The sequence below is a fragment of the Stenotrophomonas sp. YJH_SMC_91 genome (assembly GCF_059368495.1).
The window spans coordinates 56,058-110,783 of sequence record NZ_JCAFRT010000004.1 but is presented as its reverse complement, the minus strand read 5'-3'; the positions used below and the strand labels follow the sequence as shown (position 1 = coordinate 110,783).

The 54,726-nt window shown below is 67.2% G+C and carries 56 protein-coding genes (2 of these 56 running past the window's edge); 24 read left to right on the top strand and 32 right to left on the bottom strand.

Annotated elements, in window-relative coordinates; all coding sequences use genetic code 11:
* From AC5P5X_RS07630 to AC5P5X_RS07620, 3 genes are all read right to left on the bottom strand, one after another.
* A protein-coding gene (locus tag AC5P5X_RS07630; protein WP_111189208.1) for an ABC transporter permease/M1 family aminopeptidase crosses the window boundary here: on the bottom strand, positions 1-866 show its start. The gene continues 2,719 nt to the left of window position 1, outside the view; only the first 866 of its 3,585 coding nucleotides appear in the window; the start codon lies at positions 864-866; the stop codon falls past the left edge of the window.
* Positions 867-878: 12 nt separating this feature from the next.
* Positions 879-1,781, bottom strand: a complete 903-nt coding sequence (locus AC5P5X_RS07625; RefSeq protein ID WP_111189209.1) for an ABC transporter ATP-binding protein — start codon at positions 1,779-1,781, stop codon at positions 879-881.
* 129 nt (positions 1,782-1,910) lie between these two features.
* Complete coding sequence (locus tag AC5P5X_RS07620; protein WP_111189210.1) at positions 1,911-2,942, bottom strand: LacI family DNA-binding transcriptional regulator; 1,032 nt, start codon at positions 2,940-2,942, stop codon at positions 1,911-1,913.
* 292 nt (positions 2,943-3,234) lie between these two features.
* Here AC5P5X_RS07620 and AC5P5X_RS07615 point away from each other — a divergent pair, with 292 nt between their 5' ends.
* From AC5P5X_RS07615 to AC5P5X_RS07595, 5 genes are all read left to right on the top strand, one after another.
* Positions 3,235-3,807, top strand: a complete 573-nt coding sequence (locus tag AC5P5X_RS07615) for a single-stranded DNA-binding protein (RefSeq protein WP_005408464.1) — start codon at positions 3,235-3,237, stop codon at positions 3,805-3,807.
* Positions 3,808-4,009: 202 nt separating this feature from the next.
* A complete protein-coding gene (locus AC5P5X_RS07610) occupies positions 4,010-4,915 on the top strand; it encodes a hydroxypyruvate isomerase family protein (RefSeq protein ID WP_111189211.1) in 906 nt (301 codons plus the stop codon).
* A 27-nt stretch (positions 4,916-4,942) separates the two neighbouring features.
* Positions 4,943-6,628, top strand: a complete 1,686-nt coding sequence (locus AC5P5X_RS07605; RefSeq protein WP_111189212.1) for a GMC oxidoreductase — start codon at positions 4,943-4,945, stop codon at positions 6,626-6,628.
* Entirely contained in the window at positions 6,628-7,203 is a 576-nt protein-coding gene (locus AC5P5X_RS07600; protein ID WP_005412559.1) for a gluconate 2-dehydrogenase subunit 3 family protein, read from the top strand. The genes AC5P5X_RS07605 and AC5P5X_RS07600 overlap by 1 nt, the downstream gene beginning before the upstream one ends.
* Entirely contained in the window at positions 7,203-7,961 is a 759-nt protein-coding gene (locus AC5P5X_RS07595) for a 3-keto-disaccharide hydrolase (protein WP_032967124.1), read from the top strand. Before AC5P5X_RS07600 ends, AC5P5X_RS07595 begins: the two co-directional genes overlap by 1 nt.
* A gap of 30 nt (positions 7,962-7,991) precedes the next feature.
* Here AC5P5X_RS07595 and AC5P5X_RS07590 read toward each other — a convergent pair whose 3' ends face one another.
* From AC5P5X_RS07590 to AC5P5X_RS07570, 5 genes are read right to left on the bottom strand one after another with little or no spacing between them, the layout of a single operon-like run.
* Positions 7,992-8,288 (bottom strand): c-type cytochrome, encoded by a 297-nt coding sequence (locus AC5P5X_RS07590; RefSeq protein WP_012479397.1) that lies wholly within the window; start codon positions 8,286-8,288, stop codon positions 7,992-7,994.
* A gap of 18 nt (positions 8,289-8,306) precedes the next feature.
* On the bottom strand, positions 8,307-9,170 hold the full coding sequence (locus AC5P5X_RS07585) for a sugar phosphate isomerase/epimerase family protein (RefSeq protein WP_024956973.1): 864 nt from the start codon (positions 9,168-9,170) through the stop codon (positions 8,307-8,309).
* A 19-nt stretch (positions 9,171-9,189) separates the two neighbouring features.
* Positions 9,190-10,314, bottom strand: coding sequence for a Gfo/Idh/MocA family protein (locus AC5P5X_RS07580; RefSeq protein ID WP_329761299.1), 1,125 nt, complete (start codon positions 10,312-10,314; stop codon positions 9,190-9,192).
* Positions 10,315-10,325: 11 nt separating this feature from the next.
* Entirely contained in the window at positions 10,326-11,543 is a 1,218-nt protein-coding gene (locus AC5P5X_RS07575) for a nucleoside permease (protein WP_111189214.1), read from the bottom strand.
* Positions 11,544-11,570: 27 nt separating this feature from the next.
* The gene (locus AC5P5X_RS07570) at positions 11,571-12,623 is read right to left on the bottom strand and encodes a sugar phosphate isomerase/epimerase family protein (protein WP_111189215.1); all 1,053 of its coding nucleotides are present in this window, start codon (positions 12,621-12,623) and stop codon (positions 11,571-11,573) included.
* 95 nt (positions 12,624-12,718) lie between these two features.
* On the opposite strand from AC5P5X_RS07570, the gene AC5P5X_RS07565 reads away from it, so the two are divergent.
* The 4 genes from AC5P5X_RS07565 to AC5P5X_RS07550 all read left to right on the top strand — a co-directional run bounded on the left by AC5P5X_RS07565 (position 12,719) and on the right by AC5P5X_RS07550 (position 17,963).
* Positions 12,719-13,726 (top strand): LacI family DNA-binding transcriptional regulator, encoded by a 1,008-nt coding sequence (locus AC5P5X_RS07565; RefSeq protein ID WP_043034159.1) that lies wholly within the window; start codon positions 12,719-12,721, stop codon positions 13,724-13,726.
* A 146-nt stretch (positions 13,727-13,872) separates the two neighbouring features.
* Entirely contained in the window at positions 13,873-14,925 is a 1,053-nt protein-coding gene (locus tag AC5P5X_RS07560) for a sensor domain-containing diguanylate cyclase (protein WP_111189216.1), read from the top strand.
* A gap of 107 nt (positions 14,926-15,032) precedes the next feature.
* On the top strand, positions 15,033-16,058 hold the full coding sequence (locus tag AC5P5X_RS07555; protein WP_049418568.1) for an AI-2E family transporter: 1,026 nt from the start codon (positions 15,033-15,035) through the stop codon (positions 16,056-16,058).
* Between the two features lie 162 nt (positions 16,059-16,220).
* Positions 16,221-17,963 carry a GGDEF domain-containing protein gene (locus AC5P5X_RS07550; protein ID WP_111189217.1) on the top strand — a complete coding sequence of 581 codons (1,743 nt, stop codon included), beginning with the start codon at positions 16,221-16,223 and terminating at the stop codon, positions 17,961-17,963.
* A gap of 9 nt (positions 17,964-17,972) precedes the next feature.
* Here AC5P5X_RS07550 and AC5P5X_RS07545 read toward each other — a convergent pair whose 3' ends face one another.
* Entirely contained in the window at positions 17,973-18,479 is a 507-nt protein-coding gene (locus tag AC5P5X_RS07545) for a PaaI family thioesterase (RefSeq protein WP_111189218.1), read from the bottom strand.
* A gap of 35 nt (positions 18,480-18,514) precedes the next feature.
* On the bottom strand, positions 18,515-18,949 hold the full coding sequence (locus AC5P5X_RS07540) for a hypothetical protein (RefSeq protein ID WP_024956982.1): 435 nt from the start codon (positions 18,947-18,949) through the stop codon (positions 18,515-18,517).
* A 284-nt stretch (positions 18,950-19,233) separates the two neighbouring features.
* On the opposite strand from AC5P5X_RS07540, the gene AC5P5X_RS07535 reads away from it, so the two are divergent.
* Positions 19,234-19,665, top strand: coding sequence for a pyridoxamine 5'-phosphate oxidase family protein (locus AC5P5X_RS07535; RefSeq protein ID WP_005412573.1), 432 nt, complete (start codon positions 19,234-19,236; stop codon positions 19,663-19,665).
* A gap of 38 nt (positions 19,666-19,703) precedes the next feature.
* On the opposite strand, the gene AC5P5X_RS07530 is transcribed toward AC5P5X_RS07535, so the two are convergent.
* Entirely contained in the window at positions 19,704-21,098 is a 1,395-nt protein-coding gene (locus AC5P5X_RS07530; RefSeq protein ID WP_111189219.1) for a DUF2867 domain-containing protein, read from the bottom strand.
* Between the two features lie 24 nt (positions 21,099-21,122).
* A complete protein-coding gene (locus AC5P5X_RS07525) occupies positions 21,123-21,434 on the bottom strand; it encodes an ArsR/SmtB family transcription factor (RefSeq protein WP_005408491.1) in 312 nt (103 codons plus the stop codon).
* A 129-nt stretch (positions 21,435-21,563) separates the two neighbouring features.
* Here AC5P5X_RS07525 and AC5P5X_RS07520 point away from each other — a divergent pair, with 129 nt between their 5' ends.
* The 5 genes from AC5P5X_RS07520 (at position 21,564) to AC5P5X_RS07500 (ending at position 25,874) form a co-directional block, all read left to right on the top strand.
* Positions 21,564-22,145 (top strand): NMCC_0638 family (lipo)protein, encoded by a 582-nt coding sequence (locus AC5P5X_RS07520; protein WP_005412577.1) that lies wholly within the window; start codon positions 21,564-21,566, stop codon positions 22,143-22,145.
* 184 nt (positions 22,146-22,329) lie between these two features.
* Positions 22,330-22,797: a DUF2975 domain-containing protein gene (locus AC5P5X_RS07515; protein WP_005412578.1), complete on the top strand. Its 468-nt coding sequence runs from the start codon at positions 22,330-22,332 to the stop codon at positions 22,795-22,797.
* A complete protein-coding gene (locus AC5P5X_RS07510) occupies positions 22,797-23,021 on the top strand; it encodes a helix-turn-helix domain-containing protein (RefSeq protein WP_005408494.1) in 225 nt (74 codons plus the stop codon). The genes AC5P5X_RS07515 and AC5P5X_RS07510 overlap by 1 nt, the downstream gene beginning before the upstream one ends.
* Positions 23,022-23,064: 43 nt before the next feature.
* Positions 23,065-24,603 (top strand): TerC family protein, encoded by a 1,539-nt coding sequence (locus AC5P5X_RS07505; RefSeq protein ID WP_111189220.1) that lies wholly within the window; start codon positions 23,065-23,067, stop codon positions 24,601-24,603.
* Between the two features lie 134 nt (positions 24,604-24,737).
* The gene (locus tag AC5P5X_RS07500; protein ID WP_099529769.1) at positions 24,738-25,874 is read left to right on the top strand and encodes a metallophosphoesterase; all 1,137 of its coding nucleotides are present in this window, start codon (positions 24,738-24,740) and stop codon (positions 25,872-25,874) included.
* A gap of 56 nt (positions 25,875-25,930) precedes the next feature.
* Here the strand turns inward: AC5P5X_RS07500 and AC5P5X_RS07495 are convergent, their stop codons facing one another.
* The 5 genes from AC5P5X_RS07495 to AC5P5X_RS07475 all read right to left on the bottom strand — a co-directional run bounded on the left by AC5P5X_RS07495 (position 25,931) and on the right by AC5P5X_RS07475 (position 29,528).
* Positions 25,931-26,569, bottom strand: coding sequence for a ferric reductase-like transmembrane domain-containing protein (locus tag AC5P5X_RS07495; protein ID WP_043034153.1), 639 nt, complete (start codon positions 26,567-26,569; stop codon positions 25,931-25,933).
* A gap of 115 nt (positions 26,570-26,684) precedes the next feature.
* Positions 26,685-27,419, bottom strand: a complete 735-nt coding sequence (locus AC5P5X_RS07490; RefSeq protein ID WP_111189221.1) for an HvfC family RiPP maturation protein — start codon at positions 27,417-27,419, stop codon at positions 26,685-26,687.
* The gene (locus tag AC5P5X_RS07485) at positions 27,412-28,257 is read right to left on the bottom strand and encodes an HvfB family MNIO-type RiPP peptide maturase (protein ID WP_495215947.1); all 846 of its coding nucleotides are present in this window, start codon (positions 28,255-28,257) and stop codon (positions 27,412-27,414) included. Before AC5P5X_RS07485 ends, AC5P5X_RS07490 begins: the two co-directional genes overlap by 8 nt.
* 54 nt (positions 28,258-28,311) lie before the next feature.
* On the bottom strand, positions 28,312-28,788 hold the full coding sequence (locus tag AC5P5X_RS07480; RefSeq protein ID WP_005412584.1) for an HvfA family oxazolone/thioamide-modified RiPP metallophore: 477 nt from the start codon (positions 28,786-28,788) through the stop codon (positions 28,312-28,314).
* Between the two features lie 95 nt (positions 28,789-28,883).
* Positions 28,884-29,528 (bottom strand): HvfX family Cu-binding RiPP maturation protein, encoded by a 645-nt coding sequence (locus AC5P5X_RS07475; RefSeq protein WP_012479418.1) that lies wholly within the window; start codon positions 29,526-29,528, stop codon positions 28,884-28,886.
* A 342-nt stretch (positions 29,529-29,870) separates the two neighbouring features.
* Between AC5P5X_RS07475 and AC5P5X_RS07470 the strand changes: the two genes are divergently transcribed.
* From AC5P5X_RS07470 to AC5P5X_RS07445, 6 genes are all read left to right on the top strand, one after another.
* Positions 29,871-30,662 (top strand): alpha/beta fold hydrolase, encoded by a 792-nt coding sequence (locus tag AC5P5X_RS07470; RefSeq protein WP_111189223.1) that lies wholly within the window; start codon positions 29,871-29,873, stop codon positions 30,660-30,662.
* 3 nt (positions 30,663-30,665) lie between these two features.
* Positions 30,666-31,211, top strand: a complete 546-nt coding sequence (locus AC5P5X_RS07465) for a redoxin domain-containing protein (RefSeq protein WP_100437995.1) — start codon at positions 30,666-30,668, stop codon at positions 31,209-31,211.
* Between the two features lie 57 nt (positions 31,212-31,268).
* Positions 31,269-32,009 (top strand): response regulator, encoded by a 741-nt coding sequence (locus tag AC5P5X_RS07460; RefSeq protein WP_005408504.1) that lies wholly within the window; start codon positions 31,269-31,271, stop codon positions 32,007-32,009.
* Positions 32,006-33,319, top strand: a complete 1,314-nt coding sequence (locus tag AC5P5X_RS07455; RefSeq protein ID WP_099474319.1) for a sensor histidine kinase — start codon at positions 32,006-32,008, stop codon at positions 33,317-33,319. The genes AC5P5X_RS07460 and AC5P5X_RS07455 overlap by 4 nt, the downstream gene beginning before the upstream one ends.
* A 125-nt stretch (positions 33,320-33,444) precedes the next feature.
* Positions 33,445-34,458 carry a hypothetical protein gene (locus AC5P5X_RS07450; protein WP_062606702.1) on the top strand — a complete coding sequence of 338 codons (1,014 nt, stop codon included), beginning with the start codon at positions 33,445-33,447 and terminating at the stop codon, positions 34,456-34,458.
* A 78-nt stretch (positions 34,459-34,536) separates the two neighbouring features.
* A complete protein-coding gene (locus AC5P5X_RS07445; protein ID WP_111189224.1) occupies positions 34,537-35,796 on the top strand; it encodes an MFS transporter in 1,260 nt (419 codons plus the stop codon).
* A 4-nt stretch (positions 35,797-35,800) separates the two neighbouring features.
* Here the strand turns inward: AC5P5X_RS07445 and AC5P5X_RS07440 are convergent, their stop codons facing one another.
* On the bottom strand, positions 35,801-36,748 hold the full coding sequence (locus AC5P5X_RS07440) for a nucleoside hydrolase (protein WP_049453229.1): 948 nt from the start codon (positions 36,746-36,748) through the stop codon (positions 35,801-35,803).
* A 151-nt stretch (positions 36,749-36,899) separates the two neighbouring features.
* Between AC5P5X_RS07440 and AC5P5X_RS07435 the strand changes: the two genes are divergently transcribed.
* The gene (locus tag AC5P5X_RS07435; protein WP_111189225.1) at positions 36,900-37,232 is read left to right on the top strand and encodes a hypothetical protein; all 333 of its coding nucleotides are present in this window, start codon (positions 36,900-36,902) and stop codon (positions 37,230-37,232) included.
* A 71-nt stretch (positions 37,233-37,303) separates the two neighbouring features.
* Here AC5P5X_RS07435 and AC5P5X_RS07430 read toward each other — a convergent pair whose 3' ends face one another.
* The 13 genes from AC5P5X_RS07430 to AC5P5X_RS07370 all read right to left on the bottom strand — a co-directional run bounded on the left by AC5P5X_RS07430 (position 37,304) and on the right by AC5P5X_RS07370 (position 51,717).
* On the bottom strand, positions 37,304-38,023 hold the full coding sequence (locus AC5P5X_RS07430) for a GntR family transcriptional regulator (protein ID WP_024957000.1): 720 nt from the start codon (positions 38,021-38,023) through the stop codon (positions 37,304-37,306).
* A gap of 56 nt (positions 38,024-38,079) precedes the next feature.
* Positions 38,080-39,447: an SLC13 family permease gene (locus tag AC5P5X_RS07425; protein ID WP_005408510.1), complete on the bottom strand. Its 1,368-nt coding sequence runs from the start codon at positions 39,445-39,447 to the stop codon at positions 38,080-38,082.
* A gap of 104 nt (positions 39,448-39,551) precedes the next feature.
* Positions 39,552-40,472 carry a malonate decarboxylase subunit epsilon gene (gene mdcH, locus AC5P5X_RS07420; protein ID WP_329754487.1) on the bottom strand — a complete coding sequence of 307 codons (921 nt, stop codon included), beginning with the start codon at positions 40,470-40,472 and terminating at the stop codon, positions 39,552-39,554.
* Complete coding sequence (mdcB, locus tag AC5P5X_RS07415) at positions 40,469-41,284, bottom strand: triphosphoribosyl-dephospho-CoA synthase MdcB (RefSeq protein ID WP_111189228.1); 816 nt, start codon at positions 41,282-41,284, stop codon at positions 40,469-40,471. Before mdcB ends, mdcH begins: the two co-directional genes overlap by 4 nt.
* A gap of 35 nt (positions 41,285-41,319) precedes the next feature.
* The gene (gene mdcG, locus AC5P5X_RS07410; RefSeq protein WP_111189229.1) at positions 41,320-41,961 is read right to left on the bottom strand and encodes a malonate decarboxylase holo-[acyl-carrier-protein] synthase; all 642 of its coding nucleotides are present in this window, start codon (positions 41,959-41,961) and stop codon (positions 41,320-41,322) included.
* Positions 41,954-42,658, bottom strand: coding sequence for a biotin-independent malonate decarboxylase subunit gamma (mdcE, locus tag AC5P5X_RS07405; RefSeq protein WP_111189252.1), 705 nt, complete (start codon positions 42,656-42,658; stop codon positions 41,954-41,956). The genes mdcG and mdcE overlap by 8 nt, the downstream gene beginning before the upstream one ends.
* A 2-nt stretch (positions 42,659-42,660) precedes the next feature.
* Complete coding sequence (locus tag AC5P5X_RS07400) at positions 42,661-43,569, bottom strand: biotin-independent malonate decarboxylase subunit beta (protein WP_111189230.1); 909 nt, start codon at positions 43,567-43,569, stop codon at positions 42,661-42,663.
* Complete coding sequence (gene mdcC / locus AC5P5X_RS07395; protein WP_005408516.1) at positions 43,566-43,886, bottom strand: malonate decarboxylase acyl carrier protein; 321 nt, start codon at positions 43,884-43,886, stop codon at positions 43,566-43,568. Before mdcC ends, AC5P5X_RS07400 begins: the two co-directional genes overlap by 4 nt.
* A 10-nt stretch (positions 43,887-43,896) precedes the next feature.
* A complete protein-coding gene (gene mdcA / locus AC5P5X_RS07390; protein WP_111189231.1) occupies positions 43,897-45,540 on the bottom strand; it encodes a malonate decarboxylase subunit alpha in 1,644 nt (547 codons plus the stop codon).
* Positions 45,541-45,730: 190 nt separating this feature from the next.
* Positions 45,731-47,923: a TonB-dependent siderophore receptor gene (locus tag AC5P5X_RS07385; protein WP_111189232.1), complete on the bottom strand. Its 2,193-nt coding sequence runs from the start codon at positions 47,921-47,923 to the stop codon at positions 45,731-45,733.
* Positions 47,924-48,277: 354 nt separating this feature from the next.
* The gene (gene mqo / locus AC5P5X_RS07380) at positions 48,278-49,966 is read right to left on the bottom strand and encodes a malate dehydrogenase (quinone) (RefSeq protein ID WP_012479432.1); all 1,689 of its coding nucleotides are present in this window, start codon (positions 49,964-49,966) and stop codon (positions 48,278-48,280) included.
* Positions 49,967-50,195: 229 nt separating this feature from the next.
* Positions 50,196-50,642, bottom strand: coding sequence for a GNAT family N-acetyltransferase (locus tag AC5P5X_RS07375; protein ID WP_005408520.1), 447 nt, complete (start codon positions 50,640-50,642; stop codon positions 50,196-50,198).
* Between the two features lie 169 nt (positions 50,643-50,811).
* Positions 50,812-51,717 (bottom strand): LysR family transcriptional regulator ArgP, encoded by a 906-nt coding sequence (locus AC5P5X_RS07370; protein WP_005412604.1) that lies wholly within the window; start codon positions 51,715-51,717, stop codon positions 50,812-50,814.
* 138 nt (positions 51,718-51,855) lie between these two features.
* On the opposite strand from AC5P5X_RS07370, the gene AC5P5X_RS07365 reads away from it, so the two are divergent.
* Both AC5P5X_RS07365 and AC5P5X_RS07360 read left to right on the top strand, forming a co-directional pair.
* Positions 51,856-52,491 carry a LysE/ArgO family amino acid transporter gene (locus AC5P5X_RS07365; protein WP_005408523.1) on the top strand — a complete coding sequence of 212 codons (636 nt, stop codon included), beginning with the start codon at positions 51,856-51,858 and terminating at the stop codon, positions 52,489-52,491.
* Positions 52,492-52,658: 167 nt separating this feature from the next.
* Complete coding sequence (locus AC5P5X_RS07360; RefSeq protein ID WP_495215943.1) at positions 52,659-54,626, top strand: alpha/beta hydrolase family protein; 1,968 nt, start codon at positions 52,659-52,661, stop codon at positions 54,624-54,626.
* A gap of 55 nt (positions 54,627-54,681) precedes the next feature.
* Here the strand turns inward: AC5P5X_RS07360 and AC5P5X_RS07355 are convergent, their stop codons facing one another.
* Positions 54,682-54,726: the final stretch of a peptide MFS transporter gene (locus AC5P5X_RS07355; protein ID WP_033833344.1), read on the bottom strand. Its footprint extends 1,710 nt past the window's final position; the window shows 45 of its 1,755 coding nt (coding positions 1,711-1,755); its start codon lies beyond the right edge, outside the window — the gene reads right to left on this strand; the stop codon is at positions 54,682-54,684.

Sequence of the window (54,726 nt, the reverse complement as noted above, 5' to 3'; positions counted from 1 at the left end):
GGGCGGACCACGCTGGCATCGGCAGCCGGTTGCGCCTGCCTGCGGCCCCAGCGCCGACGGCCACTGCCGCTGCGTTCGGTGCGGAACAGCGCGAAGGTGGCGGCGAACAGCGCGGCAGCCACGCCCAACCACAGGGCGCGGTTGGCCAGCAGGTAACCGGCCAGCTCGGGAATCCCGTCGTTGCGTTCGGCAGTGGACCAGTAGCGGATGGTACGGCCGAGTGCGCGCATGCCCAGCGGTTCGCTCAGCACCGCGATCCACGTATTGTCGATGTCGCGCAGCAGGGCCGCGCTGGCGCCGTACAGGACCAGGTAGGCCACCAGGCCGATGTAGACCCACAGGATCGAGCGGGTCAGCGCTGCCAGCAGCGACAGCAGTGCGGTGGTGAACAACAGGTTCGGAATGACGATGACCGCGAACGTCCAGGCATAGCCCTGCCAGCTGATCGGGCCCATGCGCTCGGGATCGACCCAGGGCATGAACGGCGCCAGCCACAGGCCGAATGCGATCAGGATGTAGACCAGCAGCCCGGCCGCCAGCGCGGCGGCGATGCGCCCGGCCAGGTAATCGCGGCGCTTCACCGGGCTGGCGAAGATCAGTTCGGCAGTGCCGAGTTCGAAGTCACGCAACAGCGCGTTGCTGACGAACAGCGCGGTGACCAGCATGCCGAGCAGGGTGAAGATGCCCAGCATCTGCGCGATCACGGTGGGCGCGTTGCTGTGCACGTTGCCGGTGCCGCCACCGATCTGCACGGCGTCGCTGGACGCGGCGGCAAAGGCAAGCAGGGCGAACAGCCCGGCCAGCAGCCACAGCAGCGGGGAGCGCAGCTGCTCGCGCTGCTCGAAGCGGAAGAAGTTGAAGATCATGGCGTGCTCCGCTCAGGCTGCCGCGCGGGCACGGGCCTGCAGGCGCAGGCGCTGGAAGTACACATCCTCGAGGTCGGGAGCCACGGCCGCGAAGCCGTCGCCAGGGTCGTTGGCGCTGTGCACGTGGATCACCGGGCGACCACCGACCAGGCGGGTGGACAGCACCACGTAGCGTGCCTCGTGGTCGGCCAGTTCCGAAGGATCAACCTGCTTGCGCCAGACCTGGTGCTGCAGGGCGTCGATGGCATCGGCCGGGCGCCCGGTCAGCAGCACCTGGCCTTTGTTCATGATCGCCATCGTCGGGCACAGATCGGTCACGTCCTCGACGATGTGGGTGGAGAGGATCACCGCCACGTTCTCGCCGATCGCCGCCAGCAGGTTGAGGAAGCGGTTGCGTTCTTCCGGGTCGAGGCCGGCGGTGGGTTCATCGACGATCACCAGCCGCGGGTCACCCAGCAGCGCCTGGGCAATGCCGAAGCGTTGGCGCATGCCGCCGGAGTAGGTGCCCAGCTTGCGCTTGCGCGCGTCCCACAGGTTCACCTGCTGCAGCAGCCCATCGACCACCTCGCGGCGCTGCGCGCGCTGGGTCAGGCCCTTGAGCACCGCGAAATGCTCCAGCAGGTCCAGCGCGCTGACTTTCGGATACACGCCGAAATCCTGCGGCAGGTAGCCCAGCCGGCGGCGCACCGCGTCCTTGTCGCGCAGCACGTCGATCGGCGCCTCGCCTGGAATGCTGAGCGTCGCCGTTCCGCTGTCGGCCTCCTGCAGGGAGGACAGCGTGCGCATCAGCGACGACTTGCCGGCGCCGTTGGGGCCGAGCAGGCCGAACATGCCGCGCGGGATATCCAGGTTGACGTTGTTGAGGGCGTGCACGCCATTAGCGTACGTCTTCGACAGCGAATCGATCTTCAGCATGTGACGTACACCTTTCCATGGGCGATGTCTGCGCGTTATCCGCGCATCAGCCTCCGTGCGCATCCGCCGTTGGTCATGGGGGGAGAATCCGGCCGTCGTGCGTTGGTAGGGGCGCCGGCCCTGCGGTGCCTACCCGCGCAGCGACGATTCCCGCACCACCAGCTTCACCGGGATGCTCTGGCTCTCCACCGGTTGCCGGCCGATCAGCGCCAGCAGGCGCTCGACCAGCAGTTGGCCAGCCTGCTTGGTGTCCTGCTGCACCGTGGTCAGCGCCGGGGATACCGAGGCCGCCAGCGGGATGTCGTCGAAGCCGGTCACCGCCACGTCCTGTGGCACCCGCAGGCCGGCCTCGCGCAGGGCCCGCATCGCGCCGATGGCGATCAGGTCGCTGGCGGCGCAGATCGCATCGATCGGTTCACCGCGTGCCAGCAGCGCCTGGCAGGCTTCCTGGCCCGACGCCTCGGTGGTGATCGCATCGTGCTGCAGTGCCGGTTCGGCGGCCAGGCCGTGGTCCTGCAGGGCCGCGACGTGGCCGCGGTAGCGCTCCTGGAATTCGGGGTAATGGCTGGAGGCATGGCCGAGGAAGGCGATGCGGCGGCAGCCCTGCTGCAGCAGGTGGGTGGTGATGTCATGCCCGCCCTGGAAGTTGTCGCTGCCGATCGACACGCCGGGCTGGCCGGGCAGGGCGGCGCCCCAGCGCACGAAGTGCGTGCCCTGTTCGACCAGCCGCTGCAGGCGGTCGCGCGATTGGTGGTAGTCGCCGTAGCCGAGAAGGATGATGCCGTCGGCTTTGTTGCTGTCCTCGTAATCGGCCTGCCAGTCGGTGGACAGCTGCTGGAACGAGACCAGCAGGTCCTGCCCGTGCAGGGCGCAGGCGCGGGTGATCGAGCCGAGCATCGAATGGAAGAACGGGTTGATCAGCGAGTCGTCGTTGGTCGGGTCCTCGAAGAACAGCAGGGCCAGGGTGCCGGCATTGCGCAGGCGCAGGCTGGAGGCGTTCTTGTCGACCTTGTAGTTCAGCTCGCGGGCGATGCGCAGGATGCGCTCGCGGGTCTCGGCGTTGACCATCGGGCTGCCACGCAGGGCCCGCGACACGGTCGGCTGGGAGACCCCGGCCAGGTGGGCGATGTCCAGGGAGGTGGCTTTGCCTTTGATCGTCATGGGAACACGGGAGGGGGCAGGGGGAGGAGCTTGGGCATGATGCCATGGGCAGACGCCAATGCCCCTCCGGATGTCCACCGAAGCGAGGGTAAGTCATTGCCGGACAAGGAAATCAGTTCAATCCTCCTGCGCGGCCGGGGTCTTCTGACCGGGCGGATGGCGGCGGCAATGCTAAGATGCATCGTTCTCGCATTCCCCCAAATTTCAACAGGGGCGGCCTCGCCTACTGCACCCCCGCCCGGGGCTGTGCTATCACTGGCGGTCTGCCCCTGGACAACGGACGAAGGTACCTATGGCGCGCGGCATCAACAAAGTCATCCTGGTCGGCAATCTCGGCAACGACCCGGACGTGAAGTACACCCAGGGCGGCATGGCGATCACCCGCATCAGCCTGGCCACCACCAGCGTCCGCAAGGACAAGGATGGCAACCAGCAGGAGCGTACCGAATGGCACCGCGTGGTGTTCTTCGGCAAGCTCGGCGAGATCGCCGGCGAGTACCTGCGCAAGGGCAGCTCGGTCTACGTCGAAGGCAGCCTGCGCTACGACAAGTACACCGGCCAGGACGGCGTGGAGAAGTACTCCACCGACATCATTGCCGATGAAATGCAGATGCTGGGCGGCCGCGGTGAAGGCGGTGGCGGCGGCGGTGGTGGCAACTACGGCGGCGATCGTCCGCAGCGCCAGCAGGCCCCGCGCCAGGAGTACGGCGGTGGCGGCGGCCAGCGTGGCGGCCAGGGTGGTGGTTATGGCAATCAGGGCGGCAACCAGGGTGGTGGCTACGGCAACCAGGGTGGCAACCAGCGCCCGCAGCCGCAGCAGGCGCCGCCGATGGACGACTTCGCTGACGACGATATTCCGTTCTGATCGAACGCTCGTTCGCAGCAGAAAAGAAAGCCCCGCTTATGCGGGGCTTTTCTTTGTGCGCGATGCCATCTGCGTTGTGCCTCGCACCATCAGTTTTTCGTGCACCGCGACTTGCAAACAGACAATTTCCTCCCCTATGGTGCAATCGATTGCATTGCTGTGAATCGTTGCGTTTGATACCGGTTGGGAGGCCGGAAGGTGGATGACCATCCATTCGATCAGACCGGCTCCTTCGAGGGGGCTCACGCGGCGCGATGCGCTGCGCATCGCAGTTGCCGGCAGCATTGGCCTGGGGGCCGCGACAACCGCGGGCGCATTGCCCGCATTCGCCGCCACGGCGCCACTCAAGGGCAACCTGAAGCATTCCGTCGCACGCTGGACCTTCCCGCAGCTGTCCGTTGCCCAGCTCTGCACGACAGTGAAGGACATCGGCTTTGCCGCCATCGACCTGGTCGGCCCGGAAGACTGGCCCACGCTGAAGGCGAATGGCGTGTACAGCTCGATGTGCAACGGCGCAGAACTGGGCCTGACCAAGGGCTTTGCCGGCCGCGAGTTCCACGACCAGCTGGTGGAACGCTACACGCGGCACATCGATCTGGTCGCCGATGCCGGCTATCGAAACCTCATCTGCTTTTCCGGCAACCGCAACGGTATGGACCCGCAGGACGGCATGGCCAATGCCGAGGCCGGGCTCAAGCGCATCCTCGGGCATGCCGAGAAGCGCGGGGTGGTGCTGGTGATGGAGCTGCTCAACTCCAAGGTCGATCATCGCGACTACCTGTGCGACCACTCCGCGTGGGGTGTGGAGCTGTGCCAGCGGCTTGGCTCGGACAATTTCGGCCTGCTCTACGACATCTACCACATGCAGATCATGGAGGGCGACATCATCGCCACCATCGGCAAGCATCACGCCTGCTTCAAGCACTACCACACCGCAGGCGTGCCCGGCCGGAACGAGATCGGAGACCAGCAGGAGCTCCACTATCCAGCCATCTGTCGCGCGATCCGCGACACCGGTTTCAAGGGGTATCTGGCGCAGGAATTCACGCCTGCAGCGCCCGATCCCGTTGCCTCATTGCGCGAGGCGATCCGCCTCTGCGACGTCTGAAACGATATCCACCCAGGTGAGAAACCCATGGCAGATAATCACTACGACGCCATTGTTGTTGGCTCGGGAATCAGTGGCGGTTGGGCGGCGAAGGAGCTGACCGAGAAGGGCCTGAAGGTCCTGATGCTGGAACGCGGGCGCAACATCGAGCACGTCAAGGACTACGTCAACGCGATGAAGGAGGCGTGGGATTTCCCGCACCGCAACCGGCCAACGCAGGCAATGAAGGCCGAGTTCCCGGTGCTGATGCGCGACTACGGCCTGGCCGAGAACCTGGAAGGGATGTGGGCCAACGAACAGGAATCGCCCTACATCGAGACCAAGCGCTTCGACTGGTTCCGTGGCTACCACGTCGGTGGTCGTTCCTTGATGTGGGGGCGGCAGAGCTATCGCTTCTCCGATCTGGATTTCGAGGCCAACCTCAAGGACGGCATCGCCACCGACTGGCCGATCCGCTACGCCGACATCGCGCCGTGGTACGACCACGTGGAGAAGTTCGCCGGCATCGCCGGCACGCGCGAAGGACTGGACGTGCTGCCGGACGGCGAGTTCCTGCCGCCGATTCCCCTGAACATCGTCGAGAAGGATGTGGCCGCGCGCATCAAGAAGGCCTTCGGCGGAACGCGCCATATGATCCACTCGCGCACTGCCAACATCACCCAGCCGATGCCCGAGCAGGGGCGCGTCAACTGCCAGTACCGCAACAAGTGCATCCTGGGTTGTCCCTTCGGTGCCTACTTCTCGACCCAGGCGGCGACGCTGCCGGCGGCGATGAAAACCGGGAACCTGACCTTGCGGCCGTTCTCGATCGTCAAGGAAGTGCTCTACGACAAGGATCGCAAGCGTGCGCGTGGCGTGGAGGTGATCGACGCCGAAACCGGCCAGACCTACCAGTACACGGCCAAGGTCATTTTCCTCAATGCATCGTCGTTCAACTCGACGTGGCTGCTGATGAATTCGGCCACCGACGTCTGGGACGGCGGGCTGGGCTCTTCGTCCGGCGAGTTGGGGCACAACGTGATGGACCATCATTTCGGGGCCGGCGCCTCGGGCCGGGTCGAGGGTTACGAAGACAAGTACTACTTCGGCCGTCGTCCCTGCGGCTTCTACATTCCTCGGTTCCGCAACGTCGCGGCCGACAAGCGCGGCTACCTGCGCGGGTTCGGCTACCAGGGCGGTGCCAGCCGCACCGGATGGTCGCGCGAGATCGCCGAGCTCAACATCGGTGCCGATCTGAAGGAGGCACTGACCGTGCCGGGTGACTGGCGCATCGGCATGACCGGGTTCGGTGAAATGCTGCCGCACCACGACAACACGATCCGCCTGGACCACGACCGCAAGGACAAATGGGGACTGCCGGTGCTGGCGATGGACGTGTCCATGCGCGCCAATGAACTGGCGATGCGCAAGGACATGGCCGCCGATGCCGCCGAGATGCTGGAGGCGGCCGGGGTCAAGGAGGTGAAGATGCACGACAACGACTATGCCCCGGGCAAGGGCATCCACGAGATGGGGACCGCACGCATGGGACGTGATCGGAAAAGCTCGGTATTGAATGCGCACAACCAGGTCTGGGATGCCCCCAATGTCTATGTGACCGATGGTGCCTGCATGACCTCCAGCGCCTGCGTGAATCCCTCGCTGACCTATATGGCGCTGACCGCGCGCGCGGCCGACCATGCGGTACGCGAACTGAAAGCGGGGAACCTCTGATGGATCGCCGCGAACTGTTGAAGATGATCGTTGCCGCTACCGGTGCGGCCATGGTTGGCCTGCCTGCGCTGGTGCATGGCAAGGTGCCGGCTGCCGGGGCGATGCCCGCGTTCTCCGATGCCGACATCGGCATGCTGGACGAGATCGCCGAAACTATCCTGCCGCGGACAAGGACGCCCGGGGCCAAGGACGCGGGTGCCGGTGCGTTCATGGCGACGTTCGTCAGCGACTGTTACACCGCCCGGCAGCAGGCGACGTTCCGCGCCGGCCTGGCCGACATCGACACGCGCGCCGGTGGCCGTTTCGTATCGCTCACGCCGGAAGCCCGCACCGGGTTGCTGCGAACGCTGGACGCCGAAGCCAAGGCACGCAATGCCGACGTGACCGAGACCGGCACTCCCGAGGAAGGCGAGGCCATGCCGCATTACTTCACGATGATCAAGCAGCTGGCCATCTTCGGCTTCTTCACTTCAAAGGTCGGGGCGACCGGTGTGCTGCAGTACGTCGCCGTGCCGGGCCGCTACGACGGTGACCTGGCCTATGTCCCCGGTACGCCCGCGTGGGGGACCAGCTGATGGACACCATCCTGATGATCCGCCCTGCGTTGATCACGGCCGGCCTGCTGGCCGCTGCATCTGCATTCGCTCAGGACGGTACCGACGCTGCGCGTGACCCGAAGAAGACCGAAGTGTGGACGCCCGTGCCCGCAGTCGTGGCCACGCCGCCAGGCAAGGCCCCCTCCGATGCCATCGTGCTGTTCGATGGCAAGGATGTCTCGGCGTGGGAGGCAGAGCAGGGCGGGCGCGTGCCCTGGACGGTTGCCGATGGCGCCATGACCGTCGTTCCGGGCAGCAAGGGCATCCGCACCCGGCAACGCTTCTGCGATGTCCAGCTGCATGTCGAATGGCGTACCCCCACCGAGACGAAGGGCTTCGACGGCCAGAACCGGGGCAACAGCGGCATCTTCCTGCAGGAACTGTACGAGCTGCAGGTGCTCGACAGTTACAACAACCCGACGTATGCCAACGGCCAGGCGGGTTCGATCTACAAGCAGGCCATGCCACGGGTGAACGCCTCGCGCGCACCGGGCCAGTGGCAGGTCTACGACATCATCTGGAAGGCACCGCGCTTCTCGCAGGGCGGCGGCCTGACGTCGCCCGCGCGCATCACCGTGCTGCACAACGGCGTACTCGTGCAGGACGACACCGTGCTGGCAGGCAGGACCGAGTACATCGGTGCGCCTTCGTACGCACCCCATGCGTGCGCGCCGCTCTATCTGCAGGAGCATGACTCCAGGGTCAGCTACCGCAACATCTGGGTGCGCGAACTGTAGCGGCACGCGGCCGGCGTGGTCGCCGGCCGCCTACTTCGCCAGATAGCTGGCGAGGTCGTCGATCTCCTGCTGCGACAGCTGGGCAAAGGGCGGCATCAATCCTCCGCCCTTCCTGATCTTGTCCTTGACCTGGGCGGGCTGAAGCCGCTTGCCGACGTCGGTGAGCGCCGGGAAGGTAGGCGGTACGCCGGCGCGTTCAGCACCGTGGCAGGCAGTGCAGTGCTGGGCATAGAGTTTCGCGCCGGCGGCAGGATCGTCCTTGGCCCGGGCTGCCGTTGAAGTGCTCATGCCGCCCAGGGCCAGGGCCAGGGCCAGGATCATCTTCATGTGGGGCTCCTTGATGCGTCAGCGCCGTGCACGGGTGGGCACGTTGGCGGGCAGGTGTTCACGCAGGTAGTCCGCGCCGGTCTGGATGACCTTGGCCGGGTCGCGTGGCTGGTCGTGCTCGACGATGTACCACTGCACCTTGGCCGCCGCAGCGGCGGGCAGGATCGCGTTCCAGTCCAGCACGCCCTGGCCCACGGCGGCGAATCCGTCTTCGTCCTGGGCCTGGCCCTTGGGCGCATTGTCCTTGGCGTGCACCGCGAACACGCGACCGCGGAATTTTCCCAGCATCACCGCCGGGTCCAGGCCCGCACGTGCGACCCAGGCCAGGTCCAGCTCGGTCTGCAGGTCGGGGCCGGCCGCTGCGAACAGCAGCTCCAGCCCGGTCTGGCCGTCGAAGTCGGCCAGCTCGAAGTCGTGGTTGTGATAGGCCAGGCGCATGCCCTTGCCGCGCACCTGCTTGGCGATGCGGCCCAGCTCCTTGCCCAATGCGGTCCAACCCGCGGCATCGGTTGGGCGGTCCTTCTGGTCCAGGTAAGGCACCACCAGCGTGCTGTTGCCGATCGACCGGTTGAACGTCACCACACCATCCAGGTTGCCCCGCAGCTCGGCCAGTGGCACGTGCGACGAAACCGCCTTGATCGAATACCGGTCCAGCAGCTGCTTGAGTTCGGTGGCGCTGGTGTTCTGCGTACCGACCGTTTCCACCGCACGGACGCCCGCGTCGTGGACGATCTTCAACTGCTGATCGAGCGAGCCTGCATTGCGCAGGGTGTACATCTGCACCGCGATCGGCTTCTGCGTGGTGGCGGCTTCGCTCGCGAAGGCGGGCAGGGCAGCGAGCAGCAGGATGAGACTTGCACTTCTACGGAAAAGAGCTTTCATCAACAGATCCTCCCGGAATTCAACCGATGGTGGTCCAGGCACGTGACCTGGCTGATGCAATGACGCGATCGACGATCCGTGCCGAGCGCAGGCCGTCTTCGAAGGTGGGCAGGCCCTGCGGCCGCTCGCCCTCAATGGCGCGATAGGTGTCGGCGACAAACGCCTCGAAACACTGGGCGTAGCCCTGTGCATGCCCGGCCGGCAGCACGGAAAGGCGGCGTTGTTCGGCGCTGCCGGCACCGGGGCCGCGCATGAAGGTTTCCTCGCGCTGATCGGGCAGGCCGATCCAGAGTCGTTCGGCATCCTCCTGGTTGAAGACCACGCTGGCCTTGGCGCCATCGATCTCGAACCAGAGGCGGTTGTGGCGTCCGGCCGAGACCTGGCTGACCGTCAATGACGCCAGCGTGCCGGCGCCGGTCCTGAACATCGCTGCGGCCACGTCTTCGCTGGTGACAGCCTGCATCGCGCTGGCGGCCGTTGGCGTGCTGAAGCTCTGCCCGCTGACGGCGCCACGCTCGGCGATTACCGTGGAGAACGCCGCGTTCACTTCGGCGAAGCCCTCGCCACTGACCCATTCGACCAGGTCGCACCAGTGCGAACCGATGTCGGCGAACACGCGCGACGTGCCTCCCTGCGCGGGGTCCACGCGCCAGTTGTTGCTGGCCGGATCCAGCAGCCAGTCCTGCAGGTAGCTGCCGTGGATCAGGTGCAACGGCCCCAGATCGCCCTGGGCGATGCGTGCGCGCGCCTCGCGGACCACCGGGTGGTAGCGGTAGACGAAGGGCACCGTGGCAACCAATCCGGTCGATGCGGCCAGTGTCGCCAGCGCCCGCGCATCGTCCAGCGTCGTCGCCAGCGGCTTCTCGCAGATCACGTGCTTGCCGGCTTCCAGCGCGGCCTGTGCCATGGCGCGGTGCAGATGGTTGGGCGTGCACACGTGCACGACCTGCACCTGAGGATCGGCGATCACCTCCTCGATATCCCGATAGGCGCGTGGGACATTCCAGGACTGCGCGGCCTCATGCGCGCGCTGCGGTGACGAGGCGGCGACGCCGCGTACCTCGGCGCCCGCCAGCAGTGCAGCGCGACGATGCACGGCACCGATCATGCCAGCGCCGACGATGGCGATTCCAAGCTTGGGCATCGGGCGGGTCCTCAGGGCGTGGAAGGCGTGGCCACGACCGCCGGCCGGTCGCGGAACAGCAGCAGGAAGGCGATCAGCACCACCAGTGCAACGCCGGCCGGGAACAGCCAGATCTGCTGCCAGTCGGGGCCGGCCTCGGTGGTGAAGTGCTCCACCACCGCACCGGACAGGAAGGTGCCGATCAGCATTCCCACGCCGTAGGTAGCCAGGGTGATGAAGCCCTGCGCGCTGCTGCGCGCGGCGGGGCCGGCATGCGCATCGGTGTAGATCTGGCCGGTGACGAAGAAGAAGTCGTAGCAGATGCCGTGCAGCACGATGCCGATCACCAGCAGCGAGAAGCCGCTGCCCGCATCGCCGAAGGCGAACATGGCGTAGCGCACCACCCAGGCGGCCATGCCGACCGCCAGCATGGTCTTCACTCCCAGCCGCACGAACAGGAACGGCATGGCCAGCATCAGCAGCACTTCGGAGACCTGGCCCAGCGACTGCAGGCCTGCTGCACCCCGCACGCCCAGGTCGTTGAGATACGGATTGGTGAAGTTGTAGTAGAACGACAGCGGGATGCAGATGGCGATGGACGCCAGGAAAAACACCAGATAGGCACGCGATTTCAGCAGACGCAACGAATCCAGCCCCAGGATCTGCCCCAGCCCGGCATCGCGCTGCTGTGCCAGTGGCGGCGTGTGCGGCAGGGTGAATGCATACAGGCCCAGCACCAGCGATGCCAGCGCGGCCATGCGGAAGGTGAGTTCAAGCCGATGGGCCTGTTCCCAGCCCAGCCAGCCGATCAGCACACCGGCGACGATCCAGCCGATGCTACCGGCCACGCGTACCAGCGGGAACTGTTTCTCGGGCGACTGCATGTGCCGCATCGCCACGCTGTTGGCCAGTGCCAATGTCGGCATGAACAGCAGCATGTAGCCCATCACGCAGGCGGAGAACATGCTGAAGCTGGATGCCGTGGACGCCAGCCACATCAGCACCGCGCCCGCCAGGTGCAGCACCGCAAGGATGCGCTGCGCCGCGAAGTAGCGGTCGGCGATCAGCCCGACCAGGAACGGCGCCACGATGGCGCCGATGGACTGGCTGAGGAAGGCGGTGGCCACCTGGCTGGCGCTGGCCTGCAGCGGGCCCTGCACCAGGTAGGTTCCGAGGGTGACGAACCACGCCCCCCAGATGAAGAACTGCAGAAACATCATCGCGCCCAGGCGCGACATGGCGTGCGTCATGGCTTGCCCTCCCGGGGCGGTCTTGGCTCAGATTCCCAGCATGCGGTGCAGTGATGCGGCGTCCGTGCCACTGTCGGCAAAGTCGTCGAAGGCGCGTTCGGTCACGCGGATGATGTGGTCGCGGATGAAGGCGGCGCCCTCGCGTGCGCCGTCCTCGGGGTGCTTCAGGCAGCATTCCCATTCCAGTACCGCCCAGCCGGGGAAGTCGTACTGGGCGAACTTCGAGAAGATCGCCTTGAAGTCGATCTGGCCATCACCGAGCGAACGGAAGCGGCCCGGACGCTCGATCCAGTCCTGGTAGCCGCCATACACGCCGCTGCTTGCGCTGGGGCGATACTCCGCGTCCTTGACGTGGAAGATGCCGATGCGCGCGTGGTAGCGGTCGATGAAACCCAGGTAGTCCATCTGCTGCAGCAGCAGGTGGCTGGGGTCGTACAGGATCTTGGCGCGGGGGTGATGATCCACCACATCGAGGAAGCGTTCGAAGGTCGCGCCATCGTGCAGGTCCTCGCCCGGGTGGATCTCGAAGCAGAGATCCACGCCGCAGGCATCGAAGGCATCGAGGATCGGGCGCCAGCGGCGGCCGAGTTCGGCGAAGGCTTCTTCCACCAGTCCCGGTGGGCGCTGCGGCCAGGGATAGAAATAGGGCCAGGCCAATGCGCCGGAGAACGTGGCATGCGCGGTCAGCCCCAGCCGCTGGCTGGCTTTGGCGGCCAACAGAAGCTGCTCCACTGCCCAGGCCTGGCGGGCCGCGGGATCGCCACGTTTGTCCGCGGGTGCGAATCCGTCGAACAGGCTGTCGTAGGCCGGATGGACCGCGACCAGCTGCCCCTGCAGATGGGTGGACAGCTCGGTGATCTGCAGGCCACGACCGGCCAGCATGCCGGCGACGTCGTCGCAGTACGCCTGGCTGCGTGCCGCCTCGGCCAGATCGAACAGGTGGGGCGCCGTGGTGGGGACTTGTACGCCAGAATAGCCCAGACCCGCGGCCCATCCGGCCAGCGTGTCCAGCCGATCAAAAGGAGCCGTGTCGCCGATGAACTGCGCCAGGAACAGCGCTGGACCCTTGAGCGTCTTCAACGTTATTCGCCTTCGATGCAATCGATTGCATTATCCTAGCAGGGGCTTACGCAGGACCTGTTGTGCAGTGCACAGCGGGCGGGAGAACTAACGCCATGGCCACCATCTACGACATCGCAAAGCACGTCGGCGTCTCCGCCGGCACCGTGTCGCGTGCACTTTCGCGGCCGGACAAAGTGCTGCCGGCCACGCGCACGCGCATCGAGCAGGCCGCCGCGGCGTTGGGCTACGTGCCCAACACGGTCGCCCGCACGCTCAAGACCCAGCGCAGCGGCAAGATCCTGGTCACGGTGCCGGATATCGCCAACCCGTTCTTCGCGCAGATCCTGCAAGGGGCGGAAGACGCCGCGCAGGCTGTCGGCTATGCGGTGCTGCTGGGCGATACGCAGGACCAGCCCGACCGCGAGGAGCGCTACGCGCAGATGCTCCGGCGCAACGAGGCCGACGGCATGATCGTGCTTGGCCATCGCCTGCCACCGACGGCGCGCGAGATTGTCCAGCAGAGGGGGGCTGCCGCGCCGGTGGTCAACGGCTGCGAGTTCGATCCCGCGCTGGGCCTGCCCAGTGTTCACATCGACAATGCCGCCGCCGCACGTGCCGTCATGGAGCACTTGTACGCACTGGGCCATGAACGGATCGCCGTGGTCGGTGGGCCGCCGGACAATCCCCTGCACCAGCAGCGCCTGGAAGGGGTGCGGGCGGCCGGCAAGGCGCGCGGCCGCCTGCGCCAGCTGAGCATCGTGCCCGGGGATTTTTCAGTGGAATCCGGCCATGCGGCTGCCATGGCGCTGCTGGACGGCACGTCCGCACCAACCGCGATCTTCTGCTTCAGCGACCAGATGGCGCTGGGCACCCTGGCGGCCTGCCGGGAGCTGGGCATCCGCGTGCCGGAAGACCTGTCCATCGTCGGCTTTGATGATCTGGCGTCTTCCCGCTACCTCACGCCGCCGCTGACGACCATCCGGCAGCCGATGCGGGAAATCGGCGCGCGCGCGGTCAACCTGCTGCTCGCCATCATCGAACAGGTGGATGTTCCGCTTCAACAGACGCTGGATTTCAGCCTGATGGTGCGGGGATCGACGGCTGCGCCCCGACGCAGGTGACCACGGGGTGGGGCCGCGGAGCGTGGCAGCCGGCCCGCGCGATATCGTGCAACCTTGATCCCGAATTGACGCAAAGCTGTCAGACTCATCGCAGGCAGCCCGGCAAGGGCCTTAGCAGCAGGTGCGATCGCGCAAGGGGGGCGGCAATGCCATTCTTCACCGATTCGGCGGAAGGCGCGGTCGAAGGCATTGGCGCGGCACGTCGCATCGGCTGGATGCGTTTCGTCGGCAATGGACTGGGAGCGATCCCCATCGCCTCGATCATGCTTGAACGCCAGGATGGCGGGCTGGCGTGGGTCCTGCTGCTGCTCAACGCGCTGGCGTGGCCGGCACTGGCATTGCTGCTGACCCAGCGCTCCCGCCAGCCGGCGGTCGTCCAGTTCCGTTGCATGGTGGCCGACTCCTTCTTCGGCGGTGGCTGGATCGCCTTCATGGCGTTGAGCGCGGTGCCCAGCGCACTGTTCGCCGCGCTGCTGGTGGCCGACAAGATCGCTGCCGGTGGCGTGCGCCTGGCGATGCGCGCCACGCTGGCCCTGCTGCTGGGCTTCGCACTCACCTGGTGGCTGCTCGGCTTCCCTTACCAGCCGGTCACCTCGCAGCGCACGATCGTGCTGAGTGTCCCGTTCCTGTTCGTGTATGGCATCGGCCTCAGCATTCTCAGCTGGCAGCTGGCGCGCCGGGTCAAATCGCAGAACCGTCAGCTGCAGCGGCTCAGCCGGATGGACCCGCTGGTCGAGCTGGCCAACCGTGGCTTCCTGATCCTGCGTGCGCAGCAGGCGCTGGACAAGGCACAAGGGCTGGGCAGCTTTGCCTGCCTGCTGATGCTCGATGTGGATGATTTCAAGCGCATCAATGACTCGCATGGCCACCGCGCCGGTGATGAGGTGCTGCGGCATATCGCGGCGACATTGCGCACCTTTGCCCGGCCCGGTGATACGCCCGCGCGGCTGGGGGGCGATGAGTTCGTGGTGCTGCTGCGCGACTGCGCGCCCGTCGATGCGATGCACGTGGCCGAGCGGGTGCGCCTGCACCTGCTGGAGGCCGCGCGGCAGGCCACGCCGGGCGTGGAGTTCAGCGTGAGTATCGGCATTGCCGCGACGCCGCGTGGCGGTAGTGTCGAGGACTGGTTGGCACTGGCCGACCGCGCGCTCTACCACGCCAAGCGGCAGGGCAAGAACACAGCCAGCTACGGTGAGTGAGTGCGGCACGGCTGCCGCCGAACGAGGCCGAAACGCCCGTTCATCCTGCACGCGGAATCGGCACGCCAATCCTCTACCATGGGCCACCCCGCCCGGACGCGCCGCCCATGCAAGACGCCCTCGTTGCCCAGCCCAAGCCCCCCGTTGCGAGAATCGCGGCCTGGCTGATGATGCTGTTGGGCATGTGGCTGGCGCTGAAGCTCGGCCTGGTGGTGACGCTGCTGTCGGGCCTGCTGGTGTTCCAGCTGACCCATGTGCTGGCGTCCACCGTGGAAGGCAAGCTGCCGCCGGGGCGGGCGCGGGCGATCGCGGTGATCGTGTTGTCGGCGATCATCATCAGCGCGCTGGTGCTGGCCGGCATCGGCGTGGCCTCGTTCTTCCGCAACGAGACCGGTGGGCCGGACGCGCTGCTGGCACGGCTGATGGATATCCTCAATTCGTCGCGCCACCAGGTTCCAGCGCTGCTGCAGCCGTATATCCCCGAGGACATGCCGGCGCTGCGTGCGGCGCTGAATGACTGGGCCGCCGAGCACCAGCGCCAGCTGGGCGTGGCCGGTACCTCGGTGGTGCAGGTGGGTGTACGCGTACTGATCGGCATGGTGCTGGGCGCGATGATCGCGCTGTACGATGAACTGCCGCTGCCGACGATGGGGCCGCTGGCGCAGGAGCTGATCGGGCGCACCAGCCGCCTGGCCACCGCGTTCCGCCAGGTGGTGTTCGCGCAGGTGAAGATCTCCCTGCTCAACACCCTTTTCACCGCCGTCTTCCTGCTGGGCGTGCTGCCGTTGTTCGGCGTGCACCTGCCCCTTTCCAAGACGCTGGTGCTGATCACCTTCATCGCCGGCCTGCTGCCGGTGGTGGGCAACATCATCTCCAACACCATCATCAGCATCGTCGCGTTGTCGGTCTCGTTCTATGTGGCTGTGGCCGCGCTGTTGTACCTGATCGTGATCCACAAGCTGGAGTACTTCCTCAATGCGCGCATCGTCGGTGGCGAGATCCAGGCGCGTGCCTGGGAGCTGCTGCTGGCCATGCTGGTGATGGAGGCGGCGTTCGGCCTGCCGGGCCTGGTCGCCGCGCCGGTGTTCTATGCCTACGTGAAGCGCGAACTGGTCGACCAGCGCTGGATCTGACGCGGCTGGGCATGACGTATTTGTCCCGGTTCGAATGTTCGCGCGGCCTTGTCGGTGCGTTCGCGGTCGGCAGGGTATACCCACCGCCACGGTTGGCCCGCGAGTGGCTTGGCGCCTGTGTAGCCGGCCGTTACAGTGTTCGGCACTACAGGGGAAATGTGCATGGCCCGCAAGGCGTCGCCCATCGGATTGCGGACCTGGGTCTGGATCCTGGCTGGGCTGTTCGTAGTCTGTACGCTGCCGCTGATGGCCATCGCACTGGTGCAGGGCACGCTGCGCTTCACGGCCGCCGAGGACAACCTGGCCAGCCTGCGCCAGCTGCGGCAGACCTTCGACCTGGCCAACCTGGTGTCGGCCGAACGCGGCCCCGCCAACAGCCTGCTGGGGGCCGACCCGGCCGATGCGGCCGAGCAGGCACCGCTGGCCGCGCAGCTGGCGGCCGCGCGCAAGCGGGTCGACGCTGCCCTGCTGCAGCTGGACACCGTGTTCAAGGCTGATCCGGGAGTGGTCGACGAGCATGGGCTGCTGGCCGACGCGCAACGTCGCCTGCAATCGGCGCGGGCTGCGGTCGACCGGGTCGTGGCGCAACCCCATGACGCACGCCGCGTGGAGGAGGTGGAGCGTGCGATCAGTGGCATGTTCGCCGTGGTCGATCGCCTGCACCTGCTGACCTCGGCACAGATCAACGTGCTGGTCAGCGCCGACCGTGAAGCAGCGATTCCGGCGATGCAGGGCCAGGTGCTGATCGATCTTCGCGAGCATGGTGGCCGCCTGGCCTCGAATGTGATGGCGCCGGTGGCGGTGCCAGGGGCATGGCGGGAGGAACAGGTACGCGCTGCACTGCAGACCGAGGGTCGCCTGTTGGAGCTGTGGCGGTTGGCGGGCAGCCACGAGTCGGTGTTCCGCAGTGACCCGGAATTGTCATGGCACTGGGACATGGCGCGTCGGCAGTTCTTCGGCGAATCGCTGCCGATGATCGAGCAGTTGATCGAAGATGGCCGCCGAGGCCTGCCGCCGCCATGGACCGCCGCCGAATTCACCACGCGCTACGTGCCGACCCTGCAGTCGCTTGAGGCGCTGCGTGATGGCTACCTGAGCGTGTCCATCGCCCGCTTTGAACGCACCCGCAATCGCGAGGCCATGCGCCTGGCCGTGCTGGTGGCGACCGCGCTGGGCACATTGGTGGTGCTGGGCGTGGCATTGCGCATTGCCCACCGGCAGATCCTGCAGCCGTTGCTGCAGGCGCAGACGCAGGTGATCCAGCTTGCGTCGGATGCACCCGGTCCGGAGCAGCATGTCACCCACCCGCTGGCCGAGATGCAGCGCTTGTTCGACGCCATCGAAGTACTGCGTGAGAAATCGCGCGAGCGCTCGGCACTGACCAGCGAGCTGCGCCAGCTCGCTGGCACCGACGAGCTGACCGGATTGTTGAACCGGCGCGCGCTGGATGAGGTGGTGCAGCAGAGACACGCGGGGGGCGATGCAAGCGCCGTGGTGATCCTGCTGGACGTGGATCGCTTCAAGGCGATCAACGATGGCCATGGCCATGATGCCGGCGACGAAGTGCTGGTGCGGGTGGCGCAGTTGTTGCGGCACCACCTGCGCCGCAGCGACAGCATCGCCCGTTATGGCGGCGAGGAATTCCTGGTGCTGCTGGCCGACGGTGATCTGGCCGGTGGCCGCCAGCTGGCCGAGTCATTGCGATTGGCCCTGCAGCAGATGGACATCGCGCTGGCCGGCGGCACCGTGCTGCGGGTGACCGCCAGTTTCGGCGTGGCCGAGGGCGGCACCGACGCGCTGGGCTGGCGCACCCTGCTGCGTGCCGCCGATGCGGCCATGTACCGGGCCAAGGCGCAGGGGCGTGATCGGGTACGGGTGGCGGGTGGCGGTCGCATCACGCGTTGAGGGCATGCGTCAGCCGATGCGTGCATGCACCCGCCGCAGCGTCCGCGCGATCATCCGGCGCGCGATCGGACGTGGTACCGATAATCCACGCCAGCGCAGCGCACCCACCCGGAAGGTGGCGGTGGCGGTGGCCAGTACGTTGCCTGCCGGGTCAGTCAGCCAGCCACGCGTGAAGGCGATGCTCCCCTTGCTGTGCTCGACTTCGCCCCAACCGATGATGCGCCCTGGTCGTGCCGGACTGACGAAACTGGTCTTGGATTCCACCGTGACCGCGATGCGGTTGGCGGGCAGTGTGGCGTAGATCGCCGGCCCCATGCAGTCATCCAGCATCGCCGACAGGAAGCCTCCCTGCACGTTGCTCATCGGGTTGGTCAGCATCGGCCCGGCGTCGAACTCGACATGGATGCGGCGCAGTGCGTCGTCGTAGTCGACGAATCGCCAGCCGAGCAGGGTGCCCGCCTGGGAGGGCGGCAGATCACCGTTGACCACGCTGTAGAAGATCGATTCGGGATTCATGGGAGCCTCGATGGAGGGATAGGAGGGAGCACGCATCAGGACAGTGCCAACAGGGCCAGCACGAATCCGATGACCGACAGCAGCACCACCGCGGCGCCGGCGGGCACCGGTGTACGCGCACCGGTGCGTCGCCGCACGCCGGAAGCGACCAGTACCGGCGGCACGGTGGCGACCAGGCAGAACAACTGGAAGGCCAGCAGTTGCGGCAGCGCGAAGTGTCCGCCGAAGAAGATCAGCCAGGCCAGCATCACGCCGGCGCCGGCCAGTGCGATCCAACCGGCGCCGACCACGCGGATGAGTGCCATCAGCAGCAACTGCATGCGCGGTTCGACCTCCTTCCATGGCAGGCCCACGGCCTGGCCGTGGTAGGGCATGAAGTCCGAGCGTTTCAGGTAGGCCGCAGCAAACAGCGAGACAATGAAGAACGTCAACAGGTAGCAGCCGAACGCGAGCCAGGCGAACAGGTCCATGTGGGGGCCATGCGGTTGCGGAGGGGAGCCCCGGTGATGCCGGCGGCCATGCCGGATGCATCGCGAGGTTGCGCGATTCTCGGGCAATGCCCTGTTAGAGGCGTGTCGCGGCGTGGAGGACCGTTCCTCCATCCGCTGTTAACGCGGATGTGGTGGTGAGGAATGCGTCACACACGTGCCATGAGCCCTATCGCGTTTTCTGTGAAGAGGTCGCAACTGCCCATCCACGCTTCGGTCACCGCTCTGCGCAGACGCTGGGACTCCATCCGACGAGGGACGACGACATGACCCAGCTCACCCTGCCTGAACTGTCCAGGAAAATGGCCGGCATCGATTTCACGATGCTGCAGACCCACGCCGGCGGAGAGATTGCCGGTCGTCCGATGAGCAACAACGGCGACGTGGACTATGACGGTGACAGCTGGTTTTTCACCACCGAAGACACCGACATGGTGCGCGAGATTGAAGCTGACCCCGCCGTCGCGTTGGGTTTTTCCGGCAGCAAGTCGCTGCTGGGCAAGCCACCGTTGTTCGTGCACGTGCAGGGAAGGGCAGCGCTGGTGCGCGACCGGGCCACGATGAGCCAGCACTGGGTGAAGGACCTGGAGCGATGGTTCGAACAGGGCGTGGATACACCGGGACTGGTGCTGATTCACGTGCGCGCCAGCCGCATCCACTACTGGGATGGCGAGGACGAGGGCGAAATCGTTATCTGAGCGGAACCGTGCAGGGCCCGGCGCGTCGTGTTCCAGGGTCAGCAGTTCGCAGGGTGTGCTGCCGGATCCCCAACATTGGCCAGCTCCGGTGCCAAGGCGTGTTCCACCGCACGCCGCAGCAGTGCCGGCGCGACATAGTGCCGGTGCCCGGCGTCGATCAGTGCCATGTACATGCCGCCGAACGCATTGAAGGTCTGCACGCGAGAGCCCAGGCTGATCTCGACATGTCCATCGCTACGCCGCTGCACGCGCACGCTGCTGCGGAAACGCAGGTGCCGATCGTCGGCGCCGAGCAGGACCTCGGCGTCGTTGTCCTGCGTATCGATGTGCGAATCCAGCACCGGAAATCGACCAGCGAACAACCGGCTGCGATCGGTGGACAGCAGTGACGACACCGGGCATCCCAGCGGCGACGTGCGCAACCGCAACGGCGCCACCAGTCGGTTTCGCAGCGCCATCAGATGGCCTACGCCGCTGGGCGGATTGCGCAGGAAGCCGTCCAGTACATCGGCCAGCAGTGCCGACGCGGAGCGGTGGACCACCTGCGAGGGTTCCAGGCACAGGGTGGTCAGGTCCTGGTAGTGGCTGTGCGGCAGCGCTGTGGGCAGCAGGCCATCGGTGGCGGCGGGCCGCGAACGGATGGGATAGGCCGGTGTGGCACGTTCGACGAACCCGTGCAGCGGCCGCATGGGGATGCGGCGCTGCGGGCCGAGCAGGGCACGGGTACGCGCGCAGAGGTGTGCGCACAGGCTGGGAGGCGCCGCCTGCAGCGACAGTTGCAACAGCGGTGCCGCCGCAAGCGAAGTGCCCGAAGGCCAGTGCGATTCCGGAAGCACCTCGGTCAGGCTGGGGATATCGGCGGCATTGCGTTGCACCTGTGCACGCGCCTGCTCGCTCATCGCGCCGGCCAGTTCATTGCTGTGGCAGGACAACGCGAACAGCGCGGGATGTGCAGGATGGTTCGACGCGAACTGGTGCCAGGTGCCGCCGCCGAAGCGCACGGTAAACAGGCAGTCCGGTGGGATGCGGATGCGCCGAAGCGTGCGCGCGAAGGCACCGGGATCTGCTGCCAGCTGCGTGTCGGAGGCGGTGGCGAAACGCAGCTCGGCTCCCGCGCTGCCGGCGATGGCGGTGAACATGCGCGGGCCTGCATGGCGATGAAACGGATGGCCACCGGCACCGACGGTGAAGCTGTACAGCGAGGAGGCATCCCCGTGCTGCAGGTGCATGCCACCCAGTCGCGCCGAAGGTTCATCCAACGCATCGATGAACGCCGGGTGGTGGCGCTGACGCTGGCCGGCGTCACTCACCAGCGCGTCACCGGCACCGATGCCGAGCTGCGCGATCAGGGTGACTTCGGTCGGACTGCCGCCGTCCTGTGCCGGAAGCTGCACTGCTGGAAACGAACGGCGATCGCGGGTCGAACCAGGCATCGTCATGCTCCTTGGCGGGGCGGATCAGCGGGCGGGGGCCTTGCGACGGGCGCGGGCTTCACGCTTGAGCGGGCCGCCGACCGGGCAGACTTCGGCCGCCCACGAGAACAACGTGTTGGCCAAACGGTCGGGTACCTGCCTGAAGTACACGAACTGGCCGCGTTTCTCGCGTTCGATCAGTCCGGCTTCCTCCAGGATGCGCAGGTGGCTGGACAACGCCGGCTTGCTGAAGTCGAAGCGCTCGGCCAGCTCGCCCGCGCTGAGTTCGCCGGCACTGAGATAGGCCAGGATCTGCCGGCGGGCGGTGGAGGCAAGGGCTTCGAAGATGCGGTCCATGGCGAGCTAATTAACTAATTCGTTAACTGATACTCCTCCCGCCGGTGGCGGCTGTCAAGCCATGACCCATTGCGCGGCACGCCCGGGCTTTGCCATCCTCCCTGCTGTTTTCCGTAGCGTGGAATCCCGATGCGTCCTGCGTTCTGGCTGGCTTTGGCCCTGCTGCCCACCCTGGCGGCGGCGCAACCCGCGCGCACGCCCAAGGCCAAGGCTCCGGCGCAGGATCCCTTCAGCGAGTTGTTCGATACCGCCTGCATGCAGCACATCGGGGCCCCGGCGCGGTTGCAGTCGCTGATGGAATCGAATGGGCTGTCGCCGCTGCAGCCCGCCGAAGCCGCCACGCTGTTGCAGGGGCAATCGGGTGTGGCCTGGATGGTGCCCCTGGCCAGTGGCCGTTATGCGGTGAGCTGGGCTGACGATGGCACGTGCACGGTCTACGCCGAGAAGGCCGACGCGGCGGTCGTGCAGAAGGGATTCGCCCGGTTGGTGCAGGCCGCGCCGATGCCGTTGCAGGTGCGCTCGCTGCCGGGACGTGGGCCGCTGTCGGCCGATCAGGTGGCCATCCAGTACGGCTGGGCCACCCCGGGGCAGGGCAAGCTGCAGGTGCGCTTCCGCCTGGTCACGCGGCAGGCCGCCGATGCCGGCGTGCAGGCGATGGCCTCTGCGACGCCGGGTGAGGCAATGCTGGAGCGGGGCGCGCCCGGGCCCTGACAGGAGCCACGCCTGCGGTTCAGCCTTTCACGCAGCGTGTAATATATCGTTTATCGATAAATCCATCCCGGGGCGGCGCGTCCACCCCAACACCGGAGGCCGCTTGACCGCTCGTCCCGCCCGCGCCAGACCCGCGCGAGGCCTGTTTGCCCTGGCCCAGGCCGGCGTACAGGCCGTCCGGGCGATGTGCTGGCTGGGCATCCTGGCCGCACTGCTGGCGGTGCCGCTGGTCGCCCACGACCGTCGCTGGCTGCTCGACAGCGTGCATGACGCCGAGGCCGCTGCCGCGCACGGCAATGATCTGTTCCTGCACTTCTGCCTGGGCCTGGGCGCGATCATCGCGCTGCTGGTGCTGTGCCTGCTGTTCCTGCGCCATCTGCTGAGGCTGCTGAAGTCGGCGGCGCGCGAGCGGCCGTTCACCCACGCCAATGCACGGCGGCTGCAGCGCATGGCCTGGCTGATGCTGGCAATGGAACTGCTGTCGATCCTGATCGGTGCCTATTCGGCCTGGATGGGCCCGGATTTCACCTGGATGGAGGTCGGCGGTGGTATGTCGATCACTGGCCTGGTGGCCGTGCTGATGCTGTTCGTGCTGGCGCGCGTCTTCGCCGTGGGCGCAGCGATGCGCGACGACCTCGACGGTGTCATCTGATGGCGATCGTCATCACCCTGGACCGCATGCTGCAGGAACGCGGCATGACCCTGTCCGAGCTGGCCGGGCGCATCGACATCACCCTGGCCAATCTGTCGATCCTGAAGACCGGCAAGGCGCGCGCCATCCGCTTTTCCACCCTTGATGCGATCTGCCGCGAGCTGCAGTGCACGCCCGGCGACCTGCTCGGGCACGACCCGGCGCAGGCACAGGACGCTGACTGAGCGGTCGCTCTTTTCACTTACCTACTGACGAAACGGACCTGAAATGGAATGGTTGGCTGACCCCTCGATCTGGATGGGCCTTGCAACCCTGGTCGTGCTGGAGATCGTTCTCGGCATCGACAACCTGGTGTTCATCGCGATCCTTGCCGACAAGCTACCGCCGCACCAGCGTGACCGCGCGCGGGTAATCGGCCTGGCGCTGGCCTTGCTGATGCGGCTGGTGCTGCTGGCGGCGTTGGCGTGGATCATGAAACTGACCGAGCCGCTGCTGACGCTGTTCGACCACAGCTTCTCCGGGCGTGACCTGATCCTGTTGGGCGGTGGCCTGTTCCTGCTGTTCAAGGGCACCATGGAGCTGCACGAACGGCTGGAAGGCCGCGAACACCACGAGGATGGCAAGAAGGTCTACGCCAGCTTCGCAATGGTGGTGGCACAGATCGTGGTGCTCGACGCGGTGTTCTCGCTGGACTCGGTGATCACCGCGGTGGGCATGGTCGACAACCTGGGCGTGATGTATGCCGCCGTGACCATCGCGATGGCGCTGATGCTGTTGGCCAGCAAGCCCCTGACGCGCTTCGTCAACAAGCATCCCACGGTGGTGGTGCTGTGCCTGGGCTTCCTGCTGATGATCGGTTTCAGCCTGGTGGCCGAGGGCCTGGGCTACAAGATTCCGAAGGGTTACCTGTACGCGGCGATTGCCTTCTCGATCCTGGTCGAGGCGTTCAACCAGTGGGTGCGTTTCAACCGTGAGCGCAACGAGCGCCGCCAGCCGTTCCGCCAGCGCACCGCCGACGCCGTGCTGCGCATGCTGGGCGCGCGCCCGGCCAATGGCCACGACGACGAAAGCGCGGACGAACACGTCGATGCCGAAGAGCGCCTGCAGCCGGCGGAGCACGAGATGATCCGCAGCGTGCTGGGGCTGGCTGATCGCCCGGTGTCGAGCGTGATGACGGTGCGTGCCGACGTGCAGTGGATCGACCTGGCCCGTGGGCAGGAGGATGTGGTGGCACGCCTGGTGGCGTCGCCGCACACCCGCCTGCTGGTGGGTGATGGCGACCTGGACAGCCTGCGTGGCGTGGTGCAGAGCCGCGACCTGCTGGCCGACCTGCTGCAGGGCAGGCCGCTGCAGCTGGAAGGCAACCTGCGCGAGCCGCAGTACGTGCTGTCCAGTGCCAGCGCGCTGCAGGCGCTGGAACTGATCCGCCAGCACCCGGTGCCGTTGGCGGTGGCGGTGGACGAGTACGGTAGCGTGGAAGGCCTGGTGACCGCCAACGACCTGCTGGCGGCCATTGCCGGTGACCTGGTCGATACCCAGGACGAGCGCTATGGCGTGGTCGCGCAGGGCGAGGACCAGTGGGAGGCCGATGGTGCGCTGACTCTGGACGACCTGCAGCGGCTGGCCGGCGTATCGCTGCCGCGCAGTGCCGACTACATGACCATCTCCGGCCTGGTGCTGGAGCGTCTGGGGCGCCTGCCGGACATCGGTGACGCGGTGGAGATTGCGGATGTTCGCATCACCGTACTGGCGATGGAGAAGCGTCGCATCGCCCGCCTGCGGGTGGAGCGCCGGGGGCATCCGTAGCGTCGAGCCATGCGCGATCGGGGTTCTGTAGCGTCGAGCCATGCTCGACGGCTTCCTGGGCAGCCGAGCATGGGCTCGGCGCTACACAACACGGCCGGCAGCCGTCACCATGGTGGGCCCGCTTTCTTTCCTGGATGGTTGCAGTGCTGAGTACGATCGGTTTGTTGATGGGCCTGTATGTGGCCTGGCGCCTGTTCTGGCCACTGCGCATGCCCATCTGGATGAAGGTCGTGCTGTCGCTGCTGCTGGTGGGCGTTGCCGTGCAGCTGCGCATCGTCGCCACCTTCTGGGGCACGATGGCCTCGCCAGAGATCCCGAAGCTGGCCATCGCCGTTCTGGCCACCGGCTCCACGGCGGTACTGCTGCTGGCCTTGATGATGCTGGTACTGGATGCCGGCCTGCTGCTTTCGCGCCTGCTGCGTTGGCCGCGCATCGCATCGGTCCTGCGCGCCTCGAAGCTGCGGCCGTTGGCCAGCCTGCTGGCGCTGCTTGTGAGTGGCTATGGCATCAGCCAGGGCATGGCCGTGCCCCAGCCTCGGCAGATCGACGTGGCGATCAAGGATCTGCCTGCTGCGTTCGACGGCTATCGCGTGCTGCAGCTGACCGACATCCATGCCAGCCGCCTGCTGACCGGCGACTGGGTGCGCAGGGTTGTGGACGAGAGCAACGCACTGACACCGGACCTGATCGTGATCACTGGCGATCTGATCGACGGCAGTGTCGAGGCCCGCCGTGACGACGCGCGCCCGCTCGCGGACCTGCGGGCGCCGGACGGCGTCGTCGCCATCACCGGCAACCACGAGTACTACGCGCAGTACCAGGCGTGGATGCAGGCGTTCCGCGCGCTGCACATGCAGGTGCTGGAGAACAGCCACCTGCAGGTGCGGCGCGGCGATGCTGCGCTGACCATCGCCGGCGTCACCGATCCGGTGGCGGCACGCTATGGCCTGCCGCTGCCGGATCTGGAAACCGCGCTGGCCGGCGCCGATCCCTCTGCACCGGTGATCCTGCTCGATCACCGCCCGCGCAATGCGCGTGAAGCTGCCGCGCGCGGTGTGAAGCTGCAATTGTCCGGGCATACCCACGGCGGGCAGATCTTTGGTATGGACCAGCTGGTGAAACGAGCCAACGGCGGCTATGTCTCCGGCCGCTACGACGTGGACGGGATGACACTGTACGTGAGCAACGGTGCGGGCCTCTGGGCAGGTTTCCCGGCGCGCATCGGTGTGCCGTCGGAGATCACCCTGATCACGCTGCGCCGCGCGCCTTGACCTGAAGTGGGGGTCAGATCCCATTCCCGCAGGTAAAGGCATCTGGCCCCAGCCCCTCAGGCCGCCCGCAGCGGCGGCCGCACATGCGCACTTCGGCGCAGCGCCTGCGCCCGCTTGGCAATCCAGCGCACCACGAAGGCGGTGAACAGCAGCGCCGACGGCACCGCATACCAGAAGTTGCCCGGAACGCGCTTGAAGTACGAGTAGGTAAACACCGCCGCGATGATCCACATGCCGGTGACGTGCAGGCGACGCCAGGCGGTGGGTCCCATGCGCCGGGCGAGCCCCCGGTGCGAGGTGATGGCCAGCGCCAGGATGGCAATGTAGCCCACCGTGCCCGGGAGGTTGGCCAGTGCGGATCGTGCTGGCCAGAACGCCGGGTTGAGGACGCCGAAACTGGTGATCGCGACTGCATGCAACAGGTGCGAGAACGCGAAGGACAGGCCGATGATGCGCCGTTCGCGCAGCAGGAAGCGGGTGAACGGGCCGGGCAGAAGGCTGGCGAACGACGATGCCGTGAACGCTGCCAGGAACAGCAGGAACGACGTGCGCGCAGTGACCCGGATCGCGGCTCGGCTGCCTTCGGCTGCATCGGGATACAGGGCGAAGGCCGCCAGCGCGAAGGCGATCAGGACCACCGCTACGGCCACGAACAGGCGCCAGCCATGCAGGAAGGACGTGTTGGAAGGAGCCATGATGAGACCTCGAAGTAGGGGGACGGTAGTGCCGGCCGCTGGCCGGTCAAGGAACGGGTAGTGCCGGCCGCTGGCCGGCCAAGGAAGGGGTAGTGCCGGCCGCTGGCCGGCAGCTTCAGAAAGCAGGCAATGCAACCAGCACGCCCGCCGCGCACAGCTCGCCCAGAACAGGCACGCAGGCCATGCGCAATGCGTCCGCTGCCACGCCATGTGTTTCGGACAGCAGCTGCAGTGCTTCATCCACCGACGCGCTGTCGTCACCGAACACCGACAGAAGCGCGTAGGCCAGCGGTGACAGTCCCTCGGTCTGCAGGCTGAAATCGGCGAGGCGCCGGATCACCAGCAGCGTGGGAGCCGTGCTCAACACCGGCTCCAGCGCCCGGTCCTCATGTACTGGCCACTGGTAGCCAAGCACCCGCACCAACGGCGAAACCGCCAGCACATCATTGCCTACGGGAGCGCGCTGCAGCGGCCGCCCGCCGTCACGCGCTTCAATGTGCAGCGACTGCTGCGTGCTCTCGTAGTGCGCCAGTTCCGCTGCCCAGCCCGGCAGCGCCAGCGTGTCCTGCACCGCCAGCCAGGCCGCGAACTCGCCCGCGATCTGCGGGAACAACGGCGTGCGGCAGGCGTGCCTCGCGTAGTAGTGCTCGACGGTGTTGCGCCAGCAGGCATCGCCCAGCTGCGACTTCAGCCGCGGCAGGCTGCCCGCCAGCAGGCTGTCCAGACTGTCAATGCACAGGCGGCAGTAGACCGCCATCCGCCGCGCCTCGATGCCATCGGGTGCGGTCTTTGCAGGGTCGCGCACATGATCGGCCCAGCGCCGTTGCAGGGTAGCCAGCGACTCAGCCATGGCTCACCTCGGGCCAACGTGCCTCGGCCTGCGCCTGGCGGATCTGCCCGACCTCGGCCAGCAATTCGGCAAGCGGGGGGAAGTTGAAGTCGCGTTCGAGCAGCGTGGGGCGCACGCCCACCCGCGCATAGGCCTCGCGCAACAGTGCCCAGACCACGCCTTTCACCGGCGCACCATGGGTATCGATCTTGAAGCCATCGTCTTCATCGAAGTGGCCCGCTACGTGCAGCGAGGCGACGCGGTGGGCCGGCACGCGGGCCAGGAATTCGAAGGCGTCATAACCGTTGTTGCAGGCGTTGACGAAAACGTTGTTGACGTCCAGCAGCAGGTCGCAGTCGGCTTCGGCGAGCACGGCGTTGATGAAGTCGATCTCGCTCATGTCCGCGCCGGCAACGGCGTAGTAGGAGATGTTCTCCACGGCGATGCGTCGGCCCAGCATGTCCTGCACCTGGGCGATGCGACCGGCGACATGGTGAACGGCCTCGGCGGTGAACGGCAGCGGCAGCAGGTCGTAGACATGGCCGCCGGCGGCGCAGTAGCTCAGGTGTTCGCTGTACAGCTGCACCTGGTGCACGTCGAGGAAGGCCCGGGTCTGTGCCAGCAGGGTGCGGTCCAGTGGATCAGGACCGCCCAGCGACAGTGACAGTCCGTGGCAGGTCAAGGGGTGGCGCTCGCTGAGTTGGCGCAGCGCGGCGCCGTGTGCGCCGCCGACGCCGATCCAGTTGTCGGGGGAGACTTCGAGAAAGTCGATGGCTCCGGCCGGCATTGCCAGCAGTTCGTCGATCAGGCCACGGCGCAGGCCAAGACCGGCGGCATGGGTGGGCAGGGGCAGGGACATGGCGGATGCTCCACAGAGAGCGCCGCCTTGAAGGCGGCGCCGGGTGAACGTCGATCAATCGGCAACGCGGGAGAACAGGCCCTTCGGCATCGGCTTGCCGTTGGCGGTGTAGACGCTGCGCAGGTAGTCGTGCGCTTCCTGCTCGCTGATGTAACCGTCGTGGTCGGTGTCGATGCGGTCGAACTCGGCGGCGCGCTTGGCGGCCACAGCGTTGAACTCGGCACGCGAGACCTTGCCGTCGTGGTCGCGGTCGGTGCGGGCAAACGAGGCGTCGCCGCACTTGCCTTCGCCACACTGGCCCTCGGCCACCTTGGCCTTGCCGGCGGGCTTGCCGGTGGTGGCCTTGTTGGCCCCGCACTTGCCTTCACCGCACTTGCCTTCGGCGGCGGCGCTCATGGCCACCGCGCTGATCGCCAGCGGTTGGACCGCGGCGGCCTGGCCGGCCAGCAGCAGGCCACCGGCCAGGGCAATGCCGATGGCACCGATGCGCGGCAGGCGGGAGGAGGGGGTGTTCCTGGTCGAGATGGACATGGTGATGACTCCTTGGGAAAGCACGCGGGGCGTGCGGGATGGACGCCGCCGAGGAGGCGACGGAAAGCGAAAGGCGCGGGAACAGGGGATTCAGCTCAGGCGGCGTGGCGACGGCGCAGCAGATAGCCCAGCAGCAGCACGCCGCCGAGCAGGGCACCGCCGAAGCCGATGCCGGGCAGCAGCGCGGCAACCGGCAGCAGCAGGGCGATCAGGCTGACGCCCCAGCCCAGGCCGTCATTGCCGACAGCGGCATGCTGTGAGCCGGCCAACAGCCGGTCCACGCTGAGCGCGCCACCGCCGTTGAGGATCAGCGGCAGCAACATGGCCAGGAACAGCAGTGGCAGCTTGAAGTTGCCGTAGCCCTGGTCGGTGATCGCGTAGCCCTGCCAGAGTTCACCCAGGCCGTTCCATTGGTCGGGCCAGTGCACGGCGGCGATGGCAACGATGGTGAGGATCCAGAAGACGTAGGCCACCGAGCGCGTGGCCAGGCCGAGCAGCAGCATCACCGCGCCCACCAGTTCCAGCCAGGTCGCCAGCTGCCAGTTCAGCGATGCGGGCAGGGCGGAGAACGGGAACGGGAAGCGGCCTTCCAGGTCGTCGAACCAGTTCTGGCCGCCCAGCTTCTCGCGGCCGGATTCAAAGAACTCCCAGGCCAGCAGGGTGCGCAACGCCAATGGCGAGAGCCAGCGGCCGACGGCGTCCAGGCGGGGGGTATACACGGAAGAAGCGGTGCTGATCATGGTGGTGTCCTGCGGGCCAGTGGTCGATGGAAGCCATTCCAGGCGGCGCAGGTATCGGCAACGTGTGCCGTTGCCCGGGGTTTTGTCAGCGACTGTGGCCGCGGCCGGGGTTTCGTACAGTCCGATACAAAGACGATGCGTGGATGCACATCGGGGCGTTGCGCGCGCGCGTGCGGGGAGCGATACCCACCCGGTAGCGCCCGGCCAGGACCGGCGCGCGAATGTATCCCACTGTAGAAACCCGCCTGCGCCCTACAGTCCGGTACAACTCCGCGCTGCGGAGAAACAGCGCCGATACACCGGCAGGCGGAAATGGCCACTCCCAACTCCGGAGTGCCCCACATGATCCGTACCTCCTTGCTGGCCGCCGCTCTCGCCCTTGCCGCCGCCGCCCCTGTCTTCGCTGCCCAGGCCGATACCGCTGCACCGCCCACCGTCATCCTGGTGCACGGCGCGTTCGCTGATGGCTCCAGCTGGAGCAAGGTCATCAGCACCCTGCATGACTGGAAGCTGCCGGCGGTGGCCGTGCAGAATCCGCTCACCTCGTTGGCCGACGACGTCGCCGCCACCCGCCGCGCGATTGCCGCCGCGCCCGGCAAGGTGGTGCTGGTCGGCCACAGCTGGGGTGGCACGGTCATCACCGAAGCGGGCAATGACCCGAAGGTGCAGGCGCTGGTGTACGTGGCGGCCTTCGCACCGGATGCGGGGCAGTCTTCGGCGCAACAGGGCGAAGGCTTCCCGGTCGGTCCGGGCCTGGCCCGCCTGCAGGAAAGGGACGGCTACCTGACCTTGCCGGCTGACGCTGTCGCCCAGGACTTCGCGCCGGACGTGATGAAGAAGTCGGCCGCACTGCTGTACAGCACGCAGGTCCCGTTGAAGGCCAGCGCGCTGGGCGAAGTAGTGAACGTTGCGGCGTGGCGCAGCAAGCCGAGCTGGTACGTGCTCAGCCGTGACGATCGCATGCTGTCGCCGCAGCTGCAGGCCGCCACCGCACGTCGCATTGGCGCGCAGCTGCAATCGATCGGCAGCAGCCATGTGTCGCTGCTTTCGCATCCGGCGCAGGTGGCCGACAGCATCCTGGAAGCGGCGGGGGTGAAGCCGGCGGAACTGCCGCTGGCCGAGCAGGGGGGCTGAGCGATGGCCGGCCTGCGTGCGTACGTGCTGCCGTTGCTGATGGGCGTGCTGGGTGGGGCTGCGCTGTTGATGGCCTGGCCCGGCGCGGATGCCGGCGCGCAACCGCTCGATGCAGAACCGATGGCGGGGTTCGACGGTGGCGGGCCCTGGCACAACAGCCCACCGCTCACACTGAAGCAGTTGCGGGGGCAGGTGGTGCTGGTCGAGTTCTGGACCTACACCTGCCGCAACTGCCTCAACGTGGCGCCGCATGTCCACCAGTGGCATGCACGCTATGCGTCGCAGGGCCTGAGGGTGATCGGCGTGCATACGCCGGAGTTCGCCTATGAAGGGTTGCCCGGCAACGTGCGCAAGGCCATCGCACGGTTGGACATCACCTGGCCGGTGGTGCAGGACAACCAGTACCGGATCTGGAACGCCTGGCGCAACCGCTTCTGGCCCGCGCTGTACCTGCTCGACCGTCAGGGGCGGGTGGTCTACCGCCATTACGGCGAGGGCGACTACGCACGTACCGAAAGCGAGATCCAGCGCCTGCTGGCCAACCCCTGAGCCGCGCTACCATGGCCGCGCAGCGCGGCCCTGACCTCCGTCTTCATCGAGAACGCAATGAACCACGTACCGCATATCCTGGTCGTCGACGATGACAGCGAGATCCGCCAGATGCTGGCCGATTACCTGCAGCGCAACGGCCTGCGCGTGAGCCAGGCCGACGGTGGCCGTGCCATGCGCGCGCTGATGGATACCCATGCCGTGGATCTGGTGGTGCTGGACGTGATGATGCCGGGCGAGGACGGCCTGAGCCTGTGCCGCAACCTGCGCGCCGGCAAGCATCGTGCGGTGCCGGTGGTGCTGCTGACCGCCCGCGACGACGAGACCGACCGCATCATCGGCCTGGAAATGGGCGCTGATGACTATGTGACCAAGCCCTTCTCTTCGCGCGAACTGCTGGCACGCATCAATGCGGTGATCCGCCGCACGCAGATGCTGCCGCCGAATCTGCAGGTGAGCGAAGCAGGTCGCCAGCTGGCCTTCGGCGAGTGGCGCCTGGACACCACCGCACGCCATCTGCTGGATGCGCAGGACACCGCGCATCCGCTCAGTGGCGCCGAGTTCCGCCTGTTGCGCGTGTTCCTCGATCACGCCAATCGGGTGCTCAGCCGTGACCAGCTGCTCAGCCTCACCCAGGGCCGCGATGCCGAACTGTTCGACCGCTCGATCGATCTGCTGGTCAGCCGCGTGCGGCAGCGCCTGGGTGACGACGCACGCGAGCCGACCTACATCAAGACCGTGCGCAGCGAAGGCTATGTGTTCAGCGTGCCGGTGCAGTTGCTGGGGCCGGACGAATGAACACCGGCGCACGCCGTCCACGCTGGCCGCGCACGCTGTCGGCGCGGCTGCTGCTGGTGCTGCTGGGTGGATTGGCGCTGGCCCACGCACTGTCTTTCGGTTTGCTGTTCTTCGAACGCTACCAGTCCACCCGCAGCATGATGCTGCGCAACCTCGATGAAGACGTGGCCGTGAGTGTCGCGCTGCTGGAGCACCTGCCCGCAGGCCAGCGCGCGGCCTGGGTGCCGCGGCTGGAGCGGCGCACCTACCGTTACCTGCTGCGCCCGGCCGCCGCAGGACCCGGGCTGCAGACCGATCGTGCACGCCAGGTCACCGCGATCATCGACGACAGCCTGCAGCACCGCTATCCGTTGCAGGCACGCCAGGTGGCTCGCCTGCCGGAGCGGTTCGAGGTGGAACTGCGCCTGCACGACGGCACCCCCTTGACCATCGAAGTCACCCCGTCGGGCCTGCCGCTGGCGCGCTGGCTGCCCGCCGTGTTGCTGGTGCAGCTGGCGCTGCTACTGGTGTGCGCGTGGCTGGCGGTGCGCCTGGCCATGCGCCCGCTGCAGCAGCTGTCGCATGCGGTGGAGCATCTGCAGCCGGGCAAGGACGGGCCCGAACTGCCTGAAGATGGCCCGGCGGAAGTGGGCGGCGCGGCGGCTGCGCTCAACGCACTGCAGGCACGCATTCGTGGCCATGTCAGTGAGCGCCTGCAGATCCTGGCCGCGATCTCGCATGACCTGCAGACCCCCATCACGCGCATGAAGCTTCGGGTGGAGACCCTGCCTGAAGACAGCATCCAGCAGCGGTTGCTGGACGACCTCGACCACCTGGGTCAACTGGTGCGTGAGGGCGTGGCCTATGCGCGCAGCAGCCACGTCGCCAGTGGCGCGCCGGTGTCGATGGACCTGGGCGCGTTCCTGGCCAGTGTGGTCGGCGATTACGAGGACATGGGCAAGCCGGTCAGTGGCGGCGCGCCCGCTGGACTGGTCGTGCAGACCTGGCCGCAGCCGCTGCGCCGGGTGGTCGGCAATCTGGTCGACAACGCGTTGCGTTACGCGGGTGCCGCCGAGGTCGAGGCGGGCCGTGATGACGCCGGCAGAGTGTGGATCAGCATTTCCGACCGTGGCCCTGGCATTCCCGAGGGCCAGCTGCAGGCAGTGCTGGCGCCGTTCCATCGGCTGGAAAGCTCGCGCAACCGCGATACAGGCGGCACTGGCCTGGGCCTGGCCATCGCGGTGCAGCTGGCACAGTCGCTGGGCGGCTCGCTGAGGTTGCACAACCGCGAGGGCGGCGGCCTGCGGGCGGAACTGCAGCTGCCGGGGTAACGGGCGGGGTCGGATCCCTTTGCGGGAGCGAAGGGCGCTGACCCCGATGTGGGATCTGCGACGTTCCTGCACGGCCTCGGGATCGGCGATCATCTGCAGGGAGTGTCGAAACCAGGAAACACGCAATGCAGGGAACGCAGCATTCAATCCGGCGCCCGCGCCACGTCGCGCTGCTGGTCGGTCTACTCGCGCTGGCGGCCTGCCAGCGCACAACGGATGCGCCGACCGGGGCACCCGCAGCGGGCGCACCACTTGCCGCCCCGGCCACCGCAACAGACCTCTCTCCGCTGCTCGATGCCCTGCCGACCTGCGCGCTGGACGGCTGGTACATCGATCAGCAGACCAGGCGCCCGGCCCATCCCTGGTTGGCGACGAACGCGCCGAAGCCCTGCAAGGAGGACGGGGAGAACGAGATCGCCACGTTCTGCGTGCAGGGGCAATGGAAGGGGCTGCCGGTGGAGGAGGTGATCCTGCCGACGATGACCTTCGTCTCGTTCCGTGGCGCGAAGATCGGCCTGCCGCTGGAGAAGGCACGTCCCATCGTCCGCCAGCGCTTCGGGCAGGAATTCCCGGGGGGCGCGGCGTACGAGGCAGGCCGTGAGCCGAAGCTGCTGGCCGATCCCGAGGATGCGCAGCGCTCATGGCTGCTGTGCAGCACGCCGGAACCGGGAGACGATCTGGGCAGCCAGGCAGGCGTCAGCTACTCGGGCATGAACCTGCCCTACGACCACGACGGTTGCAGCTACCGCTACAGCCCGGTCGACTTCTGCGATGCGCGGCACCGCGGAGCCATCGAAGATGCCCTCCAGCATCAGAAACCCAATTTCAACAAGCACTACCTGCTGGTGCAGGTCGATGATCGACCCGAGTACTTCCAGCGCACGCTGGTGCTGGTCGACACCCGCACCGGACGCGCCACGCCATTGCCGATCGATGCCTTCACCGGCCCGGCGGGGAAGGGCGGAGAGGCCACCGGCTACGGGACACTGGAAACGGGCGTGGACCAGCCGCAGTTCTGCCTCGATGGCGCGTTGCTGGTCTACCGCGTGTTCGAGGAGGGGCGCTTCTGCTTCGGCTTTGACGGCGAGCGTTTCACCGGCCATGAAACCCAGTACATGCAGGCAGCGGGCAGCCGATGACCGGTATTTCACCCCGTCCATGCCACGCTGCGCGGAACCTGCGCAACCGGGATCGAGGCTGTTGAAGGCGAATACGCAATGACCGCGGCGCGGCAGCGCTCGATGTGGGTGGCGGGCCTGTCCACGGTGGTGGAGTGGTACGACTTCACCCTGTACCTGTATTTCGCCACGGTGCTGTCGCGGGTGTTCTTCGGCGGCGGCGAACAGGCGCTGCTGGTCACGCTGGCCGGCTTCGCGGTGTCCTATCTGATGCGTCCGCTGGGCGCGCTGTGCTTTGGTCACCTGGGCGACCGCCTGGGCCGGCGCTGGATGCTGCTGGCATCGATGGCCTTGATGGCGGCGGCGATGCTGGCCACCGCGCTGCTGCCGACAGCGGCCATGGCCGGAACGACGGCGGGCGTGCTGCTGCTGGTACTGCGCTGCGTGATGGCGTTTTCGGTAGGCGGTGAATACACCGGGGTGGTGGCGTACCTGCTGGAAAGCGCACCGGCGCAGCGACGTGGCCTGGTGACCTCGCTGGCGTCCGCAGCCAGCGAGGTGGGTGCGTTGCTGGCGGTGGCGATCTCCGCGGTTACCGTGGCGCTGCTCGCGCCCGCGCAGCTGGACAGCTGGGGCTGGCGTATTCCGTTCTTCGTTGGCGCGGCGCTGGCACTGGTGATCCTGGTCGCGCGCTCGGGCATGCACGAGTCGCCGGAGTTCGAGCGGCAGCGCCGCGAGGGCAGCATTCCCGCGACGCCGCTGAAGCATGTGCTGCGCAACCATCCGCTGGCGGTGGCGCGCACGTTCGCGATCTCGGCGCTGGGCTCGATTACTTACTACGTCGGCATCACCTATGTGCCCGCATTCCTGCATGCGCGGGGCCACGATGAGGGCGACGCGCTGTGGCTGTCGACGATTGCGGCCGTGGCGGTGATCGCGATCACGCCCCTGTGCGGCGCATTGTCCGACCGTGTCGGACGACGGCCGGTGCTGTTGGGCCTGACCGTGCTGGCAGCGCTGCTGCCGCTGTCCTTGTTCGCGTGGATGGCGCAGGCGACGCCGCTGGGCATCGCGCTGGCCGCGGTGTTGCTGGCCTGCGTGGCCGGTGGCGTGAGCGCGGTGGCGGCCCCGGCCACGGCCGAGCAGTTCCCCGGCGAAGGGCGGGTGAGTGGGCTGGCACTGGGCGTGACCATGGCCACGGCCTTCTTCGGCGGGGCAACGCCATGGCTGGCGCAATGGTGGGTGGAACGCAGCGGCTGGGCGGCGGCGCCGGGCGCGATGATCGCGCTGGTGGCGGTGCTGGTGCTGCCGGTGCTGTGGACCCTGCCCGAGACGGTCCCGGGCAGGGCCAAGCGCTAGCGGGTCAGACCTTCAGGGTCTGCTCGATGTCGGCCAGCACGGCGGCCGCATCGACGCCGATGGCAATCGACTGCACCACGTGGCCGTCCCACACGCTGGGGCCGAACGCCAGGCCTTCCGGCTTGGGAATGGTCATGCCGCGGGCGACGCCGTCGGTGGCCACGCGCACGCTGGCGCGCTCGAACTGGAACAGCTCCGGACGGGTCAGCGCGATGCAGGCGCAGCAGTCGTGCACGACCATGCCCTTGTGGCCGGCCTGCAGGTAGAAGTCCACGTAATCCTGCGACAGCGCACGCACCAGTTCGGCATCGGCACCACCGATCGCAGCCAGCTTGTCCAGGCCGTCACGGTCCATTTCCACGCGGGTGGTCACGTCCAGGCCGATGGCGGTGACCGGCCAGCTGGCGGTGAACACCACGTCGGCCGCTTCGGCGTCGCCCCAGATGTTGGCCTCGGCGGCCGGGGTGATGTTGCCGTTGACGTGGAAGGCGCCGCCCATGATCACCACGCCGCGCACCAGGCCGGCGATGTCCGGCGCCTGCTGCAGGGCAAGGGCCAGGTTGGTCATGCGGCCGACCGCGACCAGGGTCACCTCGCCCGGGTGGGCGCGGACCAGGTCGATGATCAGCTGGTGGGCGGGGCGCGCGTCGGCGGCCGCGTCCAGTTCGGCCGGCACCGGGTGGTTGCCCAGGCCGTTGTGGCCATGGATGTGCACCGGCCAGGCTTCCGGGGTGGCTTCCGGCTGCAGCGGGCCGCCGGCACCGCGTGCGACCGGAGCGGCAAAGCCCCAGGCCTGCTTCAGGTACAGCGCATTGTGCGTGGTCGACTCCACCGAGGCGTTGCCGAAGGTGGTGGTGACACCGATCAGGTCGATCTGGGCGTGCTTGTGCAGGTACAGCAGGGCCAGGGCGTCGTCGACGCCCGGGTCGGTATCGAAAATGACTTTCAGCATGTTGTTGTTTTTCTTCTTCCGTGTGGTGCGGGGGGCGCCGGCGGCCCGGAAGCAGGCCGGCGCGCCCTACATTGTCCCATCTTCATGACAGGCAGGGCCATTGCCGGGGAGGCAGGCCATAATGCCCCCAGTCCAGGCACGGAACCGCCGAATGCTGATCGTTGCCCTTCTGCTGGTCCTGCTGGTGCTGGGCCTGAACGTGGTGGCTACCGTGGTGATCGTCAGGCGCGATGGCCTCTCGGCAGGCGGCCGGACGGTGCAGTTGCTGCTGGTCTGGCTGCTGCCGCTGGTCGGCGCCATCCTGTGCATGGCGGTGGCCACGGCCGATGGCTCGGGCAGCCGGGGGAATGGCGGCGGAAGCCATGACACCTCCGTTGGCTATTCCAGTGACAACCACAGCCATCACAGCTACAGCAGCTCCGACTGCGGAAGCGGCGACAGCGGTGGGGGTGGTGACGGCGGCAGCTGCGGTGGCGGCGATTGATGAGACGTTCCAGGGTGCCGGCCAAGGTCACGTCCTGGTAGTGCCGGCCGCTGGCCGGCAACCTCATCCGCTCAACCGCCGCCTTCGGTGGGCAAGGGCGCCGGCACGTTCAACAGCCCACCTGCCGCCACATAGGCGGCCAGTGCCTGGCCCTGGCTGAGCAGATGGCGCTCCATGGTGCGTTCGGCAGCCTGCGCGTCGCGGCGGCGGAAGCACTCCATCAGTTCGCGGTGCTCAGCCAGCGACTGCGCGGTGCGGCCCGGGGTCAGCAACTGGCGGCCGCGATGCATCTTCAGGATGCGGTGCAGGTCGTGGGTGATGCGGATCAGCCACGGGTTGCCGGCGTAGTGCTGCACGGTTTCGTGGATCAGGTAGTTGTTGCGGTAGTACTCGGCGATGTTGCCCTCGGCTGCCGCGGTTTCCATCGCCGCATGCAGGTCTTCCAGCTGCTGCACGCCGGCATCGTCGATGTGCCTGACCGCCTCGTGCGCACAGCGGCCTTCCAGCATGGCCATCACCGGGAACAGTTGGTTGAGGTCTTCCAGCGTCAACCGGGTGACCCGGCAGCCACGACCGGCATCGATCTGCACCAGGCCTTCGGCAGCCAGCAGCTTCAGCGCCTCGCGCAGCGGCGTACGGCTGATGCCCAGTTCTTCGCACAGTGCGGGCTCGTCGATCCACTCACCCGGCGGCAGGCGGTAGTCGTAGATGCGTTCGCGCACGTGTTCGGCAACCTCTTCATACAGAGGCGCGCGCTTCTTCGGTGACCGCGGGGCAGGGGCAATAGCCATGCGCAGAGTGTAACGCCAGGTCGTGCCGACCAGTGGCCGGCACGACCGTTCGGCGGTTACATCCAGCCCGGTACCACGAATACCAGCCAGGCCAGCAGCGGCCCCAGGGCCACCACCAGTCCGCTGTAGACCAGGAAGCGGCGGAACAGGGTCTCGCGTTCCTCTTTGGCTGCCGAGGCCACCACCAGTGCGCCATTGGTGGAGAACGGGCTGACATCGACGATGGTGGACGACACCGCCAGCGCGCAGATCACGCCGGCGGCGCTGAGGTGACCCTGCATCAGGAACGGTACCGCCAGCGGAATCGTGGCGCCCAGCACCGCAGCCGACGAGGCGAATGCGGAGACAATGCCGCCGACGTAGCAGACCAGCAGCGCGCCGAGCAGCGGAATGCCGATGTCGGACACGCCATTGCCGATGAAGTCCACCGCGCCGGCATGTTCCAGCACGCCGATGTAGGTCACCACACCGCAGATCAGCAGCACGGTGGACCAGCTGATGCCATCGACCGCGCCCTTCTGGCTTTGTGGCGACAGCAGTGCCAGCGCGACAGCCACGGTGATCGAGACCAGGCCGACGTTGAGGTTGTAGATCAGCGCGGCCACGCCCAAGCCGAGCAGGCCGATCAGGGTGAACAGGCGCTCGCGGGTCAGGCTCACCGCATCCAGTGCTGCCGGATCATTGCTGAGCGTGCCGCCGCCGGCTGCGACCAGCGCGCCATGGCCTTCGATGGCGAACTGGCGCGACGAGGCCTGCGGGCCACCGGCCATCGCCAGCTCGGCATTGCCGAGCGTTCCGGCCGCGGTGATCGAGCCACGCCGCAGCAGGGCGATGCCGCCGAACGCGAAGAAGCAGATCGTCGCCATCATGAAGTTGAAGCCCAGGCTGGTCAGGAACACCGCCATCTCGGTCACTTCCAGCCCGGCTTTCTGCACCACGCCGTTGGTGATGCTGCCGTACACGCTGATCGGAGAGAAGCCACCGGCCTGCGCGCCATGGATGACCAGCAGGCCCATCATCAGTGGATTGATGTTGTACTGCTTGGCAAAGCGCAGCGCGACCGGACCGATGATCGCGACCGCCGCCGGGCCCAGCGCGCCGAAGGCGGTCAGCACCGCGGTGATCACGAACATCACCCACGGAATGGCCACGATATGGCCGCGCACGGCTTTTACTGCCCAGTGCACCAGCAGGTCGATGGTGCCGTTCTTCTGCGCGATGGCGAACAGGTAGGTGATGCCGACCAGGGTCAGGAACAGATCGCCGGGAAAGCCGGCCAGGACCTCCTTGCCGCCCATGTCGACCCACAGCCCGCCGATGATGAAGGCCAGCGCGAAGGCGACGGCACCCATGTTGATCGGCATCGCCGTGGCGACGATGAACATGATCACCAGACCGATGATCGTTGCGATTTGTGGACTCATGCGCCCTCCCAGACACGTGACTCACGTACAGCGCGGATGGAGACCCGCCATCCCGGGGTAAGGCGACGTACGGCGTGTTGCGTGATACGTACTGCTCGAACCCGTTACTGCAGCCGCTCCAGCGCGCTGCGGACCCAGGCCGCCGCGCCTTCAAGGCTCTGGAACTCTTCCACCGCGCGCACCTCGCAGCACGGATAGGCCGGCGCGACCATGCGCGCCAGCGCGTTGCCCGGGCCCAGCTGCAGGAACACGCGCGCGCCGCGCTCGAAGGCCTGGCGCATCACCTGCGCCCATTCGATGGTCTGCGCCAGTTGCAACGACAGCGTGCTGACTGCCGTTGCGCGGTCCCGCACCGGTCGCGCATCGATGCCGGCCAGCAGCGGCAGGCGTGGGGCCTGCAGTGGCGATGCATCGAGTGCGGCAGCGAACGGTGCGACCGCCGCTGCCAGCAATGGTGTGTGTGCAGGCACGCGCACCGGCAGCAGACGGATGTCCGCGCCCTGCGCCCGCGCTGCATCGGCCAGCCGCTGCAACGAGGCGTGCATGCCGCCCACGATGAAATGGTCCTGCCCGTTGGCGATGGCGACGTAGGTGCCCTGCGCATCGCACAGCGACTGCAGGCTGCGGCGGTCAAGCCCGAGCACTGCCTGCAGGCCTGCATCGGCGGGGCTGGCGCTGTCCATCAACTGCGCACGTTGCACAGCCAGCGCCAGGCAGGTGGTGGCATCGAAGCTGCCGGCGATGGCGTGCGCGGCGAGCTCGCCGATGCTGTAGCCGGCCACCAGCACCGGTGCAGGCACCGCTTCGCGAAGGCCCTGCCAATGCGCGAGGCTGGCTGCACACAGCAAGGGCTGCGCCAGAGCATTGTCGAAGCGCGATTCGTCAGCAGCTGCCGCGAACACGTCGCGTCCAAGCACTGCGCTCGCGGTCTCCAGTACGTCGCGCACGGCGGGCAGATCGCGCACGCGGCCGAACATCGCCGCATGCTGCGCACCTTGGCCGGGGCAGAGCAGGGCAAGGCTCATGCGACCTCCTGCTGCAGCAGGAACCAGGCACAGGCCAGCAGGTCGGCACTGCCGCCGGGGCTCAGCCGGCGTGCGACGAATCCATTACCGATGCTGTGCAGGCGTGCCTGCCAGCCGGGTACGAAGACGCCGCCGGCATCGAGGAAGCCTCGCGCCTGTTGCTGGGCCCAGCGCAGGCCGTTGGCGCCGCCACGGTGCAGCAGGTTGAGGTCATCCACGCACGCGATCAGCTGCATCAGCGTCTGGCACATCGCGGCCTCGCGTGGCAGGTCGCTGGCCAACGCGTGGCGCAGGGTAGGCAGTGCCACCTCGCGCAGCAGCGGGTAGCCGGCGGTCGCTTGTTCGCGCACACCCTGCACGCCGTGCCGTGCGCGCGCGCGCTGGCCAGGGCTGTTCGCATCCAGAGGTGCGTCGGCGAGCTCGGCAGCCCAGCGGCGCACTTCCTGGCAGACCTGCTCGGCTGCGATGGCACCGCCCGCGCGGCCCCGACAGGCAGCGGAAGCCGCCACCAGCAGGCCAAGGCTGAAGATCGCGCCGCGATGAGTGTTGATGCCCGCAGTGGCGTGCAGCATCGATATCTCCGCAGCGATGCCGTGCCGGCGCAACGTCTGGAACGGTGCCGCGCTGGCACCGGCGTCGGCCACGGCGATGAAGTAGTGGCGCAGCGTGAACAGGCTGCGCAGGAACGTGCCGGCGTCCATGTCGTGGTGGCTGCCGCTGTCGAAGGGGGTGACCAACCCTGGCTTGGGTGCAAGGGCCAGTTCGGCGTGCAGGCTGGCGATGGCGAGGCGCCCCAGACGCGCGCTGTCCACGGCAGCTGGCCTGGCCGCCGGTTGCACGAGGGCGTTCACGCGCTCACCCCGGTGGAGGCGAACAACGCATCACGTAGTTCCAGTGCGGCACCATCGAGGCGCTTGACCAGTACCTCGCGGCTGCGCCCGGCGTATTCGCGCCAGTTCACCGCGCCACCATCCACCAGGCACAGTTCGCCATCGACCCGCCGGCCGTGTTCGGTCTCCCATGCCTGCAGCCCTGCGACCTGGGCATCGGCCTGTGCGGCGGTGTCGATCCGCCACAGCAGATCGATGTCCGAGCGCGCGTGCACATAGTGCAGGCCCGTGAGGTGCTGCCATGCGAAGGCACCGAATACACGCGCGGCGGCGATGTCCTGCAATGCCTGCAGCGGGCGCTGCCAGTCCTGCACAAGGTCGCCTTCCAGCACCGCCTGAAGTGCCGGTGGCGCTGCGGTGCGCAGCACATCGTGTGCCGGCACGCGCAGGGCCAGGCGCAGTTTGCCCTCGGCGGGTGGCAGCGGCACGCCGAGGCGCAGGCGGGGATCGGCATCGTCGGCGGCTCGCCGGGCGACGATAGCGGGCAACCCCTGCGCAAACCAGTCGCCCAAGCGCGGCTCATGCGCGGCGATGTCCGCCTGCCAGCGGGCGTGCGCTGGCAACCAGACCAGCGTATGGCGTGGCAGCCGCTCAGGCATCGCCCTGGCTCACGGCTGCAGCCACGCGTGCGGCCAGCATGCGACCGCCACGTTCGGCACCCTGCACGGCGCGGCGGTCGCCATCGGTGGGCGTGCGCACCGCCTGCAGCAGGTGTGCGGCCAGGTCGCCGCTCCAGATCGAATCCACCGCGCCCATCGCCACGTAGTTTTCCACGCCCGGCGCGAATACCGGCGAGCTCTGGCTGAGCGCCTGCAGCTTCTCCAGCGGTTGCTTGGTCACCCGCGCCATTGCGCGCAGGTCCATCACCCGCACCTGTGCATCGGGCAGGGCGTGGATGTGGTCGGCCATCAGGCCGAATGAGAGGAAGCCGCCACTGACGGATTCGCCGTAGACCAGGGTGATCAGGCGCGCACCACGGCGGCGTGCCAGATCGAGCGTCTGCGCGAGATGCGCAAAGTAACCATTGATGCCCAACAGTTCGTCGCGCCGCGCCAGGCGCTGTCCGGCGGTATCCACCAGCATCACGATCGGTCGCTGTGGATGTGCGCCGGTGCTGGCAAGCACGGTTTCGGCCAGTGCCAGTGCGTGGTCCACGCCGACTTCAAGCTTGTCGGCGGTACCGATCACGGTCACCTCGCCATCCTCGGTGGTGGCGCTGCCGGTCAGCACCGAATCGTTCACCGCAATGGCATGCCCATGCGGAAACAGGGCATCGAGCAGGGTCTGCAACGGCATGCTCATGGCAGGCTCCGGTCGGCGGTGGCGATGAGGAACTCATCGGTGTCGAGCAGCGGTAGTCGCTCGGGGGCTGCGATGCCCTGGCGGGCCCAGATCTCCAGGCCATCGCGGCAATCGCCCCAGGCCTGCACGCGCGCCTTCAATACCGCATGGCGTTCCTGCAGCGCAGCCAGTGCAGTATCCGGATCGGTGCTGCTGGTATCAGGCTGCAGCGCGTTGCTGGCCGCCTGCGCGAAGGCCTCGATGGCATCGGGCACCAGCACCTGTGCCTGGTCGATCAGGTAGCGGTGCTTGCCTCCCGTTACGCGCCAGACCAGCGCGCGATCGCGGGAATCGAACTCTTCTACGCCGCGCACGGTCTCGATCACTTCCGGGCCGGACAGCGACAGGCGACCCTCTTCGGACATGATGACCGTAGTGCAGCAGCGGGCGACGATGCCCATGCCGCCGAAGGCGCCGTTGCCGCTGCCGATCAGCGCGATCACCGGCACACCCGCTGCACGCGCGTCCAGGGTGGCGCGCATGATCTCGGAAATGGCGATGAGCCCCGCATTGGCTTCGTGCAGGCGCACACCACCGGTGTCCAGCAGCAGAAGCACGCCTTCGGGATGTGTTTCGGCTGCACGACGCAGCAGCCCGGTCAGCTTGGCGCCGTGCACCTCGCCCACGCCGCCGCCCATGAATTCACCCTGCTGCGCGGCCAGCAGCACGCGTCGGCCACGCAGCGTGGCTTCGCCGACAACGATGCCGTCGTCGAACGCCGCGGGCTGGTCGAGCTGTGCCAGGTGCGGGCTCATCATCCGCCGCGCCGGGCCGAGGAATTCCCTGAAGGAACCGGCATCGACCAGGCTGGCGATACGCTCGCGCGCATCGGCTTCGTAGTAGCTGTAGCGCTGCGTCCGGTTCATCGTGGTTCTCCAGCAAGCAGGGTTTCCACGGCCTGGTCCAGGCGCAGGCTGACTACCGCCGGGGTCGCACCGGCATCGTTGATCGAGATGCGTACATCGCGCAGCGGATGACGCTGTGCGAAGTCGCTGATCACCGCTTGCCACACGCTGCCGAAGCCCTTCGCGGCGGTGATGATGCGCACCGTCATCGCGCCGTCCAGTGCGGCCGGCTCCAGCAGGATTTCCAGGTTGCCCGAGGCCAGCACGCCGACCAGCACCGCTCCGCGCGGAAACTGCACCGCAGTGTGCCCTTCGAATCGATAGTCGAGGGTTTCCATGCTCAGCCCCTTACCAGTTTCGGAAGCGTTTGGGCGGGTCGTACAGACCGCCGGACCAGCGCACCAGGTCCTTCACCGAACGCGCCGCCAGCAGGTCACGACTGGCATCGCGCACGGAGACGCCGAGGTCATCGGGACGGCGGATCACGCCGCGGTCGCGCAGGTTCTCCACCATCGCGCGGTCGCGCCCCATGCCCACGGCGGTATAGCCGGCCACGCCACGGATCGCCTGTTCGCGCTCCTCAGGGGTGCGGCACAGCAGCAGGTTGGCAATGCCTTCCTCGGTCAGCACATGGCTGACGTCGTCGCCGTAGATCATCACCGGCGGCAGCGGCATGTTCGCGCGTTCGGCCAGGTCCCAGGCATCGAGGCGCTCGACGAAGGCCGGCGCCATGTGCTCGCGGAAGGTTTCCACCATCTGCACCACCAGCTTGCGCCCACGCGGCATCTCACCCGGGCGCGCGGCCTGCTGGCCGGCCTTGATCCAGGCCTCGCTGGCATGGCGCCGGCCGCGTGCGTCCGAGCCCATGTTCGGTGCGCCACCGAAGCCGGCAATGCGGTCGCGGGTGGCGGTGGAGCTGTTGCCCTGCAGGTCGATCTGCAATGTGGAACCAATGAACATGTCGCAGGCATACAGGCCGGCGGTCTGCGAGAAGGCGCGGTTGGAACGCATCGAGCCATCGGCGCCGGTGAAGAACACATCGCCTCGCGCGGCGATGTACTTCTCCATGCCCAGTTCCGAACCGAACGAATGCACCGATCTGACGAAGCCCGATTCGATTGCCGGAATCAGTGCCGGGTGGGGGTTCAACGCCCAGTGCTGGCAGATCTTTCCCTTCAGGCCGAGCGATTCGGCGTAGGTGGGGAGCAGCAGTTCGATGGCCGCCGTATCGAAGCCGATGCCATGGTTGAGGCGGTTGACGCCGTACTCGGCGTAGATGCCCTTGATGGCCATCATCGCCATCAACACCTGGATCTCGGAGATCTGTGCCGGGTCGCGGGTGAACAGCGGTTCGATATGGTTCGGCTTCGGCGCCTGCACCACGAAGTTGACCCAGTCGGCGGGAATGTCGACGCGGGGGAGGGTGTCGACGATCTCGTTGACCTGGGCGATGACGATGCCGCCACCGAAGGCGGTGGCTTCGACGATCACCGGCGTGTCTTCGGTGTTCGGCCCGGTGTACAGGTTACCGTGCCAATCTGCGGCCTGCGCGGCGACCAGGGCCACGCGCGGGGTCAGGTCGATGAAGTAGCGGCCGAACAGTTCCAGGTAGGTGTGGATGGCACCGATCTGGATGCGCCCTTCAGCCACCAGGTTGGCCAACCGCACCGACTGCGGGCCGGAGAACGAGAAGTCCAGCTTCGACGCGATGCCACGCTCGAATACATCCAGGTGCGACGGCAGCGACAGCACCGACTGCACCATGTGCAGGTCGTGCACGCGGGCCGGGTCAAGATCGGCCAGGGCCTGGGCGAGGAAATCGGCCTGCTTCTGGTTGTTGCCCTCCAGGCAGACCTTGTCGCCTGGCTCCAGCAGTGCATGCAGCAGCTCGCCTACGTCGCCGGCGGCGACCTCGCGTCCCCGGGCCCACGGCGCGGCACGTTCCAGGCGGGCCTGGCGGCTGCGTTCCAACGTATCCCAGCTCGGGTTCATCGACCGGCTTCCGATTGGTGTCGATGTAATTACGACATAATTACGAAGGGCGCCGCAACCTGCAGTGCAGCAAAAGGAAGGGCCCGCGCGGAGGCGGGCCCATTCAGGTAGGCCACGACCGTGGGTCGTGGCGGAGGGCGTGCCGACCAACGGTCGGCACCCACCAGGCACCCACCGGTTCGCGGGTTGCTCAGAACGTCCAGCGCAGGCTGGCCGACACGAAGCGCGGTTCGCCGTAGTTGTTGTAGTCCAGATTCGCCCAGTAGGTCTTGTCCAGTGCGTTGCGCACGCTCAGCGTTGCGGTCCAGCTGTCGCTGATGCGGTAGTTGGCATTGAACTGCACCAGCATGTAGGCCGGCTGGTTCACCGTCACCGTGCCGCCCAGCGGATAGGCGATGTTGTAGCCCTGCACCTTGCTCTGCCACTGCACGCCACCGCCAACGCTCAGGCGTTCCAGCGCACCGCGCAGCTGCAGCTGCGTGTTGAGCTGCAACAGATCCTTCGGCGGGTTGGCGTACAGCAGGTCGGTAGCCGCGCGGGTGACCTTGACGTGGGTGTAGCCGGCATTGACCGTCCAGCCCGGCAGGATCTCGCCGTTGACGTCCACTTCCCAGCCGCGTGCCTTGGTGCCGTTGACGCCGATGTAGGCGGAGGTGCCATCGCTCAGCGAACCTTCCGGCACGCCCATGTCGCGCACGGCGTAGTTGTCCTGCTTGGCCTCGAACACGGCGGCGTTGGCGGTCAGGCGGCCGTCCAGCCACTGGGTCTTGATGCCCGCTTCCAGGTTCGAACCCTGCACCGGTGCCAGCAGGTTCTCGTTGCGGTCCTTGAAGTTCTGCGGGTTGAAGATCTCGGTGTAGCTGGCATAGGCCGACACGTTCGGGGTGATGTCGTAGACCAGGCCCACGTAGGGAGTGACTTCATCGCTCACCTTGTACGCGCCGCTGGTGCCGGTGTAGGCGCCAGCGGCGTTGTAGGAGCGGGTGAGGGTTTCCCAGCGGCTCAGGCGTGCGCCGGCAATCAGCGACAGCGGATCGGCCAGGCGCAGGCGGGTGGCCAGGTAGACGCCACTCTGCGTGGTCTTGGCCACGCGGCGCGCGCCGGTGCGGCGGTAGGTCACCTCGGAGATGTCGCCGTTCCAGTTGTACACGTTGGGAATGTAGTAGCAGCGCTCGCCGCCGCAGCGCGCCCAGTCGCTCGGGAAGTTCAGTGCCAGGGTATTCGTCGTGCCTTCCAGGTCCGACCACTGTGCGCCGAGGGTCACGTCGTGGTCGCGGCCGAACAGATCGAAACTGCCGGTCAGGTAGGCATCGACATTGCGGCGGGTGTCCTTCGAATCACCGGCGGCCGCGCGCAGGTAGATGCCCGCGCCGGTCACCGGGTCCGGGTTGCCGGTGCCGTACAGGCGCACGTTCTGCACGTTGCCACGGGTATAGGCGGTGTTGATCTTCAACAGCCAGTTGTCGCCGAAACGCTGTTCCAGGTTGGCGAAGGCGGTGTTGCTCTCGCGCTTCCAGTAGCTCCATTTCGGCGACAGGTTGGTCGAGCGCGGCAGGTGCGCGAAATGGCCCTGGTTGTCGAAGAACGGCACGGTGCCCCAGGTCGAGCCGGTGGGGTTGTTGTCCTGGCTCTGGTAACCGAGGGTGATCGTGGTGCTGTCGGTGACGTCGCCTTCCAGCACCGCCATGCCGGCCATCTTGTTCTCGTCGTAGCGGTCGTAATACAGGCCACGTTCGGTGTAGGCGGCGACCACGCGGCTGCGGAAGCGGCCGTCGGCGGTCAGCGGCGCGGTCACGTCGGCCTCCATGCGACGGTAGTCCCAGCTGCCGGCGCTGACCGCGAACGACGCATCGAATTCCTTGCCCGGGCGCTTGCGCAGCAGGTTGACCGTGGCCGACGGCACGCCGGCGCCGCTGAGCAGGCCGTTGGCGCCGCGGATCACTTCGATACGGTCGTAGAAGGCGGTGTCGTACTCCTGGTTGGTGGAGCCGCTGTAGGTGGGAATGCCATCGACCTGGAAGTCGGTGATGGCGAAGCCGCGCGCGTAGTACAGCGGGCGCTGCGTGTCATAGAAGGACACGCTCACGCCGGTCACATTGCGCATCACATCGTTGATGCTGAACAGTGATTCGTCCTGCAGGCGCTGCAGGCTGATGGCGGTGGCGGACTGCGGGGTCTCCTGCAGGGTGATCGGCAGGCGCGTGGTGCTCGACGGTGGTGCGGACTGTTCGGCGCGGACGCTGACCCGGTCCAGGGTCTTGGCATCGGCAGTGCCATCGGCGGCGGCGAACGCGCTGGGCGCGGCCAGCAGGGTCAGCGACGAAAGCAGGGCAGCCGGCAGCAACGCGCGGCGGGGCAGGCGGTTACGGAGGATCAGGGACATGGTGGGCTCGAGGCTCGGAAGCGGGGAAGGGCGGCAACAGTCGTCCAGCACCCGGGGCGGCGGCTTCGGGCACGGTCAGGTCCATCTGGGGAGGTGCGATCACTGCACAGGACGCAAATGTAAATAATTCTTAACACTATTACAATTCGCGTCATTCGCAAGGGCTTTCCGGCGCAAAGCAGTGGCGGGCCGGGGTCGGATCCCGTCGCCGCAGGCAATGGGCTCTGACCCCATCATCGGCGCCCAGGTGCAGGTCAGAGCCCTCCCGTGCGGAAGGGATCCGACCCACCTCGCACAAAAACAGACGGCCACCCGAAGGTGGCCGTCCGTCTCCATCGAAACCAAACTGCGGGCTTACAGCGCCTGCAGTTCCTCGTTGGCGTTGCGCTTTTCCTTGGCCGCTGCCGGCACTGCAGCCGCAGCAGGCGATGCCGCGTTCGCATCCACCGGCACCTCCAGATACGGCAGATGCAGGGTCTGGCTGGTCAGCGTACGGATCTCGTTGACCAGCGCGGCGCTGTCGTTGAGCTTGCGCCCGTACGACGGCACGATCTCGCGCAGGCGGGCTTCCCAGCCGGCCTTCATCTGGTCCGGGAAGGCCTTGGCCATCAGGTCCAGCATGATCGGCGGCGAGGTCGACGCACCCGGCGAAGCGCCGAGCAGGGCGGCGAGGGTGTGGTCCTTGTCGGTCACGATCTCGGTACCGAACTGCAGCACCGGGCCCTTCAGCGGATCACGCTTGATGATCTGCACGCGCTGGCCGGCGGTGACCAGCTTCCAGTCACCCGGCTTGGCAGTGGGGAAGTACTTGACCAGCTCGGCCTGGCGGTCGGCATCGTTCAGGCGCGCCTGGCCCATCAGGTACTGCACCAGGTCCAGGTTGTCCTTGCCCACTTCCAGCATCGGGCCGACGTTGTTGTGGTTCACCGACGAGTACAGGTCCCACCACGAGCCGTGCTTGAGGAACTTGGTGCTGTACAGCGCGAACGGCCCGAACAGGACCACCGGCTTGCCGTCCAGCTTGCGCGCATCCAGGTGCGGCACCGACATCGGCGGCGAACCGGTCTCGGCCATGCCGTAGGCCTTCACGCCGTGGCGCGAGGTCACGTCCTGGCCCTGGAAGGCGAGGAACTGGCCACCGACCGGGAAGCCGGCGTAGTCCTTCGATTCCGGAATGCCGGACATCTGCAGCAGCTTCAGTGCAGCGCCACCGGCACCGATGAACACGAAGCGGGCGTGGGTGGTGGACTCGGTGCCGGCCTTGAGGTCCTTCACCGTCACGTTCCAGCTCTTGTCGGCGTTCTGCCGCAGCGCGCTCACTTCGTGGTTGAGATGCAGGCTGAAGTTCGGGCTGCGCTGCAGGCCGGCGGTCAGCTGACGGGTGATCACGCCGAAGTTGACGTCGGTGCCCAGCGGCATCCAGGTCGCGGCAACCTTCTGCTTCGGGTCACGGCCTTCCATCAGCAGCGGGGCCCACTGCTTGATCTGGGCCGGATCCTCGGAGTACTGCATGCCGTAGAACAGCGGATTCTTCACCAGGGCCTGCTGGCGCTTGTGCAGGTAGGCGATGTTGTCATCGCCCCAGACGAAGCTCATGTGCGGGGTCGGGTTGATGAAGTCGCTGGGCTGGCTCAGCCGGCCTTCCTTCACCTGGTGCGACCAGAACTGGCGCGAGACCTCGAACGATTCGGCGATGCCGACCGCGCGCTTGGTCTCGATGCTGCCGTCGGGCAGTTCCGGGGTGTAGTTCAGTTCGGCGAAGGCCGAGTGGCCGGTGCCGGCGTTGTTCCAGCCGTCGGAGCTTTCACCGGCGACGCCGTCGAGGCGTTCGTAGACCTGGATGTTCCAGTCCGGCTGCAGTTCCTGCAGGTAGGTGGCCAGGGTGATGCTCATGATGCCGGCGCCGACCAGCACAACGTCGACGGGCTTGTCGTTGCTGGCGGCGGGCACCGAGCGCTGGGTCAGCGGCCAGTACAGGAACAGCGCGGCGGCCAGCAACAGCAGCACGAGCAGGGCGAGAAGAGCCTTGCCAAATTTCTTCATGGGGGCGGGATCGTTGGCGGAGGGGAAGGGGTCAGGATGCGCGTGGGACAGGGAAAGGGCGTGAAGAAACAACGCCTTGCAGCATCCACATGCGATTCTAACCGGATCCGGTCTGTTTTTGATGCAACGCAGCATCCGGCGTTTCGCGCCGTCCTCACCCGCTAGCGCCGGGTGATGCCCGGCGAACGAAGCCTTGCCAGCGTCAGGCCATCCCTGGCGACAGCTTCACTCAGACCAGCTCAAGAATCTCGTCACCGGCCTCGTCGACCTGCCCGGTCGGGCGCCAGCCCAGGCGCCGGTAGAAGCCATGCGAGCGCGAGCGTGGGTCGGCCGAACAGGCCAGGAACAGGCGTTGGTGGCCGGCATCGCGGGTCAGGCTGACCACGTCCTGCAGCAGCTGCCGACCGATGCCGCGGCCTTCATACTCGGGCAGCAGGGCCAGCACCAGCACCTCGCCGCTGTCGCGGTCGGCGAAGCAGTAGCCGGCCATGCGCTCGCCCTCCCAGGCGACGCGGCCGATCGAATCGCCCTGGGCGATGCCGGCCGCCCAGCTGTCCTCGGTGATGCCCAGCTCTGCCAACTGCGCGGCGCTGAAGGCGTTTTCGCGGGTGCGCCCGCGCAGGTCGATGCAGGCGGCGGCATCTTCGGGGCGCGCATCGCGCACGGCTATCGGCATACCGGACACCCTTGTAGTGATTGGGCCGCCAGTATCCGCATCACGCATGGACCCGGTGTGGAGGGTTGATGGAGATTGGATGGAGCAAAAAGGGGACGGAGGGGATTAAGTCGTCTTTGCCCGATGTGTCGCTTGGGCCTTATACGACTTAATCCCCTCCGTCCCCTTTTCAGCGCTTGCGCCGGATCAGCGCGGAGGAGGCATCCAGCACCGCGCGGGTCAGCAGCGCCATGGTCTGCACGTCGCCCTTCCAGTGCTGCCAGTACAGCGGCACGTCTTCCCATGCGCGCTGGCGCACGTAGACCAGGCGGCCTGCGTCCAGGTGCCGCTTGACCAGCGGCAATGGGTTCATGGTCCAGCCCATGCCACCCAGGTTGGCCTGCACGAAGGCGCGCGTGGACGGAATCCACCAGGTCGGCGCGGTGCTGGGCAGGTCGTCGCCGGCCATGCGCCGGGCGAAGCGCGACTGCATGTCGTCCTTGCGGTTGAACACCAGCACCGGGGCCTGCGCCAGCGCCTGCGCGGTCACGCCCTTGGCGAAATGACGCTCGCGGAACTCGGGGGTACAGGTGGCGGCGTAGCGGATGCTGCCCAGTGCATGGATCTGGCAGCCCTGCACCGGCTCGTCCAGGGTGGTCACCGCGCCCAGCACCGTGCCCTGGCGCAGCAGCTCCACGGTGTGGTCCTGGTCCTCCACGCGCAGGTCCAGCGTAGTGCCGGTGGTCTGCGCGAACTGGTAGGCCGCCTGCGGGAACCAGGTTTCCAGGCTGTCGTGGTTCACCGCCACCGGGATGCTGGCCTGTGGCAGGTCCTCATCGGCCAGGCCCATCCGGTGCAGCGCATCGTGCTCGAGCAGGGCGGTCTGCTCGGCCAGCTGTACCAGCAACTGCCCCTCGGCGGTGGCGGTGGCCGGGGTGCCGCGCTTGACCAGCAGTCGGCCGATCCGGTCCTCCAGCGCCTTGACCCGCTGCGAGATGGCGGACGGGGTGACATTCAGCGACTGCGCGGCGCGGTCGAAGCTGCCTTCGCGGATCACTGCGGCCAGGGCGCGCAGCTGGGCATGGTCGATACGCATCGAATTAAGCTCCGCTAATGTTGGTTTAGGAAGTTTAGCTCGTCTTTTTCATGTTGCGGCGCGACAATGGCGCTCGTTCCGGTGCTGTCCGCCTTCGCGAGGCACCGTCCCCCCAAGCAAGTAAAGGCAGTGAATCCCATGTTCTCGGTCATCTCCGCCAGCACCGGCCTCGGTGCCTGGTTCTCTGGTGCAGCTACCGGCATCGGCCTGTTCGCCGTGGTCGGCGCCCAGAGCGCCTTCATCCTGCGCCAGGGCATCCTGCGCAAGCACATTGTGCCGGTGGTCGCCACCTGTGCGGCCATCGATGCGATCTTCATCTTTGCCAGCGTGGCCGGCCTGCGCACGCTCACTTCGGCGCTGCCGTGGCTGACCACCGCCGTGCTGTGGACGGGCGTGGCGTTCCTGGCCTGGTACGCGATGAAGTCGGCGCGCCGCGCGATCGCCGGTGGCGGCGGCATGGGCGAGGCTGACAGCGACGACGGCAGCCGCCGCGCAGTGCTGATGGCGGCGGTCGGTTTCTCGCTGATCAACCCGCACTTCTGGCTGGACATGATGGTGATCGGTTCGATCGCCGAGAACTTCGGCAACGCCCGCATGGCCTTCGCTGCCGGTGTGGTCACCGCCAGTTGCCTGTGGCTGACCGCGCAGGGCCTGGGCGCGCGCCTGCTGGCGCCGCTGTTCACCAAGCCCAGCACCTGGCGCGTGCTCGACGGCACCATCGCGGTGATCCTCAGCATCCTGGCCCTCACGTTGGCGGTGCGCGGGGTCCACTGACCCGGCGCACGCCCCCCGAACCCACGTCCTGACTCTCTCTCCAAGGTAGTGGTAACGACGGCACCGGCAACGGTGCCGTCGTTTTTTGTGCGCCACTGGCGGGCCGGGCACTGGCCTGCCTAGAATCGGCCAGCCGGGACAAGGGGTTCAGGCAGGGGGAGAGAAGGATGCACAAGCGCTGGCTGGCCGCCATCGTCGTGGCGGGATTGTGGTGTGGAACCGCTGCTGCGATCGATCTGGGCGCCTATGTGCGAGCGGACAAGTTCGGCGATGTCATGCTGTCTCCCGGGGGCGATTATCTGGCCGCGACCGTGCCTGCGGACGGCTTCACCGCTGTGATCATCCTTCGTACGGACGACAACACGCCGGTGGGCAACCTGCGCCCACCACTCAATTCGCATGTCTTCGGCCTGCACTGGGTCAACAACGATCAGGTGATGTTCGGTCTGGCGCAGAAGTTCGGTACCCGCGATGCGCCGTGGGCCACCGGCGAGCTGCTGACACTGGATGCACGCACCGGACGACCGGAACTACTGGTGGGCTACCGCGACCTTGGCCTGCGCGTGCGGCTCAAGTACCGGACGTCGGCCGCGGCGTTCCTCAGTGACGCCCTGCCTGGCGACGATGCGCACGTGGTCATCGCACTAGGCGGATCGCGGCTGGATGCCAACGGTTATGCGGCCCAGCTGGAACTGGCAAGCGGCAAGCAGCGGCTGCTGGCCCGCGCGCCGATGCCGGGTGCCTCCTATGTGGTGGATGCCTGCGGCGACGTACGTTTCGTACAGGGCGCCGGTACTGACAACGTCCATCGGCTCTACCACCGCAACGGTGGCGACTGGGCGCTGGTCAACGATGAGAAACGGAGTGGTCGCAGCGAGGCGGCGCTGGGCTTTTCCGCCGACGGCCAGCTGGCCTACCTGCTCAGCGAGCAGCCCAGCGGCCCCGATGCCATCGTCAGCTGGAACCCGGCCACGCAGGAGCGCAAGGTCGTGCTGCGCGATGAGGTTGTCGATCCGGCACGACTGATCCGCAGCCCGGGCAGCACCGTGCCGGTCGGTGCGCTGTTCCTGGGAAACACGCCGCATACCCGGTTCTTCGACGAAAGCTCGGACGAGGCACGGTTGTACCGCAGCCTGGAGGCGGCCTTCCCCGGGCGTGCAGTATTCATCACCTCCAGTACCCGCGACGGTCGCCGGCTGCTGGTGGAAACCGGGTCCGGTTCCAATCCGGGCGAGTTCTACCTCTACGACCGCGACCGCAACCAGGCGCGCTTCCTGATGGCGCGCAGCGAATGGATTGATCCGGAGAGCACTGCGTCGGTGCGGCCGGTCCTGCTGAAGGCGCGTGACGGGCTGGAGCTCCATGGATTCCTGACAGTCCCGCATGGCAGCACTCGCCGTGACCTGCCGATGGTGGTGGTGCCGCATGGTGGGCCGATCGGGATATTCGACAACGGCGGTTTCGACCACGAGAACCAGTTGCTGGCCGCTGCCGGCTACGCCGTGCTGCAGATCAATTTCCGCGGCTCGGGCAACTACGGCCGTGCCCACAGCCGGGCAGCACTGAAACAGTGGGGGCGCGCGATGCAGGACGACGTGACCGACGCCACGCGCTGGGCGATCAGCGAAGGCATCGCCGATGCCCGGCGCATCTGCATCTACGGTGCCAGCTACGGTGCCTACTCGGCGATGATGGGCGCCGCGCGCGAACCGGGGCTGTACCAGTGCGCGGCCGGCTATGTGGGCGTCTACGACCTGCCGCTGATGTTTACTGGCGGCGATATCCGGGACCGCGATTCCGGAATGAGCTACCTGCGCGAGTGGCTGGGTGATCCGGCCACGCTGGGCGCGGTCTCGCCGGTCAACCTGGCCGAGCGGATCAGGGTGCCGGTGTTCCTGGCGGCCGGTGGTCAGGACAAGCGCGCCCCGATCCAGCACACCGAGCGCATGGAAGCGGCGCTCAAGCGTGCCGGTACGCCGGTGGAAAGCCTGTACTACAAGACCGAAGGGCACGGCTTCTATACCCAGGCCCATCGCAGCGAGTACTACGGCAAGCTGCTGGCCTTCCTGTCGCGCAGCCTGGGTGGCAAGACCGCCACGACTGCGGCTGCGGACGGCAAGGGCAGGGCGCCGTAACGCAAAGGGCGGCGGATGATCCAACCGCCGCCCCGGTTCCTGCCTGTGCGTGGGCTTACTTCACCCCGTGCATCATCTTCTTCAACAGTGGCGCGGCAAT

Coding starts and splice junctions, on each gene's coding strand:
- AC5P5X_RS07360 (WP_495215943.1), top strand. CDS start 52,659: ATGCACAAGCGCTGGCTGGCCGCCATCGTCGTGGCGGGATTGTGGTGT.
- AC5P5X_RS07440 (WP_049453229.1), bottom strand. CDS start 36,748: ATGCTGAAAGTCATTTTCGATACCGACCCGGGCGTCGACGACGCCCTG.
- AC5P5X_RS07520 (WP_005412577.1), top strand. CDS start 21,564: ATGCGTCCTGCGTTCTGGCTGGCTTTGGCCCTGCTGCCCACCCTGGCG.
- AC5P5X_RS07560 (WP_111189216.1), top strand. CDS start 13,873: ATGCCATTCTTCACCGATTCGGCGGAAGGCGCGGTCGAAGGCATTGGC.
- AC5P5X_RS07365 (WP_005408523.1), top strand. CDS start 51,856: ATGTTCTCGGTCATCTCCGCCAGCACCGGCCTCGGTGCCTGGTTCTCT.
- AC5P5X_RS07575 (WP_111189214.1), bottom strand. CDS start 11,543: ATGACGCACGCCATGTCGCGCCTGGGCGCGATGATGTTTCTGCAGTTC.
- AC5P5X_RS07400 (WP_111189230.1), bottom strand. CDS start 43,569: ATGAACCGGACGCAGCGCTACAGCTACTACGAAGCCGATGCGCGCGAG.
- AC5P5X_RS07610 (WP_111189211.1), top strand. CDS start 4,010: ATGACCATCCATTCGATCAGACCGGCTCCTTCGAGGGGGCTCACGCGG.
- AC5P5X_RS07500 (WP_099529769.1), top strand. CDS start 24,738: ATGGTTGCAGTGCTGAGTACGATCGGTTTGTTGATGGGCCTGTATGTG.
- mdcE (WP_111189252.1), bottom strand. CDS start 42,658: ATGCCGTTGCAGACCCTGCTCGATGCCCTGTTTCCGCATGGGCATGCC.
- mdcC (WP_005408516.1), bottom strand. CDS start 43,886: ATGGAAACCCTCGACTATCGATTCGAAGGGCACACTGCGGTGCAGTTT.
- AC5P5X_RS07605 (WP_111189212.1), top strand. CDS start 4,943: ATGGCAGATAATCACTACGACGCCATTGTTGTTGGCTCGGGAATCAGT.
- AC5P5X_RS07455 (WP_099474319.1), top strand. CDS start 32,006: ATGAACACCGGCGCACGCCGTCCACGCTGGCCGCGCACGCTGTCGGCG.
- AC5P5X_RS07510 (WP_005408494.1), top strand. CDS start 22,797: ATGGCGATCGTCATCACCCTGGACCGCATGCTGCAGGAACGCGGCATG.
- AC5P5X_RS07385 (WP_111189232.1), bottom strand. CDS start 47,923: ATGTCCCTGATCCTCCGTAACCGCCTGCCCCGCCGCGCGTTGCTGCCG.
- AC5P5X_RS07470 (WP_111189223.1), top strand. CDS start 29,871: ATGATCCGTACCTCCTTGCTGGCCGCCGCTCTCGCCCTTGCCGCCGCC.
- AC5P5X_RS07580 (WP_329761299.1), bottom strand. CDS start 10,314: ATGCCCAAGCTTGGAATCGCCATCGTCGGCGCTGGCATGATCGGTGCC.
- AC5P5X_RS07505 (WP_111189220.1), top strand. CDS start 23,065: ATGGAATGGTTGGCTGACCCCTCGATCTGGATGGGCCTTGCAACCCTG.
- AC5P5X_RS07540 (WP_024956982.1), bottom strand. CDS start 18,949: ATGGACCTGTTCGCCTGGCTCGCGTTCGGCTGCTACCTGTTGACGTTC.
- AC5P5X_RS07555 (WP_049418568.1), top strand. CDS start 15,033: ATGCAAGACGCCCTCGTTGCCCAGCCCAAGCCCCCCGTTGCGAGAATC.
- mdcA (WP_111189231.1), bottom strand. CDS start 45,540: ATGAACCCGAGCTGGGATACGTTGGAACGCAGCCGCCAGGCCCGCCTG.
- AC5P5X_RS07585 (WP_024956973.1), bottom strand. CDS start 9,170: ATGAAAGCTCTTTTCCGTAGAAGTGCAAGTCTCATCCTGCTGCTCGCT.
- AC5P5X_RS07565 (WP_043034159.1), top strand. CDS start 12,719: ATGGCCACCATCTACGACATCGCAAAGCACGTCGGCGTCTCCGCCGGC.
- AC5P5X_RS07530 (WP_111189219.1), bottom strand. CDS start 21,098: ATGCCTGGTTCGACCCGCGATCGCCGTTCGTTTCCAGCAGTGCAGCTT.
- AC5P5X_RS07480 (WP_005412584.1), bottom strand. CDS start 28,788: ATGTCCATCTCGACCAGGAACACCCCCTCCTCCCGCCTGCCGCGCATC.
- mdcG (WP_111189229.1), bottom strand. CDS start 41,961: ATGCCTGAGCGGCTGCCACGCCATACGCTGGTCTGGTTGCCAGCGCAC.
- AC5P5X_RS07430 (WP_024957000.1), bottom strand. CDS start 38,023: ATGGCTATTGCCCCTGCCCCGCGGTCACCGAAGAAGCGCGCGCCTCTG.
- AC5P5X_RS07490 (WP_111189221.1), bottom strand. CDS start 27,419: ATGGCTGAGTCGCTGGCTACCCTGCAACGGCGCTGGGCCGATCATGTG.
- AC5P5X_RS07375 (WP_005408520.1), bottom strand. CDS start 50,642: ATGCCGATAGCCGTGCGCGATGCGCGCCCCGAAGATGCCGCCGCCTGC.
- AC5P5X_RS07595 (WP_032967124.1), top strand. CDS start 7,203: ATGGACACCATCCTGATGATCCGCCCTGCGTTGATCACGGCCGGCCTG.
- AC5P5X_RS07450 (WP_062606702.1), top strand. CDS start 33,445: ATGCAGGGAACGCAGCATTCAATCCGGCGCCCGCGCCACGTCGCGCTG.
- AC5P5X_RS07590 (WP_012479397.1), bottom strand. CDS start 8,288: ATGAAGATGATCCTGGCCCTGGCCCTGGCCCTGGGCGGCATGAGCACT.
- mqo (WP_012479432.1), bottom strand. CDS start 49,966: ATGAAGAAATTTGGCAAGGCTCTTCTCGCCCTGCTCGTGCTGCTGTTG.
- AC5P5X_RS07370 (WP_005412604.1), bottom strand. CDS start 51,717: ATGCGTATCGACCATGCCCAGCTGCGCGCCCTGGCCGCAGTGATCCGC.
- AC5P5X_RS07475 (WP_012479418.1), bottom strand. CDS start 29,528: ATGATCAGCACCGCTTCTTCCGTGTATACCCCCCGCCTGGACGCCGTC.
- AC5P5X_RS07495 (WP_043034153.1), bottom strand. CDS start 26,569: ATGGCTCCTTCCAACACGTCCTTCCTGCATGGCTGGCGCCTGTTCGTG.
- AC5P5X_RS07620 (WP_111189210.1), bottom strand. CDS start 2,942: ATGACGATCAAAGGCAAAGCCACCTCCCTGGACATCGCCCACCTGGCC.
- AC5P5X_RS07460 (WP_005408504.1), top strand. CDS start 31,269: ATGAACCACGTACCGCATATCCTGGTCGTCGACGATGACAGCGAGATC.
- AC5P5X_RS07465 (WP_100437995.1), top strand. CDS start 30,666: ATGGCCGGCCTGCGTGCGTACGTGCTGCCGTTGCTGATGGGCGTGCTG.
- AC5P5X_RS07445 (WP_111189224.1), top strand. CDS start 34,537: ATGACCGCGGCGCGGCAGCGCTCGATGTGGGTGGCGGGCCTGTCCACG.
- AC5P5X_RS07550 (WP_111189217.1), top strand. CDS start 16,221: ATGGCCCGCAAGGCGTCGCCCATCGGATTGCGGACCTGGGTCTGGATC.
- AC5P5X_RS07625 (WP_111189209.1), bottom strand. CDS start 1,781: ATGCTGAAGATCGATTCGCTGTCGAAGACGTACGCTAATGGCGTGCAC.
- AC5P5X_RS07425 (WP_005408510.1), bottom strand. CDS start 39,447: ATGAGTCCACAAATCGCAACGATCATCGGTCTGGTGATCATGTTCATC.
- mdcH (WP_329754487.1), bottom strand. CDS start 40,472: ATGAGCCTTGCCCTGCTCTGCCCCGGCCAAGGTGCGCAGCATGCGGCG.
- AC5P5X_RS07535 (WP_005412573.1), top strand. CDS start 19,234: ATGACCCAGCTCACCCTGCCTGAACTGTCCAGGAAAATGGCCGGCATC.
- AC5P5X_RS07485 (WP_495215947.1), bottom strand. CDS start 28,257: ATGTCCCTGCCCCTGCCCACCCATGCCGCCGGTCTTGGCCTGCGCCGT.
- AC5P5X_RS07515 (WP_005412578.1), top strand. CDS start 22,330: ATGTGCTGGCTGGGCATCCTGGCCGCACTGCTGGCGGTGCCGCTGGTC.
- AC5P5X_RS07600 (WP_005412559.1), top strand. CDS start 6,628: ATGGATCGCCGCGAACTGTTGAAGATGATCGTTGCCGCTACCGGTGCG.
- AC5P5X_RS07615 (WP_005408464.1), top strand. CDS start 3,235: ATGGCGCGCGGCATCAACAAAGTCATCCTGGTCGGCAATCTCGGCAAC.
- AC5P5X_RS07525 (WP_005408491.1), bottom strand. CDS start 21,434: ATGGACCGCATCTTCGAAGCCCTTGCCTCCACCGCCCGCCGGCAGATC.
- AC5P5X_RS07545 (WP_111189218.1), bottom strand. CDS start 18,479: ATGAATCCCGAATCGATCTTCTACAGCGTGGTCAACGGTGATCTGCCG.
- AC5P5X_RS07435 (WP_111189225.1), top strand. CDS start 36,900: ATGCTGATCGTTGCCCTTCTGCTGGTCCTGCTGGTGCTGGGCCTGAAC.